The sequence below is a fragment of the Thalassobaculum fulvum genome, assembly GCF_014652915.1.
GTDB lineage: Bacteria > Pseudomonadota > Alphaproteobacteria > Thalassobaculales > Thalassobaculaceae > Thalassobaculum_A > Thalassobaculum_A fulvum.
In genome coordinates this window covers 1-55,575 of the sequence record NZ_BMZS01000005.1, presented here as the reverse complement: position 1 = coordinate 55,575, position 55,575 = coordinate 1, and the positions used below count along the sequence as shown (strand labels likewise).

Here is a 55,575-nt window from a genome sequence, read left to right as displayed (position 1 = left end):
CCAGTCGGCCCGGTCGTAGCCCATCTGCAGGGTGCGCGAGCGGTGGCCGAACGACCTGAGGTCGTCGGCGCCGTACCAGCGGTAGCTGCGTAGATCCTCGTACCGCTTGCGCGCCATCGATTCCTCCCGGGATGCCGATTGTCTTGGACCGCGAAGGCAGTCAGAGCGAAGTCGAGCACCCGGGCGTATCATGGTCAAGACGGCCCGCTACCCGGGGTGGCCATCGGTGCGGACCGCCATCGGGTTTTCCGCAGGAGGCAGTCATGGTTCCGATCAGAGTCGACCTCCTCAGCCAGCTCTCGCATGTTCCGGTCGAGACCGACAGGCTGCGGGCGACCATGCCGGATCCGAACCGCTGCGGGCTCGAGCACCACGAGTACCTGTCGATCCCGTCCGATCGCGTGGATCCATCGCTGTTCCGGCTGCCGCAGCATCGGTGTCTGGCGGAGTACTGGTGCCGGGAACGGGACCGGCGCGGCAGCCTGCCGCCGAGTGCCGAGTTCGACCCGGCTCAGGTCGTCCCGGCGCTGGGCTACATCATGCTGCTGGAACCGAACCGGGACGCGACGGACTTCCTCTACCGCCTGTACGGCAGCCAGGTCGCGACCCATCACGGGCGCGACATGACCGGCCGCTGGCTGAGTTCGTTCGACCCGCCCGGCCCGACCGTCTTCACCGCGCAGTACCGGCTGGTGGTGCGGGAGGGGGTCGCCGTGTACGCCGAGCACGACGCGGTCAAGGAGGTCTCGGTCATCACCCGCTGGTGCCGCCTCGCCCTGCCGATGGCCGGCAGCGACGGCGGGGTCGAGCGGCTGGTCGTCTGCAACGTGCCGATTCGGCGCGAATCGGTGGGCTGACCGGGCCCGGCACGAGCCGCCCGACGCGGCTCCGGGACCGGTCAGTCTCCGATCTCCCCGCCGAAGTCGCCGCGGCACTTTCGACCGTGGTGTCGCACACCCGAGTGCCATATATACACCGCGTCATGATCGAAGCTTCCACTCCGCCGTCGGCGCCGCACGACCGTCGGCGCGTCTTCTTTGCGCGCCTGAAGTACGTCGTCGAGGCGGCGATCGGCGTCGGCTTGCTGAGCGCGGCGATCTGGGTGCTGCACCGGAAGTTCTCCGATCTCACCCTCGCCCAGGTGATCTCCGAGTTCGAGCAGCTGTCGACCACCGGCGTGACGCTCTCGATCCTGCTGACCGTCGCCAGCTACATGGCGCTGCTGGTCTACGAGCGGCTGGGCGTCGCCTACGTGCACGCCAAGGTGTCGATCGCGCTGTCGTCGATGACCGGCTTCATCGCCTTCGTGTTCAGCCACAACCTGGGCTTCGCGCTGATCACCGGCGGCTCGGCGCGGCTTAAGCTGTACGGGCCGGTCGGCCTGTCGGTCGGCCAGATCGTGCTGCTCAGCACCTTCACGGCCTGGACATTCTGCCTCGGCGCCGCCCTGGTCGCCGGCGTGACCATGTTCGGCGAGGCCGACCGCATCGCCAAGCTGGTGGCCGGCCCGCCGATCGTGACCCACGCGGCGGGCGCGGCCCTGCTGGCCACCCTGCTCGCCTACCTGCTGCTGGGCATCCGGCGGCGCCACATCGAGTGGCGCGGGCACCGGGTGGAAACGCCGGGGCCGATCCTGACCCCGCTGCAGATCGTAGTGCCGGCAATCGACATCGCGCTCGCCGGCCTCGCCCTCTACGTCCTGCTGCCGAGCCTGCCGATCGGCCCGGCCGGCTTCGTCGGGCTGTACGTGGTCGCGACCTCGATCGGGCTGGCCAGCCACGTGCCGGGCGGGCTCGGCGTGTTCGAGGGCGCGATGGTGCTGATGCTGCCGGAACTGCCGACGGAGTCGCTGCTGGCGGCCATGCTGGCCTACCGGCTGATCTACTACCTGGGCCCGCTCGGGCTCGCGACCACCATGTTCGCCGTCGCCACGATCAGCCTCGGCCGGCCGAAGCGCTGAGCGGGTCGTCTACTCCTTCACCGCGCCGGTCATCGACGAGACGTAGTGCTCGACGAAGAACGAGTACACGATGCACACCGGTACCGAACCGAGCAGAGCGCCGGCCATCAGCGGCCCCCAGTGGTAGATGTCGCCCTCGACCAACTCGCTCAGCACCGCCACCGGCACCGTCTTGTTCTCCGACGACGAGATGAACACCAGCGCATAGATGAACTCGTTCCAGCACAGCGTGAACGCGAAGATGCCGGCCGAGATGATGCCCGGCACCGACAGCGGCAGGACGATCCGGGTCAGGATCTGCCAGCGGCTGGCGCCGTCGATCAGCGCACACTCTTCGAGCTCGTAGGGGATCGACTTGAAGTACCCCATCAGCAGCCAGGTGCTGAACGGGATCAGGATCGTCGGGTAGGTCAGGATCAGTGCCATCGGGCTGTCGAACAGCCCGTACTGGAACACCACCAGCGCCAGCGGGATGAACAGGATGCTCGGCGGGACCAGGTAGGCGAGGAAGATCATCCCGCCCACCCAGCGCGAGCCCGCATACCGGATGCGGACGATCGCGTAGGCCGCCATCACGCTGGCGGCGATCGACAGCAGGGTCGCGGTCACCGCCACCAGCATGGTGTTCCACATCCACACCGGATAATCGGTGTTCACGATCAGGTGGTAGTAGTGCGCGATCGTCGGATCGACGACCCACCAGGGGTTCAGGCTACGGTCGATCAACTCGTCGTTCGGTTTGATCGACGTCAGCCCCATCCAATAGAACGGGAACAGCAGCACGATCAGGAAGCACAGGATCGGCAGATAGACCGTGACCATCCGGCGCGGCAGCGAGACCAGGTAGTCCATGCCCTCGCTGTCGTCGCGTGCCACCTCGGCGGCAGGGTTGGTGTTCATCGCTTTCGTCCCCCGCCGTCAGTCGTCGCTCTCGCCCTGCTGCCACTTGCGGCGCTGCAGGCCGAACCATGAAAACAGGATGGCGGCGAGCAGGAACGGGATCATCGCCGTCGAGATCGCCGCACCCTCGCCGAGGTTGCCGCCCATGATCGCGCGCTGGTAGCTGAGAGTCGCCATCAGGTGGGTGGCGTTCGCCGGGCCGCCCCGGGTCATGGCGTAGATCAGCTGGAAATCCGTGAAGGTGAACAGCACCGAGAACGTCATCACCACCGCGATGATCGGCGTCAGCATCGGGTAGGTGACGTGGCGGAACATCTGCCAGCGCGACGCCCCGTCGATCGTCGCCGCTTCGTACAGCGACTGCGGGATGGTCTGCAGGCCGGCCAGCAGGGTGATCGCCACGAACGGAATGCCACGCCAGATGTTGGCGGCGATGACGCTGGCCCGGGCGTTGTTCGGCTCGCCCAGGAAGTTGATGTTCTCGCTGATCAGGCCCAGCTCGGTGAGCGTCCAGGAGATGATCGAGAACTGCGTGTCGTAGATCCACCAGAACGCGATCGCCGACAGCACCGTCGGGACGATGAACGGCAGCAGCACGATCGCCCTGATGATCGCCTTCCACGGCATGTGGTTGTTCAGCAGCACCGCGAGATACAGGCCGAGCGCGAACTTCAGGATGCTGGCGACGATGGTGTAGAGGAAGGTGTTGAAGACGCTCAGCCAGAACACCGGGTCCTGATTCAGCCACTCGAAGTTCTCGAGGCCGATGAACACCCCGTCCCGCCCGATCCGGGTGTCGGTGACGCTGAGCCAGATTCCCAGGCCCAGGGGATAGGTCAGGAACAGCAGCAGGAACGCCGCCGCCGGCAGCATGAACCACAGGCCGAGCCAGTTGCGGTCGTACTTCAGGCGGGTCCAGAGATCGATGGGAGCCGCCGTCTCCTGCGCTCTCACTCGTTCGGCATCCGTCGCCACGCCGCGTCTCCCTCTTCGGTGCCGGGCGGCAACCGGGAGCGGCCGCAGCCGACCGCTCCCGGTCCCCCCCGCAGACAGCGCCTAGACGCGGTAGTACCGCTCGGCGCGCTTCTGAGCCGTCTCCATCGCCTCCTTGACCGTCGTCTGGCCGGTCGCGGCCTGGCTGACCATGTCGACGATCACGAAGTCGGCGAGCGCCCCGGCCGCCGCATAGCCGAGCGGGCCGGCGTAGCCCATGTCGAGGGTGCGGGTGCAGGCCTCCTTGAAGACCGCCCGCTTCGGATCCTCCGACCAGACCTTGTTGCTCTCGTAGGACTTCAGGGTCTGGGTGAAGTAGCCGACCGACTGCTCCAGCCATGCGTCGTACTGCGGTGCCTCCATCAGGAAGGCCAGCAGCGTCTTGCAGGCGTTCGGGTACTTCGAGTACTTGAACGCCTCGATCATGAAGGGAAGCTGCAGCTCGGTCGGCCTGCCGACCGGGCCGATCGGGTAGAAGGCGTGGTCGATGTCGGCCGCCATCTCCATCTTCTGACGGACCGCCGCCGCGTAGATCGAGATGCCGTTGTTGGTGTAGCTGACGTCGCCCGACAGGAACGCCTTGTTGTTGTTGGAGTCGTTCCAGGACGCCGTGCCGGGGATCCAGTTCTCGTACAGCTCCTTGACGTATTCGAGCGCCGCCGCGGTCTCCGGGCTGTTGATGACCACGTTGCCGTCCTTGTCGACCAGTTTGCCGCCGTGCGCCCAGACGACCCAGTGGCACCAAGCGTTGCCGTCGCCGGTGGCGCGGCCGAGCGCCATACCGGCGGGCGTGCCGTTGGCCTTCAGGGCCTTGGTCAGCTTCATGAGATCGCCGGTGGTGGTCGGGAACGTCTCGAACCCGGCCTTCTGCACCTGCGATACCCGGTAGTTGATGTAGTTGCCCGAGACGCACAGCGGAATCGCCATCCAGCGGCCGTCGCGGATGCCGTAGGCCGCCGGCGACTCGTACCAGCCGCCGTACTTGCCGCCGAGGTAGTCGGCGACGTCGGTGACGTCCAGCAGCTTGTCGGGGATCAGGTGCGGGATTGCCATCGGCCCCCAGATGATGTCCGGGCCGGCGCCGACATTGGCCGCCACCGCCGCCTTCGGCTGGATGTCGTCGAGGAACTCCTTGTCGAGGCGGACCTTGACGCCGGTCGCCTCGGTAAACGCCGCGATGTTCTTGTCGAACTGAATGTCCTCGGTCTCGACGAACCGGTTCCAGCGAAGCATACGGATGCTGGCGCCCTTCTCGGGCTGGAACGGCGACTCGGCCGCCCAGGCCCTGGCCCAGTCGACCAGGCTGCCGGCTCCGCCGAACGCCGCGCCGGCGGCGAGAGCAGTGGAGCCTTTCAGCATGGCGCGGCGGGAGACGCTCCTGGTGATGTCGTCCGTCATCGTGCTTCCTCCCTTCGTGCGGCCTTTGCCGGCCGTCCTTTGGATCGGATGACTGTCTTTGCCGTCCGGCCGATCCGCCCGGTCCGGCGGTGGGCGCGGCTACAGGTGCTGGCCCGTCTCCGCGTCGAACAGATGGACCTTGTCGAGCAGCGGCGCGAGCGCCACCCGCTCGCCCGGCCGGAACGCATGGCGCTCCCGGAACACCGCCTGGAACTCCGCCCCGGCGATGCGCGAAACCAGCAGGGTTTCGGCCCCGGTCGGCTCGACCACCGCGATCTCGCCGTCCACGGCGGGCTGTCCGGGCTCGGCCATCACCAGATGCTCGGGGCGGATGCCGTACACCACCGGCCGCCCATCGTGCGCCGACCAGCCGTCGCCCAGCGGGAACGACACGCCCTCGCCGGCCTCCAGCCGGCCCGGCCCGCCGTTCGCCCGGACGGTGCCGCGCACGAAGTTCATCGCCGGCGACCCGATGAAGCCGGCCACGAAGGTGTTGCGGGGGTTGTCGTAGAGCTCGAGCGGCTCGCCGATCTGTTCGACGATGCCGTCGTGCATGACCACGATCCGGTCGGCCATGGTCATGGCCTCTATCTGGTCGTGGGTGACGTACACGCTGGTCGTGGTCAGGCGCTGGTGCAGTTCCTTGATCTCGGTTCGCATCTGCACCCGCAGCTTGGCGTCGAGGTTGGACAGCGGCTCGTCGAACAGGAACACCTGCGGGTCCCGTACGATCGCACGGCCCATCGCAACGCGCTGGCGCTGGCCGCCCGAGAGCTGCCGGGGGAACCGGTCGAGAAGTGCCGTCAGTCCCAGAATGTCGGCGGCCCGCCGGACCCGGGCGTCGAGGTCGCCCACGTCGGCCCCCCGCAGCTTCAGGCTGAAGGCCATGTTGTCGTAGACCTTCATGTGCGGGTACAGCGCGTAGTTCTGGAACACCATCGCCACGTCGCGTTCCTTCGGCGGCACCTGGTTGACCACCCGGTCGCCGATCAGGATCTGGCCGTCGGATATCCGCTCCAGCCCGGCAATCATGCGCAGCAGCGTCGACTTCCCGCAGCCCGACGGCCCGACCAGCACGACGAACTCGCCATCGGCGATATCAACGCTGACGCCGTGGATCACCTCCACGTGCCCGAACGACTTTCGGACATCCCGTATCCGGACCTCGGCCATCCGGCGGCCCTCCCAGCACGCACCGACGTTCGTGCGCCGGCGCAATTATCGTTCGTTGCCGGGAAGCGTAATGGAAGATGTCATCATACGAAAGGGCCGAGCTTGCGGACGCCCGTCAGCGCCCGCCGGTCCCCTGGTGCCGCCTCAGGCCGCCGGGGCGGACAGCACCCGGCAGTCGTCGGCCAGCGTCAGCTTCGGCTCGGTCAGCGCCTGCAGGGCCGGCAGGGTCAGCCCCTCGACCATCGCCCGCACCACCAGCCCGGACGGCGTCACGTCGATCTCCGCCAGGTCGGTGAAGATCTTGCGCACCACCTTCGGGGCGGTCAGCGGGTACTTGCAGGTGTCGACGATCTTCGGCTCGCCCTTCTTGGTGGTGTGCTCGGTCAGCACCCACACCGCCTTGGCGCCGACCGCCAGGTCCATGGCGCCGCCGACCCCCGGCGGGAACCGCCGGTCGCCGGTGGTCCAGTTGGCGAGGTCACCCTGGCCCGACACCTCGAACGCCCCGAGCAGGGCGAGGTCCAGGTGGCCGCCGCGGATCATCACGAAAGCGTCGGTATGCACGAAGTACGCGCCGCCCGGCTTCATGGTGATGAATTCCTTGGAGGCGTTGATCAGGTCGCGGTCCTCCTCGCCGGCCGCCGGCGCCGGGCCGAAGCCGAGCACGCCGTTCTCGCTGTGCAGCACGATCTCGCGGTCGGCCGGCATCACGTTGGCGCACAAGGTCGGCACGCCGATCCCGAGGTTGACGTAAGAGCCGTCGGGGATCGCCTGGGCGGCGCACCAGGCGAGCTGGCGGCGGCTGAGACGGGTGAAGGCGTCGGCGGTCATGGTCGCGCTCATATGTCCCACTCCCGGTCGTTGTCGATGTGCACGACCCGGTCGACGAACACCGACGGGGTCACGATCGCTTCGGGGTCGAGCCCCCCGAGCGGCACGATCTCCTTGGCCTGCACGATGGTCAGGTCGGCGGCCATCGCCATCACCGGGCCGAAGTTCCGGGCCGCCTTCGAATAGACCAGGTTGCCCCAGCGGTCGGCCTTCTGGGCCTGCACCAGCGCCACGTCGGCGCGCAGCGGCAGTTCCAGCACGTAGTCGCGGCCGTCGATCGTGCGCACCTCCTTGCCGGCGGCCAGGTCGGTGCCGACGCTGGTCGGGCTGTAGAACCCGCCGACTCCGGCGGCCGCGGCCCGCATGCGCTCCGACAGGGTGCCCTGGGGCACCAGCTCGAGCTCGATCTCGCCGGCGGCGTAACGCGCGTCGAAGTTGTCGGAGCCCTTGGAGCGCGGGTAGCTGCAGATGATCCGCCGCACCCGGCCGCTGCCCATCAGGGCGGCGAGGCCCTCGGTGCCGGTCCCGGCGTTGTTGGAGATCACCGTCAGGTCGGTCACGCCGAGGTCCAGCACGCCGTGGATCAGGTCGTTCGGCACCCCGGCGAAGCCGAAGCCCGAGATCATGATCGTCATGCCGCTCTCGATGCCGGCGACCGCCTCCGCGACCCCGGGAACGATCTTGTCGATGGCCATGCGCAGCTCCGCTCCAAATCGGAGCGACACCATAGCGCCGCCGGCCGCCGCGTCCAGCCCGTCGGATCAGCGAAAGCTGCCGTCGGCCTGGCGCTCGAGCACCGCCTTGACCGGCGCCGCCTCGCCGGTCTCGCCCGGCAGCAGGAACTCCGGCAGATCGTAGGATCGCAGCGCGTCCCAGTGGCTCGCCAGGTCCTCGCGGAACAGGTCGCCGACGATGCCGGACACCAGTTTCGGCACCGCGAACTTCATAGCGTTGATCGACGCCCCCGACGGCCCGAAGCTGACCGTCGTCGCGTAGGTGAACAGCCGGATGTGCCGCAGCCACGGCGCACTCCCGGGCACCTTCTCCAGCAGCTCGAAGCCCGGCCCGAGATAGGGGTAGCGGGCCAACCGCGGGTTCGACTCACCTTCCGGCGGGGTGTAGCGGTCGGCCCACAGCGCCGCCCGCTCGGCGATCCCGGCCATCTCGGGGCGCACCGACAGGTCGACGTCGAAGCCGGTGCCGGCGATCAGGAAGTCGGCCTCGAACACGCCCCGCGGCGTGTGCAGCCGGACCGTGTCGCCCAGCGGCTCGCAGCGCTGCCACTCGGCCGCGGTCTCCAGCCGGAAGGCCGGATGCCGGGCCGCCCGCTCCCAGGTCTCGCGCGGGAACGCCTCGCGCATGGTCAGCAGGTGGTTCATGAACCGCCAGCGCCAGGAATCGTCCAGCTCGGCGAAATGGTCGAGAAAGCCCGGGAACGACAGCCACTTGAACGGCTGCACCCGTTGCAGCTCGGGCCGGCGGCAGTAGACCGCGACCTCGGCGGCGCCGGCCTCGAGCGCGGTTGCGGCATTGTCGAACGCCGAGGCCCCGGCCCCCAGCACCGCGACCCGCCGGCCGGCCAGCGCCCCGAAGTCGATGTCGTCGCCGGTATGGGCCCAGAACCGGCGGTCCAGCGCCTCGACCTGCGGCGGCGCCCACCAGCGCCCGGACGCCTCGATGCCGGTCGCCAGCACCAGCTTGCGGGCCGTCACCGTCTCGCGCCGGCCGTCCACGAGGTGGCGCAGGGTCGCCCGCAGGTGCTCGCCGTCCGGCGCGATGCCCGTCAGCTCGACGCCGTTCTCGATGTCGATGCCGAGCACCCGGCGCAGCCACAGCAGGTAGGCCGCCCAGTCCTGCTTGGCGATCTTGTTCAGGGCGACCCAGGCCGCGGCACCGTGCTGCGCCTCGAACCAGGCCTGGAAGGTCAGCGACGGGACGTCGAGATCCGGGCCGTTGACCTCCTTCGGCGAGCGCAGGGTCGCCATCCGGGCATAGGTCAGCCACGGCCCCTCGCGGCCGGGCTCGGACCGGTCGACGACGCGGAAGTTGGTCACCCGTGCGCGCAGCAGGCCGTGCGCCACCGCCAGGCCGCCCTGCCCGCCACCGACCACCAGCACGTCGAGCACGCGCCGGCCGGCCGCGTCCTGCCGGGAAGGAACCCAGGCACCACGCGGATAGGCGATGCGTTCGAGGTCGACGGCCGCCTGCCGCTCGAGTTGTTCCAGACCGTTCACGGGGACCGCATCCTTTCGTGTTCTCTCCAGGCGTCAGGGTAGCCCGGAACCCGGGCGTGTCACCCGTCAGGCGCCCTCGGCCGGCAGCTCGATCGCCGCCCGCAGGCGGGCGGCCCGCACGGCGACCAGCAGCACCATCGCCAGCCCGACGACGGCCCCGGCAGCGAGCGGCCAGCGCAGGCCGACGAAGTCGCCGGCCGTCCCCATCATCAGCGCGCCGATCGCCGGACCGCCCCGGAAGATCAGCCCGTGCAGGCTGAGCACCCGTCCCCGCATGGCCGGCGACACCGCGAGCTGGACGACGGTCTGCAGGCCGACGCCGGACGCCACCATGACGCCGCCGAGGAAGCCGGCGGCGGCGATGCCGACCCACAGGACATCCGTCGCCACGAAGCACAGCACGCCGAGCGACACCCCGGCGGTACTGGCCAGCACCAGGGTGACCAGCCCCTCGGTCCCGCTGCGCCGTGCCAGCAGCCAACCGCCGATCACCGCCCCGACACCGACCGTCGAGGTCAGGGTCGCCAACGTGTCGGCACCGCCCTGGAACACGTGGTCGGCGAACCCGGGCAGCAGCTCCAGGACCGGACGTACCATGATCGAGGTGACCAGGTGCAGGGCCAGCAGCGGGCCGATTCCCGGGTGCCGCGCGGCATAAGCCAAGCCAGCCCCGATGTCGGCCGCCAGCCCGGACCGGGCCGGCCGCACCGCGCTGAGGTCGCGGCCGGCGCCGGGATTGCGGTGCCGGATGGCGATCAGGGCCGCCAGCATCGCCAGGTAGCTGACGGCGTTGGCGACGAACGACCAGCCGACGTCGGCGGTCACGATCACCAGCCCGGCCAGCGCCGGGCCGACGAACCGCGCGATGTTGAACACGATCGAGTTGATCGCGACCGCGGTGGTCAGGTTCTCGCGCGGGACCAGGCTGGAGACCAGGGCCAGGCGCGACGGCTGGTTGAAGCCCAGGACGAGGCCGCCGAGCAGCACCAGGACGATCAGCGACCCGACGGTGACGTGGCCGGTCAGGGTCAGCACGCCCATGGCCGCGGCCAGCACCATCGCCGTCGCCTGGCACGCCATGATGATCCGCACGCGGTCGAGCCGGTCAGCCGCGACCCCGCCGATCAGCCCGATGAACACCGTCGGAAACAGGTCGGCGAACGCCACCGCGCCGAGCCAGGTGCCGGAATGGGTGAGGTCCCAGGTCAGCCACCCCACCGAGACCCGCTGCATCCACATGCCGATCAGCGACACGCTGTTGCCGAGCGTGTACAGGCCGTAGTCGGGATGACCAAGGGTGCGCAGGATGGCGCGGGTGCCGGTGGCGGCGGGCATGGAAGGTCTCGATCGGTCGGTGACCCGACGGTAGCGCCGTCGTGGCACCTTGTCAGCCGGCGGCGTCGACCTTCAGGAGCGAAACGAACATAAAGTTCATTTCGATCTCTTGCTTCCGATTGAAAACCAATTACGGTGAATCTATATTCTTATGGAAGGCATGAACGCCTTTCCTGGGTAATCTCAGGAGGTGGAGGCAAGGATGGCCAGCAAGCAGGACAAAGCGGCGAAGCGGGCACCGATGGCCGAGCAGGTGATCGACGTTCCGTACTCGCTTTGGCTCGCGACCCTGGCGTGCGCCCTGATGGCGACGATCGCGCTGGCCGTGGTCGTGGGGATCTACCTGCTCGATGCCGCGCTGGTCCTGACCGAGCAGGTTCCGGTGTTCGGGCCGACGACCTATTTCCGCGTTTTCGAGCTGGGCGCCCTGTTCGCGGTCGGGGCGATCGTGGCCCACCTGCTCCGGCTGCGGCTGGAGGCGCTCCGTCGGGCCTCGATCCTGGTGCCACTGCCGTATTCGATCGTCACCACCCCGCCCGGCGGCGACACGTTCTCGACCTTCGAGTGCTCCTGCAAGGTGACGCTGGCGCTCGACCACGAGCGGCCCCTGGTCCACTTGAAGGAACGGCCGGAAGCGCTCCGGAGCTTCCTGGAAAACGCCTTCGCGGTAGCGGTCACCGATCCGGTCATCCGCTACTCGAAAGCGAAAATGGAGCAGACCCTGAAGATCGCCGCCCACCACGTGCTCGGCGAAGGGGTTTCAGGCGTGATCCTCTCGGAAGTCCGCCAACGTCGGGTGCCGGCCCGGCGCGCGGCCCCGTCGGCGAACACCGACCTGGCACCCGAACCGTCCGCCGCCGTCGGCTGAGCCGGCTCAACGCCGGAGGTTGCGGTCGAGTGCCGCGAACAGCGCCGTCACATCCTCGATCGAATTGAACAGGTACGGGCTCACCCGGACGCGCCCGTCGCGCAGGCTGACATGCACGTTCCCGGACGCCAGGCGGTCGGCCAGGTCGGGTGCCGGCGGCTCCGGCAGCGTGATGCCGATGAAGTGCGGAGCGCGATGCGCCTTCGGCGGCACCCGCCAGCCCCGCGACTCGGCCTCGTCGGCGATCCGGTCGACCAGCGGAGCCAGCGTGGCGGCGATCTCGTCCACCCCCCATTCGGCGATCTGCCGCATGGCGGCCTCGGCCATCGGCACGTGGATCATCGCGTCGGCCGCCCCCTGGTCGAAGCGCGCGGCACCATGCCGGAACCGCTCGCCGTAGCCGGGCGACAGGGTCATCGGCCCGTCGCCGATCCGGGTTGCGTGATTGTGCTCGATCGGCTCGCCGTGCTGATGCCTTGGTGCCACGTACAGGTAGCCGGACTGATCGGGCGACAGCAGCCACTTGTAGGCCGAGCAGGCGACGAAGTCCGGATCGATGCGGCGCACGTCGAACGGCTGGGCGCCGATCGACTGGGTGGCGTCGACCGCCAGCACCGCCCCGTCGGCATGCACCGCCGTCGCGATCGGCAGCAGATCGATCAGCCCGCCGTCGACCCAGTGGACGTTCGGCAGCGCCACCAGCCCGGTCTCCGGACCGAGATGCTCCAGGACCGCGCTGGTCCAGTCGCCGTCGTCCGGGCGCGGCACGACCACCACCTCGCCGCCGTCGCGCGCCGCGACCCGCCGCCAGACGTAGTAGTTCGACGGGAACTGCGCCTCCAGCATCACGACGGTCTGCCCGGGTTCGATCCGGACGTTGGCCGCGGCCACCGCCATGGCGTAGCTGGTGGCGCCGGTCAGCGCGATGTCGCCGGCCTCCGCCCCCACGAAGCCGGCGAACAGCGCGCGGCAGCTCGCCATCTCGTCGGCAAGCCGCAGGCGCTCCGGATCCCAGGGCCGCGCCTTGCGGTCGACGGCCCGGCGGCCGGCGTCGCGCGCCGCGATCGGCGCCGGCCCCTGGGCCGCGCAGTTCAGGTACACGATGTCGTCCGGGAGATCGAACAGGTGTCGTTGATTGGCCAGCGGCATGGGCGGCTCCGATCGGTCGTCAGCGCTCGACTGTAGAACCGCGCCGCCGGGGCGTTAACCCCGAAGCCGTCGGCTCGGCGTCACGGATCGGTCCCGGTCGCCCGGGCGTGCGGTTCCCCGAGACTGGTGTCGTCGAGATTGACCCCGTCCAGGACCGCGCCGCTCAGGTCGGCGCCCCCGAGGCGGGTCTGCTGGCGACGGCCGGTGTCGGCGCCGCTCTGGCTGAGAATCGGGGCCGCGGTCATGACCGCATCGGTCAGGTCGGCCCGCGACAGGTTGGCGCCCGCCAAGTTGGCGCCCGAAAGGTTGCAGCGGGCCAGCGAGGCGAGCGTAAGATCGGCCCCCGCCAGGTCGGCCAGCACGAGCAGGGCATCGGTCAGCACCGCTCGCTGAAGCTGGGCCCCGCGCAGGTCGGCACCGGACAGGTTCAGGCCCCGCAGGTCGGCGTCCGTCAGGTCGACCCCGTCGAGCGAGGCCCGCGCCCCGCGCCGCCCCTCGCTGCGCACCCAGCGGTCGTGGTCGACCAGGGTGCGCTGGATCTCGGTGGTCACAGCATCGGTGGGCGGCGTCAGCCGCGCCCGCGAAGTGTCCACCTTGGACAGATCGACGTCGCGCAGCCGGGCACCGACGAAGTTGGTTCGCTCGACCGTCGCGCCGTCGAGCTGCGCACCCGACAGGTCGGCGCCGGTGACCAGGGAATCCGTCAGGTCGGCGTGGCTGAGGTCGGCGCCGGCCAGGATCGCGTTGCGCAGCACCGCGCCGGACATCGACGCACGGCGGAGCGACGCCCGTTCGAGATTGGCGCCGGTCAGGTCGGTCTGCGCCATCACCGCCTGCTCGAGCTTGGCGCCGGTCAGGTTGGCCCGGTGCATGCGGGCGCCGGCGAAGGTCACCGGGTCGGTCGGCCCCTGGGAATCCGACGACGTCTCGACCGGCAGGCCGGTGGCCGCCCGCAACGAGACTCCCCGCAGGTCCGCCCCCTCGAAGACGGCGCCGACCAGCCGGGCGCCGCTCAAGTCGGCCTCGAACAGCGTGGCGTTCACGAAGCTGACGCCGGAGAGATCGGCACCGGCCAGGACCGCACGGCTCATGTCCGCGCCGACGAACCGCGCGCCCTGCAGCGACGCGCCGGCGAAGTCGACCTCGCGCAGGTCGGCCCCGGTGAAGTCGAACCCGAACAGGTTGGCATGGGCGAACGACGCCGGCTCGCCGTCCGGCGCGCCGTCGAGCCAGCGCCGGTGGGACGCAAGCTTGCGCTGCACGACATCGCGCGGTGTATACGGTCCTCCGCTCATCAGAGCAGACTACCCCAGGCCCGCTTAACGACCGGTTAACCCGAGCGCCGCGCCGGTCATGCGGCACCGAGGCGCCGCGCGGTCTCGGCGACCGCCGAGGCGATGCCGTCGGCGATCATGTCGATCTCGCCGGCCGTGGCGATCAGCGGCGGCGCGACCATCACCCAGTCGCCGTCGCGGCCGGCGTTGGTGCGCCGCTGGTAGAGGATCAGCCCCTGTTCCATCGCCACCCGGGCGAGGGTGGCGCCGGCCACGGCGGACGGCGGGAACGGCGTCTTGGTCGCCTTGTCCGCCACCAGCTCGACCGCCAACAGCAGCCCCTTGCCGCGGACGTCGCCGACGATCGGCGAGCGTGCCATCAGGTCGTCGAGCCTAGCCCGCAGCCGCCCGCCCTGCTCGGCCGCATTGCCGACCAACCCGTTGTCCAGGGTCTCGTCCAGCACCGCCAGCCCGACGGCGCAGGCCAGCGGGTTCCCGAACGCCGTATGCCCGTGCATGAAACCGCCGCCGCTCGCCACCTCGGCGACCCGGTCGCGCGGCGCCAGCACCACCCCGAGCGGGAAGTACCCGGCCCCGGCCCCCTTGGCGAGCACCACCAGGTCCGGCCGGCAGTCCGGCCAGTGCTCGTGCGACAGGAACGCCCCGGTCCGGCCGCCGCCGCTCATCACCTCGTCGTGGATCAGCATGACCCCGTGCCGGGTGCAGATCTCGCGGACCCGCCGCATGTAGGCGGCGTGCGGCACCAGGGCGCCGGTTGCGAGCCCGCCGACCGGCTCCTGGATGAACGCCAGGACGGTCTCCGGCCCCTCGTCCAGGATCGTCCGCTCCAGCACCTCGGCGCAGTGCTCGGCCCAGCTCTCCTGGTCGAAGCCAGGCGGGATCCGGTAGGTGACCGGCGCCGGCACCTTGGGCATCGGCTTCATCAGCGGGCCGAACAGCTCGTGCGCGGTCGGGTCGCCGGTCACCGACAGGGCGCCGAGCGTGCCGCCATGGTACGACGGCTGCCGCGACACCACCTTCCAGCGCGCGGCCTCGCCGCGGGCGACCGCCATCTGGCGCGCCAGCTTGATCGCGGCCTCGTTCGCCTCGGACCCTCCGGACACCACGAACACCCGCTCGTAGCCGGGGCCGGCCGCGACCGCCAGCCGCTCGGCGAACAGCCGGTTGGCGGCGCTCTCGAAGCTCGCCGGGTTGGCGAAGGCGGCGGCCGCCGCCTGGGTCTGCAGGGCGGCCAGGACCCGCCGGTTGCCGTAGCCGATGTTGCAGGCGACCGGCCCGGAGCCGGCATCGACGTAACGGCGCCCGTCGGTATCCCACATGTAGATGCCTTCGGCCCTGGCGATCCGCGGCTTGGCCGGCGTTCCCGGCGGCGCCGCGAACACCTGGATCGGCTCGCCCCGCTCGAGGGTTCCGAGCGCCGGCGTCGGCTCCGCGATCCGGTCGTCCAGGGAATTGCGCAACAGCTCGGTCATGATCGGGTCCCCGTTCGAGAAGCTCCCGAGTGTGGCGAGCGCCGCAGCCTGCGCCAAGGCAATTCATGGACGGAGCGCGGCGAGGGAACCGCGCGGCGCTCCGGTGCCGGCAGGACGTCGAAATCGCGTCGAACGGCAGAATCGCCCATTGGATGTCGGGACATCTACGATAATAAGGACGCCACCCCTGCGACCACCGCGAGAAGGCCTCCGAAATGAAACGGCTCCTGATTACGATCGATGGAAGCGCCAACGACGCCACCTCCCTGAGGTCGGCCATGGCGCTGGCTCGCCGTCTGTCGGCCCAGCTCAGCGTCGTCTACACGGCCCTGCCGGCGGAGGCCTTCTACGGCTACGCCGAGACCACCGCCCCGGTGGTGTTCGACAACACCGAGGAGGCGGCGGCCGCCGCCCAGCGGGCGCGCGCGGCCTATGACGAGGTCTGCGCCGACTGGCCGGGCGCCGGCTGGTCGACCACCGACGAGCTGAGCGCCGACGCGATCGCCCGGCTGGGTCCGCTCGCCGACCTGGTGATCATGGAGCGGCTGTCCCAGGAAGAGGGACCGTCGGCCGCCGGCTTCAACGCCGCCCTGTTCGACGGCGCCGGGCCGGTCTACATCACGCCGCCGCAGCCGCTGCCGACGGTCGCCACCAACCCGGTGATCGCCTGGAACGGCAGCCGCGAGGCCTCGCTCGCGGTCAAGTCGGCGATGCCGCTGCTGCAGCTGGCGGGCCGCGCGACCGTGCTGACCGGCGAGGACGAATCGTCGGGCAGCGTCCGGGCCCTGAAGCAGTACCTCGACGCCTACGAGGTGCCGATGACCGTCCAGGGCTTCTCGTCCGGCCAGCTGACCGCCCGCGGCCGCGCCCGCGCGCTGCTCAAGGCGGCCGAGGGCCTGTCGGCCGACCTGCTGGTGATGGGCGGCTACGGCGAGAACGCCATGAGCGCCCTGTTCGGCCTGGGCCGGGCGACCCGCAAGATCGTCACCGCCGCGCGGATGCCGGTCCTGCTGCACCACTGAGCGAGCCCGGGCCGCGGTCCTGCGGTCCGAGGCAATCCGCGCCTCCTCGGCTATGATCGCGACGGTCACGGCCGGGGAGGAAGGGCTGCCATGCGCGACAAGATCGTATCCGCCGACGAAGCCGTCGCGGTGATCCGGGACGGCGACACGCTGGCCAACAGCGGGTTCGTCGGGATCGGCACGCCGGACGGCCTGCTGGCGGCGCTCGAGCGCCGGTTCCTGGAGACCGGCGGGCCGCGCGACCTGACCCTGGTGTTTGCGGCGGGCCAGGGCGACGGCAAGGACCGCGGCCTCAACCGCCTCGGCCACCCCGGGCTGGTGCGGCGCGCGATCGGCGGGCATTGGGGGCTGATCCCGAAGCTCGGCCGGCTGGCGCTCGACGACAGCATCGAGGCCTACAACCTGCCGCAGGGCTGCATCAGCCATCTGTATCGGGCGATCGCCGGCGGCAAGCCCGGCATCCTGACCCGCGTCGGCCTCGGCACCTTCGTCGACCCCCGGCTGGACGGCGGCCGGATCAACGCCCGCACCACCGAGCCGCTGGTCGAGGTTATCGAGACCGGCGGCGAGGAGTGGCTGTTCTACCGGGCGTTCCCGATCAACATCGCGTTCCTGCGCGCCACCACCGCCGACGCCGCCGGCAACCTGACCATGGAGCGCGAGGCCCTGACCCTTGACGCGCTGGCGATGGCGACCGCGGCGCGCAACTCCGGCGGCCTGGTGATCGCCCAGGTCGAGCGGGTCGCCGAGGCCGGGTCGCTGCACCCGCGCCAGGTGAAGGTACCGGGCGCGCTGGTCGACTGCGTGGTGGTGGCCGAGCCGGAGCACCACCGCCAGACCTACGCGACCGCCTACAACCCGGCGTTCTCCGGCGAGATCCGGGTGCCGATCGCCGACGGCGCGGGCATGGCGCTGACCGAGCGCAAGGTGATCGCGCGCCGCGCCGCCCTCGAACTGGCGGCCAACGCCGTGGTCAACCTCGGGATCGGCATGCCCGAGGGCGTGGCAGCGGTCGCCGCCGAGGAGAAGATCCTCAAATACCTGACGCTCACCGCCGAGCCCGGGGTGATCGGCGGGCTGCCGGCGAGCGGCCTCGACTTCGGGGCCGCCGCCAACACCGACGCGGTGATCGACCAGAACCAGCAGTTCGACTTCTACGACGGTGGCGGCCTCGACCTGGCCTGCCTGGGGATGGCCGAGACCGACCGCGAGGGCAACGTCAACGTCAGCCGGTTCGGGCCCAAGCTGGCCGGCGCCGGCGGCTTCATCAACATCTCGCAGAACGCCCGCCGCCTGGTGTTCGTCGGCACCTTCACCGCCGGCGGGCTGGAGGTCGCGATCGAGGACGGCAAGCTGCGAATCGTGACCGAGGGCCGCTCGCCGAAGTTCGTCGAGGCGGTCCAGCAGATCACCTTCGCCGGCCGGCGCGCCGCCGCCCGCGGCCAACCGGTGCTGTACGTCACCGAGCGGGCGGTGTTCCGGCTCGACCCGGACGGGCTGCGGCTGACCGAGGTCGCCCCCGGCATCGACCTGGAGCGCGACGTGCTGGCCCGCATGGGCTTCCGGCCGCTGATCGACACGGTCGCCGGGATGGACGCCCGGCTGTTCCGCGACGCACCGATGGGCCTGGAGCCGGACCTGGTCGGCGTGCCGATCGCCGACCGCCTGCAGTTCGACGCCGCCACCGGCACCCTGTTCCTGAACTTCGAGGGCATGGCGATCCGCACGCCGGGCGACGTCCGCGCGGTCGAGGAGGCGGTCGAGGCCCGCTGCCGCGCCATCGGCCGCAAGGTCCACGCCGTGGTCAACTACGACAACGTGACCGTCGCCGAACCGGTGCTCGACGCCTGGGCGGCGATGAGCGCCCGGGTCTCGGCCGCCCGCTACGAGACGGTTCGGCGCTACACCACCAGCGCCTTCATGCGGCTGAAGCTGGGCGCCGCCCTGTCGGCCCGCGGTGTCGCCCCGCATGTCTTCGAGAGCCGCGAGGAGGCCCAGGCCGCGAGCGGCGCCTGAGCCGCGGGGCGACCCCGAACGCGCCGATCCTCCGACGAAACCAGGATAGATGTTGTACAAACGGGGAATTCATCATACAATATTTTGACTGATCATCTCGTTCGCCGACCGTGTCGATTTCGAGCTTCAGACCCGGTCGACCCCGGTTCCGTCGCTGCCCCGGCGGCGGAAGTCGGGAGTGGCGGGGTCCCCTCGCCGTCACTCCGTCCACCCTGTGAAGCTCCTAGGACGACCCTCTGTCGTCCAACCTCTCGGGTGCGCCGACCATCGTGGCGCACCCGGTTTTTTGGGCACGACTGCCCGGCACCTGCGGCACGACATCCGGCCCGTTCCCCGCTGGCGTCGCCCCCCTGTTGGCGGGTAGGCTCCGGCCGAGACACCGATCCACCGAACCAGGAGTGACGCCATGGCCGGCACCGTCGACGGACGCCTGAAGGAACTGGGCATCGAGATCCCGACCCCCGCCGCCCCCGCCGCCAACTACATCCCGTTCGTGAAGTCCGGCAACCTGGTCTTCGTGTCAGGCCAGATCCCGCTGGTCGCCGGCAAGATCGAGGGCATCGGCAAGGTCGGCAAGGACCTGACCACCGAGCAGGCCAAGGGCATCGCCCGGATCTGCGCCATCAACCTGATCGCCCAGGCCAAGGCGGCTTGCGACGGCGACCTCGACCGGGTCGTGCGGGTGGTCAAGGTCGGTGGGTTCGTGAACTGCGTCGACGGCTACACCGAGCAGCCCGAGGTGGTGAACGGCGCGTCCGACCTGATGGTCGACGTGTTCGGCGACAAGGGCCGGCACTCGCGCTTCGCGGTCGGCACCAACGCCCTGCCGCGCGGCGTCGCGGTCGAGGTCGAGGCGGTGTTCGAGATCGCCTGAGCGGCACCGGCCCTGAACAGTACCGGGGAGACACATGCCGGACGGTGACGACACCGGCGGCGGGATCGAGGCGGCGGTCAAGGTGCTGCCCGGCATCGGCGACGTCGATGCCGCGGACTGGGATGCCTGCGCCGGCACCGCCAACCCGTTCCTGAGCCACGCCTTCCTGTCGGCGCTGGAGGACAGCGGGGCGGTCACCGCGGAGACCGGCTGGCTGCCCCGGCATCTGGTGGTCGAGGACGCCGGCGGCCGCGTCGTCGGCGCCATGCCGCTGTACCTCAAGGGCCACTCCTACGGCGAGTACGTGTTCGACTGGGGCTGGGCCGACGCCTACGAGCGGGCCGGCGGGCAGTACTTCCCGAAGCTGCTGTCGGCGGTGCCGTTCACCCCGGTGCCCGGGCCGCGGATGCTGGTCAGGCCCGGGGTCGACCGCGGTCGGGTCGAGGAGGTGCTGGCCGGCGGCGTGGTCGGGCTGGTCGACCGGCTCGGGATCTCGTCGGCACATGTGAACTTCCTGCCGCGCGCGCAGTGGGAGCGGTTCGGCGAGTTCGGCTTCCTGCAGCGCACCGGGCTGCAGTACCACTGGTCGAACGCCGGCTATGCCGACTTCGACGCCTTCCTGGCCGCCCTGTCCTCGCGCAAGCGCAAGGCGATCCGCAAGGAACGCCGCGAGGTCGCCGAGAGCGGCCTGACCATCCGCCGGCTGATCGGGCGCGACATCGAGGACCGGCACTGGGACGCGTTCTTCCGGTTCTACATCGACACCTCCGACCGCAAGTGGGGGTCGCCCTACCTGAACCGCCGGTTCTTCGCCCTGCTGGGCGAGCGGCTGTCGGAGCGGGTCCTGCTGGTGGTCGTCGAGCGCGACGGCGAGCCGGTCGCCGGCGCCCTCAACCTGATCGGCGACGACACCCTGTACGGCCGCAACTGGGGCTGTACCGAGGACTACCGCTTCCTGCATTTCGAGGCCTGCTACTATCAGGCCATCGACTTCGCCATCGAGCGCGGACTGGCCAAGGTCGAGGCCGGCGCCCAGGGCCCGCACAAGCTGCAGCGCGGCTATCTGCCGGTCGAGACCTACAGCGCCCACCTGATCGCCGATCCGCGCCTGCGCGAGGCGGTCGCCGACTTCCTGGTCCGCGAGCGCCGCCAGGTCACCCGCGAGCGGCAGATGCTGGAGGCCGAGTCGCCGTTTCGGAAGGACGCCTGACCCCCCTGTTGCTGCAGTGCAACACGTAATCGAAACCTGCCATGAAACGGTCACACCCGCCTTGCACCCGGCGGCGCGATTCCCAATATGCATGGTGTCGACTGGTCACCGCGCGTGACCGGCGAGTGATATTTCGGCAATGACGAACGTGAAGGGAGGTCGCATCATGCGCGACACTCATGTGCTGACGCCGCGCGAGGCGGCGGAGCAGACGGGCCTCGGGCTCGAGACGGTTCTGCAGCTGGCCGCCAACCACGCCGGCGTTTCGACGGTGGTTGCCGAGGCCGTTCGTATCGACCCGTGGGCCCTTGAGTCCGCGCTGTCGACCGAAGGCTTCAAGAAGGCCGCCTGATCGCGGCTGATGCTGCCGGCCGCCCACGCGGCCGGAAAATGCCTTTGCACGAGCCCCGCCCCGGCGGGGCTTTTGTGTTTCCGGCCCCATCGCGGACCGGCCGGAAGCGGGGGCCGGCACGATTCGGGCTTTGTCGGCCCGGCAAGCAGGGGCACTCTCTCCCGGTCGCCAGCGGGAGGACGATCATGAGCGCGAACCAGAACACCGTCCCTGAGCACCTGAAGTCGATCCATGTCCGGCCGCAGCACATGGAATGGCGCAAGACGGCCTTCGAGGGCTGCGAGATGAAGCCGCTCTACGTCGATCGCGAGACCGGCGTGCTGACGGTGCTGCTGCGGATGGCGCCCGGCGCCACCCTGCCCGACCACGAGCACGTCTTCACCGAGCAGACCTACATGCTGGAGGGTCGTCTCGAGGACAAGGAAGGCCCCGAGAAGGGCCTGTCGGTCGGCCCCGGCGAGTACGTCGCCCGCCCCGCCGGCAGCCGGCACGCCGCCTGGTGCCCGGAAGGCGGGCTGATGGTCGCGTTCTTCCAGATGCCGAACAAGTTCTTCAGCGAGGGCGGCGACGTCGTCGACTTCCTGGGCAAGGACTGGGAGGCCGAGTGGGGCACGGCCTACGCGCGCTCCCAGAAGCGCTGACGACTGCACCCGAACGACAACGGGCGGCCCCGAGGGCCGCCCGCCATGCTTTTCGGTCCCGGCGGTTACAGGTTACTCGACCAGTTCCGGAACCTTGGTCGAGCCACCGCCGTCCGGACCGCCGTCCGAGCCGTCGCCGCCCGAGGACGGGCGCTTGCGGGGCTTCGGCTCCTCGCCGATGTCGAACACCAGCCCGTCGTCGACCATGTCGACCCGCACCAAGCCGCCCTTGACCAGCTTGCCGAACAGCAATTCCTCGGCCAGCGGCTTCTTGACGTGCTCCTGGATGATCCGGGCCAGCGGTCGGGCGCCGTAGAGACGGTCGTAGCCCTTCTCGCCGAGCCAGTTGCGGGCCGCCGGGGTCAGCTCGATCGACACGCCGCGGTCGGCCAGCTGGGCCTCCAGCTGCATGACGAACTTGTCGACCACGCGGCCGATGGTCTCCGGCGCCAGCGGCTTGAAGCCGACGATGGCGTCCAGCCGGTTGCGGAACTCCGGCGTGAACATCCGGTTGATCGCCTCGGTGTCGTCGCCCTCGCGCACCGTCCGCCCGAAGCCGATCGCCTCCTTGGCGAGGTCGGCGGCACCGGCGTTGGTGGTCATGATCAGGATGACGTTGCGGAAGTCGACCGTCTTGCCGTTGTGGTCGGTCAGCTTGCCGTGGTCCATGACCTGCAGCAGCACGTTGAACAGGTCCGGATGCGCCTTCTCGATCTCGTCGAGCAGCAGCACGCAGTGCGGGTGCTGGTCGATCTGGTCGGTCAGCAGGCCGCCCTGGTCGAACCCGACATAGCCCGGCGGGGCGCCGATCAGCCGGCTGACGCTGTGCCGCTCCATGTACTCCGACATGTCGAAGCGGATCAGCTCGACCCCCATGATGTGCGCGAGCTGGCGCGCCACCTCGGTCTTGCCGACGCCGGTCGGGCCGGAGAACAGGTAGCTGCCGATCGGCTTCTCCGGCTCGCGCAGGCCGGCCCGGGCCAGCTTGATCGCGGTCGCCAGCGAGGCGATCGCCGCGTCCTGGCCGAACACCACGGTCTTCAGGTCGCGCTCAAGGTTGGCGAGCACAGTCTTGTCGTCGGTCGAGACGCTCTTCGGCGGGATCCGGGCGATCTTCGCCACCACCTCCTCGACCTCCTTGACGCCGATGGTCTTGCGGCGCTTGGAGACCGGCAGCAGCATCTGCGCAGCCCCGACCTCGTCGATCACGTCGATCGCCTTGTCCGGGAGCTTGCGGTCGCCGATGTACTTGGCCGACAGCTCGACCGCGGTCTTCAGGGCGTCGGTCGTGTAGCGGACGTTGTGGTGCTTCTCGTAGTACGGCTTCAGGCCCTTGAGGATCTTGATCGAGTCGTCGATCGACGGCTCGTTCACGTCGATCTTCTGGAACCGCCGCACCAGCGCCCGGTCCTTCTCGAAATAGCCGCGGTATTCCTTGTAGGTGGTCGAGCCGATGCAGCGCAGCCCGCCCGACTGCAGCGCCGGCTTCAGCAGGTTGGAGGCGTCCATGGCGCCGCCGGAGGTCGCGCCGGCGCCGATCACGGTGTGGATCTCGTCGATGAACAGAACCGCGTGCGGGTTCTGCTCGAGCTCGTTGACCACCGCCTTCAGACGCTCCTCGAAGTCGCCGCGGTAGCGGGTACCGGCCAGCAGCGCCCCCATGTCGAGGGCGTAGATCACGGCGTCGATCAGCACGTCCGGCACGTCGCCGTCGACGATCCGCTTGGCCAGGCCCTCGGCGATCGCGGTCTTGCCGACCCCGGGGTCGCCGACGAACAGCGGGTTGTTCTTGGTGCGCCGGCACAGGATCTGGATGGTCCGCTCGACCTCGGCCTCGCGGCCGATCAGCGGGTCGATCTTGCCGGACGCCGCCTTCTTGTTCAGGTCCACGCAGTAGGCGTCGAGCGCCTCGTGGCCCTGCTTGTTGACCTGGTCGGCCTTGGCGTTCTCGTCGGCGCCGTCGACCGGCTTGCGCTGCTCGGCGCCGGCCTGGCCGTGCACCTTGGCGATGCCGTGGCTGATGTAGCTGACCGCGTCGAACCGGGTCATCTCCTGCTCCTGCAGGAAGTAGACCGCGTGGCTCTCGCGCTCGGACAGCAGCGCCACCATGACGTTGGCGCCGGTCACCTCCTCGCGGCCGGACGACTGGACGTGGATGACCGCGCGCTGGACCACGCGCTGGAAGCCGGCGGTCGGCTTGGCGTCCTCCATCGAGGCGCCGACCAGCCCGTTCAACTCGGTGTCGATGTAGGTCATCAGGTCGTGCCGCAGCTTGTCGACGTCGACACCGCAGGCCTTGAGCACGGCAAGCGCGTCCTGGTCCTCGGTCAACGCGTACAGCAGGTGCTCGAGCGTCGCGTACTCGTGGTGTTTCTCGTTCGCGATGCCGAGGGCGCGGTGCAGGCTCTGTTCCAGGTTCTTGGAGAGCATGATGTCAATCTTTCTCCAGGGTGCACTGAAGCGGGTGCTGATGCTGGCGTGCGAAATCCATCACCTGGGTCACCTTGGTTTCGGCTACCTCGTACGTATAGACCCCGCAGATGCCGACGCCCCGCTGGTGCACGTGCAGCATGATCCGGGTCGCCTCCTCCCGACTCTTTCCGAAAAACCTTTCGATGACGTGAACGACGAACTCCATCGGCGTGTAGTCGTCGTTCAGCATGATGACCTTGTACATCGACGGCTTCTTGGTCTTCGGGCGCGTCTTGACCACCACGCCCGTGGTGGGACGGCCGCCGGTACCGCGATCGTCGTCGCTCATCGCAACAATCCGCAAAGGGTTGGTTCGTGTGGGAATCACTGTCCTCCACCTCGACTGGCGATCAGCATAGGAGATTTGCCAGGGCTCGCGAAAGGGGGGGACCCAAGGCGCTCCGCCGCAGGTCCGGCCGCGGCGTCCGGGGACCCGCGACGCTGGCTGGTATATGGCGTGTGCAGGCGCAACAAAAAAGGCCCGGCCGAAATCGGCCGGGCCTTTTCGCGCCGCCGCGCGGGCGGCGGAGTCGTCGGAGCGTGCGGTGCCGCTCAGGCAGCGAGCGGACGGCTCAGGGTCTCGACGGTCTCGTCGACCCGGGCCTTCAGCGGCTCGATCGCCTCGCTGGCGGTCTTCACCGACATCTCGGAGAGCTTGGTGCTCTCGGCCACGAACGAGTCGAAGGCCGACTTGGTGAAGGTGTTCTGCAGGTCGACGACCTCGTTCAGCGACTTGGCGCCGAGCACCTGCTTGCCGAACGCCATCGAGGAGTCGACGGTGCCCTGGGTGTAGGTCATCCAGGCCTTGGACAGGTCCTCGAAGCCCTTCGACAGGATCCCGAACGACTTCGAGACCGCCTCGTAGTTGCCCTGGGCCAGAGTGTTGACCTGCTCGTAGCCCTTGAACAGGGTCTGCGAGGCCTTCTCGACGTTGTCCTTCGCCATCGACATCGCCTGCTCCATGTTCTTCTGGGCGGCGTCCTGGCCGATCTTGGTCATCTGCTCGAAGGTCTCCTTGCCCGCGGTGACCGCGGCGTCGACGGGCGTGGCCGTCGCAGTGCTCTTCTTGGTGCTCATGTCTCGCTCCATCGTCCTGGGGAATTCGTCGGTTGCGGCTTGTGCAGCGCAACATGACGGGGAAGATAGTTAATCCGCCGCCAGGGTCAAGGGTAAATTTGTGCAGCGCACAAAAATCTCGAAAGCGAGGGAAATCCTTGTGGTACGAGCCAACGGAGCGGTTCCGGCTTTCGCATCTGCGTCACCCCGGGAACACCACCTTGCCCAACGGGGCCCGACCGACAGTATAACCTTCAAATCAATTGCTTATGGACAAATGCTGAGACGGCGTCTAGGATTCGACAGTTCGTCGGGGTGCGGGGCGGGGTCCCGGTGCCGGCGGATCAGGTTCGACGACGGCATCCGGGGGACATTGTCATGACGCGGCGCAGCGTCCGGATACTGGCTACTATTGCGCTCGGGCTGATCTGGCTGGCGACGGCGGTGCCGGCCCATGCCGCGAACAAGTACGCCGCGCTCATCCTCGACGCCGATACCGGAACGGTGCTGTTCGAGCGTCATGCCAAGGCCCAGCGGCACCCGGCGTCGCTCACCAAGATCATGACCCTGTATATGCTGTTCGACGCGCTGAAGGACGGCCGCGTCGGCCTCGAAGACCGCTTGAAGGTCTCCACGCACGCCGCCGCCCAGCCGCCCTCCAACCTGCACCTGCGGGCCGGCGACACCATCCGCGTCGAGGACGCCATCCTGGCCCTGGTGACTAAGTCCGCCAACGACGTGGCGGTGGTGGTCGCCGAGGCGCTGGGCGGCACCGAGTACAAGTTCGCCCGCCAGATGACCCAGCGGGCGCGGCAACTCGGCATGCGGAGCACCACCTTCCGCAACGCCTCCGGCCTGCACGACGGACGCCAGGTGACCACCGCCTACGACATGGCCATGCTGGCGCTGGCGGTCCGTCGGGATTTCCCGCAGGAGTACGGCTACTTCGCGACCCGCCGCTTCGACTGGAAGGGGCGGGCGTACAACAACCACAACAAGCTGCTCGGCCACTACCGCGGCACCGACGGCATCAAGACCGGCTACATCGGCGCCTCCGGGTTCAACCTGGTCGCCTCGGTCGAGCGCAACGGCCGGCGGCTGATCGGCGTGGTGTTCGGCGGCAAGACCGGCTCGCGGCGCGACCGCCACATGAAGCGGCTCCTGGACTCCGGTTTCAAGAAGGCCGCCGACATCCGGGTCGCCGAGATCGTCGTTCCGCCGCTGCCGTCGCCCCGGCCCGACCGCGAGGTGCGGGTCGCGGACGCCGACACCAGTGCCCGGGTGAGCGCCGAGGCCGCTTCCCTGCTGCCGCCGCTGCCGGTTCCGGCCCCCGAGTTCGAATCCGGCTCACGCGACGAGGGCGTCGAATGGGGCATCCAGGTCGGGGCCTACGCCACCGAGCTGCGCGCCCAGCGCTCGATCGCCCTGGCCCGCGGCCATCTCGTGGAGCTGCTGACCGGCGCCGACGCCCTGGTCGAGCCCCTCGACCGCCGCACCGGCACCATCTACCGCGCCCGGTTGCTCGGCCTCAGCGAGCAGGAGGCCCGCTCCGCCTGCCTCAGCCTGAAGCGCCGCCAGCTGCCCTGCGTCCCGGTTCCCGCGCGCGCCGACATCGAGCTGGCGGCCGGCCCCAAGGGCTGATCCGCCGGCACGCGGGGACCCTGGCCGGCCCCCGCGCACCCGCAGGTCAGGCCGCCCGGACCTCGGGCTCCGCCAGGACCTCGAGACAGGCCCTGGCGGCCTCAGCCCCCTTCACCGCCATGTGCTCCGCGAAGAACCCGCGGTGCTCGGCATGCTCATGGAAGTGATGCGGCGTCAGCACGACCGACAGCACCGGAACCCGGGTCTCCAGCTGCACGGTCATCAGCCCGTTCAGCACGGCGTTGGCCACGAACTCGTGGCGGTAGATTCCGCCGTCGACCACCAGGGCATTGGCCACCACCGCCCGGTAGCGGCCGCTGTCGGCGAGCAGCCGGGCGCGCAGCGGGATCTCGAAGGCGCCCGGCACCCGGACCAGGTCGATGGACCCCGACGGCCACCCGCCATCGGCCATGGTGGCGGCGAACGCCCGCCAGGCATGCTCGAGCAGGTCGGCGTGCCAGCCCGCCCGCACGAAGGCGATGCGGCCGCCGGGCTGGGTGTTTTCGGTTAGGCTCTGATTCATGGTTCGCTCCATGCTTGGATCCAGAATCAGGGCGCACGGGAGCATGCGGCGAGCGCACGGACGGCCTCGCCGAAAGACCCGTTCTCTTCCATCCGGACTGTGACCGTCGGCTTCGGAATCGCACCGAATCTGCTGACCCCGCCGCCGGTCGGCGCCGGGCGCTCGCGGGCTGCGGCCCCGCTCGTCGAGCGGGGCCATCACCGCCGGTGGGGACTTCCACCCCGCCCCGAGAACGCTGCCGTCCCGACACCGGGACGGCCGGTCCATGCTAGCATGGAACCGGCGGCCGGGAAGCCGGCCGGTGTGCTCAGAAGCTGGCCGGAGCGGCGATCCCGATGGCGTCGAGGGCCGCGCGAAGCTGGGCTTTCAGGCGCTCCAGCCCCGCCTCGGTCTTGGACTCGCAGCGCGCCACCAGCACGTCCTGGGTGTTCGACGCCCGCAGCAGCCACCAGCCATCGGCCGACGACACCCGCACGCCGTCGACGGCGTTGACCTGCACGCCCTCGCGGCCGGCAAGCGCCGCCTTGACCTCGTCGACCGCCGCGAACTTGCGCTCCTCCGGGCACGGGAACCGGACCTCCGGGGTGTTCAGCACGTCCGGCAGCTCGTCGCGCATCGCCGACACCGGCCGGTCGGCCCGGGCCAGCAGCGACAGCAGGCGGATCGCCGCGTACAGCGCGTCATCGAACCCGTAGTAGCGGTCCTTGAAGAACAGGTGGCCGCTCATCTCGCCGGCCAGCGGCGCCCCGGTCTCGGCCATCTTGGTCTTGATCAGCGAATGGCCGGTCCGCCACATCAGCGGCTTGCCGCCGAGCTCGGCGATCCGGTCGAACAGCACCTGGCTGGCCTTGACGTCGGCGATGATCGTCGAGCCCGGCCTCTCGGCCAGGATCTCGGTGGCGTAGATCGCGACCAGCTGATCGCCCCACAGCACCCGGCCCTTCTCGTCGATGACGCCGAGGCGGTCGCCGTCGCCGTCGAAGGCGATGCCCAGGTCGGCCTTCGCCCCGGCCACCGCCTCGCGCAGGATCTCGAGGGTCTCCGGCACCGTCGGGTCGGGGTGGTGGTTCGGGAAGGTCCCGTCGACCTCGGGGAACAGCACCTTGTGGGTGCCCGGCAGGCGTGCGGCGAGTGCTTCGACCACCGGACCGGTGGCGCCGTTGCCGCAGTCCCAGACCACGGTCAGCGGCCGGCCGGGACGGTAGTCCTGCAGCAGCCGGTCGGTGTAGGCGCCCAGCAGGTCGACGTCCTCGACCCCGCCCTCGCCCTCGGCATAGGCGCCTTCGGCGGCGATCGGGCCGAGCCGCTGGATGTCGGCGCCGAAGAACGGCCGGGTGCCGATCATCATCTTGAAGCCGTTGTAGTCCGGCGGGTTGTGCGACCCGGTGATCATGATCCCGCCGTCGGCCTTGAGCTGGTAGACCGCGAAATACAGCGCCGGGGTCGGGCAGCCGCCGACCCGCAGCACGTCGATCCCGGCAGCCCTGAGGCCGCGCACCACCGCCGCCTCCATGTCCGGCGACGACAGCCGGCCGTCGCGGCCGACCGCCACCCGCCGGCCGCCCTCGGCTGCGACGCAGGTGCCGAACGCCCGGCCGAGCGCCTCGGCATCGGTCGGCGACAGGGTCTTGCCGACGACTCCGCGGACGTCGTACTCGCGCAGGATGGTCGGGTCGAAACGATGCGCGCCGATCATTGGGCGGCCTCCGAGGCGGCGCGGGCCGGCCGGTCGGTGCCGCGGCCGACGCAGGTGTATTCGAACCCGGCCGCCCGCATGTCCTTCGGGTCGTAGACGTTGCGCAGGTCGACGACGACCGGCGCCTTCAGCAGCTTCTTCATGCGGGCCAGGTCGAGGGCGCGGAACTCGTTCCACTCGGTCACGATCGCCACCGCGTCGGCCCCGTCCATCGCCTCGTAGGCGCTCTGTCCGTACTCGATGCCGTCCATCAGCTTGGCCGCCTCGTCCATGCCCTCGGGATCGTAGGCCCGCACCGTGGCACCGGCCGCCAGCAGCGCCGGCACGATGTCGAGCGCGGGGCTGTCGCGCATGTCGTCGGTGTTCGGCTTGAAGGTCAGGCCGAGCACCGCGACGGTCTTGCCGGCGACCGAGCCGCCGCAGGCCGCGACGATCCGGTCGGCCATGGCCTGCTTGCGGCGGTCGTTGACGTCCACCACGGTCTCGATGATGCGCAGCGGCGCGCCGTAGTCCTGGGCGGTCTTGACCAGGGCCAGGGTGTCCTTCGGGAAGCAGGAGCCGCCGTAGCCGGGGCCCGGGTGCAGGAACTTGCGCCCGATGCGGCCGTCCAGCCCGATCCCGCGGGCGACGTCGTGCACGTCGGCCCCGACCTTCTCGCACAGGTCGGCGATCTCGTTGATGAAGGTGATCTTGGTCGCCAGGAAGGTGTTGGCGGCGTACTTGATCATCTCGCTGGTCTCCAGCGACGTGAAGACGATCGGCGTCTCGATCAGGTACAGCGGCCGGTACAACCCCCGCATCACCTCCTGCGCCCGCTCCGACTCGCAGCCGATCACCACCCGGTCCGGCCGCATGAAGTCGTTGATCGCCGCCCCCTCGCGCAGGAACTCCGGGTTCGAGCAGACGTCGAACCGGGCGTCGGGCCGGCGCTCGCGGATGATCGCCTCGACCTCGCGGCCGGTGCCGACCGGCACGGTCGACTTGGTGACCACGACCGTGTAGCCGTCCATGGTGTCGGCGATCTCGCGGGCGGCGGCATAGACGTAGGACAGGTCGGCATGGCCGTCGCCGCGGCGGCTCGGCGTGCCGACCGCGATGAACACCGCATCGGCCCCGGCCATCCCCTCGCGAAGGTCGGTGGTGAACGACAGGCGCCCGGCCTTCACGTTGCCCTCGACCAGCTGATCGAGCCCGGGCTCGAAGATCGGGATCTCGCCGGCCTTCAGACGCTGGATCTTGCCGGCGTCCTTGTCGACGCAGCACACGTCGACCCCGAACTCCGAGAAGCACGCGCCGGTGACGAGGCCGACATAGCCGGTGCCGATCATCGCGATGCGCATGGATGGTCTCCCTGGTACCGTCCGGTGGCCCGGACGGGTCGGTCAGATGTAGTTTTTCAGGAACGTTGCGATGTCGTCGCGCATGTCGGACCGGTTGAGCGCGAACGCCAGGTTGGCCTCCAGGAAGCCGACCTTGTTGCCGCAGTCGAACCGTCGGCCCTCGAACAGGTAGCCGTTGAACGGCTGCAGCCCGAGCTGACGGGCCAGCGCGTCGGTGAGCTGGATCTCGCCGCCGGCGCCCTTCTCCATGCGTCCGAGATCCTCGAACACCTTCGGCTGCAGGATGTAGCGACCGATCACTGCCAGGTTGGACGGGGCGTCCTCGGGCTTCGGCTTCTCGACCAGCCCGCGCACCTCGACCAGCCGGTCGGTGATGTCGCCCGGCTTCACCACGCCGTAGGCGGCGGTCTGCTCGCGCGGCACTTCCATCAGCGCCACCATGTTGCCGCCGACCTTGTTGTAGGCCTCGACCATCTGCTTGAGGCAGCCCTTCGGCGACAGGATCAGGTCGTCGGCCAGCAGCACCGCCACCGGCTCGGAGCCGACGAAGTTGCGGCCGCACCACACCGCGTGCCCGAGGCCGAGCGGCTCCTGCTGGCGGGTGAAGGCGAGCATGCCCGGCGCCGGGATCGTCTCCTTGACCAGCCGCAGCGCCTCGTCCTTGCCGCGCGCCGCCAGCATGTCCTGCAGCTCGTAGGCGTGGTCGAAGTGGTCCTCGATGGCGGTCTTGCCGCGACCGGTGATGAAGATCAGCTCCTCGATCCCGGCCTCGCGGGCCTCGTCGACCGCATACTGGATCAGCGGCTTGTCGACGACCGTGAGCATCTCCTTCGGCATCGACTTGGTCGCCGGCAGGAAGCGAGTGCCGAGACCGCCGACCGGAAAGATCGCCTTACGCACGGGTACGGGCATGATGTCCTCTCGAGACAGCCGCCGCATCGGCGGAACCGGGCGGGTTATCGCCCGAACACCCCGAACCGCGCAACTGCGCTGAGGTCACGGGCGGCCGAGCAGCGTGTCCTTGGCCCGGTTGATCTGGGCGGCGACCCAGGACGATCCGCCGCGGTCGGGGTGGTTGGCCATCATCAGGCGACGATGGGCCTCGCGGATCTCGTCCTCGGTGGCGCCTTCGGACAGCCCCAGAATCTCCAGCGCCCGGGCCCTGGTCATGGTCCCGTCGCCGGCCGACGACGACGCGCCGCCGGGGCGGTCCTGTTCCTCGCCACCGCCCGCCTCAGCGCCGGTGCGCTCGATCCACGCGTCGAGCACCTGGGCCGACGCCGGATCCTCGGCGACCTCGCGGCGCAGCGACTCGAGCTCGCCCGGGGTCAGCGTCGAGAGCCGGCGTCCCGCCAGCCTTCCCTCGAGGACCTCGCCGTCCAGTTGCCCGGTGTCGTGATCCAGGCTCATGGCCAGGAACCGGGTCCGCACGCCGGTGCTCTGGCCCGGGGTCGGGCCGCGCGCCGCCTTGGCGGCGTTGCGGATCGCCCGCACCACCCCGCCCCAGCGGATCACGAACGGCAGCAGGACGGTCGCCGCGTACAGCACCCAGTCCAGGCGCCCGCGCAGCATGATGAACAGGCCGAGCGCCGCCAGCAGGCCCAACCCGACCCACTTCGCGATCCTGAGAATGACCTTGGGCTCGGTATCGAGCAGCCACCGGCCCATGAGGGCGAGCCCGACCACCAGCGACAGGCCCAGTAGGACATAGGCCATGAGTCAGCGTCCCAACTGGTTGGTCAGCAGCTTCACCGCCTCGCCGCGCTTCGCGCCGAAGTCGGCCAGGGCCTTGCGTCCGCCGGTGGCGTAGACCGCGACCGCGGCCAGCAGATCCTTCAGCCGGTCGGCGCTGGACAGGTCGAACGGGCAGTACGCGCCCCGGGTCAGCCGGGCGATCTGCCGGAACGCATCGCCGGCGATCGGGTCGCCGCCCTCGTGGAACACGAAGACCGGCACCCCGAGAACGCCGAGCTCGCCGGCGGCGTGGCAGACCGCGTCGATGTCCTCCTCGAAGGCGTCACCGACGAAGATCAGCGCATCGACCTTCCGGCGCCCGGTCTCGGCCTTGGCGTGGTTCAGCACCTTGGCGATCTGGGTCTGGCCGCCGAGGCAGTCGACGCGGGTCATCACCCGGCCGAGCGCGTCCGGGTCGGAGTACCACTTCGAGCTCTTGCACTCGCGGAAGCCCCGGTAGAACACCAGCTGGACGTCCAGCCCGCCGAGCGCCGCGGTCTCGTGGAACATCGCCGCCTGGATGTGACAGGCCCGGTCCCAGGTCGGACGACGGCTCGCGGTCGCGTCCAGGGCGAATACCAGCCGGCCGCGCCGGGATCCGCCGGGCCGGGCCGGCATCGCCCGCACCGCATCCAGGAAGGCGTCCACCTCGGAGCGGGTGGAGACATCCTGCACCGGGCGTTCGGTAGGCATCCGATCTCGTCGTGTCGTCATGGCGATCCGTCGTGGCGACCGATGAGGTTAGAATTGGGATCATGATGCGGCGTTCCAACTGCCCCGGTCCAGTTGCATGACGGTGAGCGTGCGGCCGATGACCCCCGACGACGCGCCGGCGGTCGCCCGGATGGCCGGCGAGCTGTCCGCCCACGAAGGGGTGGCGGCGCCGCCGTTCGACGCCGACTCGGTGCGGCGCTGGGGATTCGGCCCCGACCGCCGGTTCGACGGGGTCGTGGCCGAGTTCGGCGAGCGGGTGGTCGGCTACGCGCTCTACCACGACGGCTTTCACGTCGGGCGCGGCACGCCGGGACTGATGCTGATGGACCTGTACGCCGACCCGACGGTGCGGCGGCGCGGCGTCGGCCGGGCCCTGATGGCGGCGGTCGCCGAGGCCGCCCGCCGGCGCGGCGGGACCTGGGTGGTCTGGCAGGTCCACCCCGAAAACGTCGAAGGCCTGGCGTTCTACCGGGCCCTCGGCGCCCGGCGCTACCGCGCGGCGGATTTCGAGCTGGAGGTCGGAGACTGAACGGACGTCGGGTCAGGACCGGCGCGGCGCCCGTTCCGGCAGCTGCAGCGAATTGATCAGGGCGCGCACCTCCTGACGGGCGGCGACGTGCGACATCCGCGGCTTGGCGCCGCCGTCGCGGTGCGACTGGTCGAACACGTCGAGCATGGTCAGGCCCTGCAGGAACAGCTCCCGGAAGATCACCCGCTCGCTGAAGCCGGGCGCCAGCCGGAACCCGATCCGCCTGGCCAGCTTCTCCAGCACCTCGCCCATCTCGCGCTTGTTGTTGGCGTCGAGGTTGGACAGCCGGTTGCGCATCACGATCCAGTCGATCGAGCCGCCGTCGCGCTTGGCCCGCGCCTTGCGCTGCTCCCAGACCATCTCGGCGTAGACGCTCGGCCGCTGCACCTCGCCGGTCCGGCCGTCGACATGGGCGACCACGTCCAGGTCGACGAAGCTGTCGTTGACCGGGGTCACCAGGGTATCGGCGTAGGAATGGGCGACCCGGGCCAGGAAGCTGTCGGTGCCGGCGCAGTCGATCACCACGTAGTCGACCTCGGCGGTCAGCCGCCCAAGGATCGCCTCGAACCGCGCCCGGTCCTCCTCCTGCGCCTCGTTCCGGTTGACCTTGTCCGACGGCGCCAGGAAGAAGTGCCGCGGCATCGGCAGCGGCATGCGATCGCGCTGCATGGTGGCGGCCCGGTTCGACAGGTACCGGGTCAGGGTCCACTGCCGGGCGTCCAGGTCGATGGTCCCGACCTTGTAGCCGAGGCGCAGCAGCGCGACGGTCAGGTGCATCGACGTCGTCGATTTGCCGGAGCCGCCCTTCTCGCAGCCGACCACGATCACGTGCGCCGGCGCGGGCGCCGCGGCGGGCGCTCCCGTCTTCGCCGCCTGGGTGTTCACGTCCTGGGCTAGGTCCGCCACCGGCATCGTTCCCGAAAATCCATCCCGGCCCCTCGATACCCGGAGCCCCGGGGCGGTTCAAGGGCCGGTCGTGCCGGCCGTCACCCGCCAGCGATCCCGCGCCGGCCGGCCAGAGCCCGGTCCTCGATCCGGATCCGCCATGCCAGGACCGCCGCGTTGGCGGCCCCGAATCCGAGCGCCATCCACGGCAATCCGAGCGCCAGGGCCAGCACCGGGATCTCCAGGGCGACCACCAAGTAGTTCGGATGCCGGATCCAGCGGTACGGTCCGCGCCGCACCAGCGGCGCCGTCGGCACCGTGACGATCCGGGTGGTCCAGTGCCGTCCCAGGCTGGCCAGAACCCAGACGCGGCCGGCCTGCAGCATCAGGAACAGCGCCAGCCACCAGGCGCCGACCGGCCCGGGGGCCTGGAGCGCCAGGGCGGTCAGCCAGGCGGCATGCAGCGCGACGATCACCGGGTAGTGCTCGCGGCCGTGCTCGACCGCGCCCTCGGCCATCAGACGGGCGGTGTTGCGGCGGGCGACCGCCAGTTCGGCCAGCCGCTGGGCGGCGACCAGCAGGATCACGATGCGGGCCGGGTCCGGAAGGTCCATGGCTCAGAGCTCCAGCAGGTCCAGGGCGGCGGTGAAACCGGGGCCGAGCGCCAGCAGCAGGTGGCAGCCGCGGGCGCCGCGGTCGAGGGCGCGCCGCAGCACCATCAGCACCCCGGCGGCCGAGGCGTTGCCGAACCGGCTCAGCACCGCCCGGCTGTCGTCGAGCGCGCTGTCGGCAAGGCCCAGCGACTCGCCGACCGCGTCCAGCACCTTGGGGCCGCCCGGATGGCCGACCACGCCGTCGAGATCCTCGATCGACCGGCCGTGCCGCGCCAGGAACCGCTCGACCACCGGCCGCAGCCGGGCCGCCAGGAACACCGGCAGGTCGCGCCGCAGTTCCAGGCCGAAACCGGCGTCGTCGATCCGCCAGCCCATGACGTCGAGCGAGTCCGGCCAGGTGTGCTCGGCCGTGGCCCCGATGCGCGGCGCATCCGGGCCGGCCTGCAGCACGACGGCGGCGGCGGCGTCGCCGAACAGCGCGCTGCCCACCACATTGACCGGATCCGGGTCGAGCCGGAACGCCAGGCTGCACAGCTCGACCACCAGGCACAGCACCACGCGACCCGGCGCGGCCCGGGCCAGTTCGGCCCCCCGCGCCAGCCCGATCGCTCCACCGGCGCAGCCCCAGCCGAACACCGGGGTGCGCCGGACATCGGGCCGCAGGCCGAGCGGCGCGATCAGGCGGGCGTCCAGGCTGGGCGCCGCGAACCCGGTGGTGGAGACGCACAGGACGTGGTCCACGTCGCCCGCCGACAGGCCGGCGGCGGCCAGGGCACGTCCGGCAGCCTGTTCCAGCAGCGCCGGTGCCGCCTGCTCGAAGGCGCCGGCCCGGTCGGCCCAGCCGTGCGGCCGCCGGTACCAGTCGACCGGCCTGGCCAGCCAGCGCTGGTCGACGGTGCTGGTGTCGAAGATCCGGTCGAGCGCGCGGTTGCCGGCGAGGCTGTCGGCGAACACCTCGCGGGCCAATGCCCGCACCTCGTCACGCGACGCGCGGTGCGGCGGGACCGCCGTCTCCAGGGCCAGAATCCGTACGGGTTGCATGCCGCAAGGATGGGCCGACGTCCCCGGTATTCAACTCGCGTTCGCGTGACGACGGCTGGCGACGCCCGTCGCCCCGTGGGTTCCGGCTCTGCGCGACGGGGTCGCTTCGGCCGGAATGACGACTTTGAGAGGAGCCCCATTCTTGTCGTCATTCCGGACGAGGCGGACCGCATGTGCGGGCCGCATCGAGCCGGAACCCACGGAGCGATAGCAGGTCCCGAACGGTCAGAACGACCGCGGCAGACCCAGCACGTGCTCGGCGACGTAGGACAGCACCAGGTTCGTCGAGATCGGCGCGATCTGGTACAGCCGGGCCTCGCGGAACTTGCGCTCGACGTCGTACTCCTCGGCGAACGCGAAGCCGCCATGCGCCTGCATGCAGATCTCGGCGGCGTGCCAGGCCGCCTCGGACGCCAGCATCTTGGCCATGTTGGCCTCCGGCCCGCAGGGCTGGCCGGCCTCGAACAGCCGAACGCCCTTCTCGGCCATCAGCGCCGCCGCCTCGGTCTCGGCATAGGCCCGGGCGATCGGGAACTGGATCGCCTGGTTCTGGCCGATCGGCCGGCCGAACACCTCGCGGCTCTTGGCGTACTCGGTCGCGGTCCGGATGAACCAGCGGGCGTCGCCCAGGCTCTCGTGCGAGATCAGCAGGCGCTCGGCGTTCATGCCGTCGATGATGTAGCGGAAGCCCTTGCCCTCCTCGCCGATCAGGTTCTCGGCCGGCACCACCATGTCGTCGAAGAACACCTCGGTGGTGCAGTGGTTCACCATGGTGCGGATCGGCCGGATGGTCAGGCCGTTGCCGACCGCCTCGCGCATGTCGACCACGAACACCGACAGCCCGTCGGTGCGCTTCGCCACCTGGTCCTTCGGGGTGGTGCGGGCCAGCAGCAGCATCAGGTCGGAATGCTCGGCGCGCGAGGTCCAGATCTTCTGGCCGTTGACCACGTAACGGTCGTTGCCGTCCTTGCGGGCCGTGGTGCGCAGCGACAGGGTGTCGGTGCCGCTGGTCGGTTCGGTCACGCCGAACGCCTGCAGGCGCAGCTCGCCCGAGGCGATGCCGGGCAGCCACTTGCGCTTCTGCTCCTCGGAGCCGTGCCGCAGCAGGGTGCCCATGATGTACATCTGGGCGTGGCAGGCGGCGCCGTTGCAGCCGCTCTTGTGGATCTCCTCGAGGATCGCCGCGGCGGCCCGGATGCCGAGCCCGCTGCCGCCGTACTCCTCGGGAATCAGCACGGCGAGATAGCCGGCCTCGGTCAGCGCCTTCACGAACTCCGTCGGATAGGCCCGCTCGCGGTCCTTCTCGCGCCAGTAGGCGCCGGGAAAGCGGGCGCACAGGTCGCGGACCGCGGCGCGGATGTCCTCGATCACGTCGTCGGGGGTGGTCATGGCCGGCACCTCGGTCGGCTGCGCCATGGGAACGCTCTCCTCGCAATCCGGGATCGGGCAGTGGCGGTCGGAGTCACATAGACCCGGCCGGCGGGCAGGTCGAGCGCTGAAAAGGAATTTCGCACGAAGACACTTTTTGCGTGCATCATAATTGGTAAATTATTATCTTCCGTTAATCCGTGGCGTGCCCCCACACGCCCGACATCCTCCGTCCCATCGTGGACCAGACTCGGAGCCGAGGATTGCCCCCCTCGGCTCCGTTTTTCTTTCGGGACGAAAGCCCCGGGACGCCCCTTACCGGCGCGGCTTCTCGAACACCGCCATGGCGATCCCGACTCGACCTTCCTTCACGGCCCGCCGCAGATTGCGGTGCTTGTCGGCCGCCGCCGGCCCCATGATGATGTCGCCGGCCTGCAGCGGCGGCCGCTCGCCGGCCGCCTTGCGGGCGGCCGTCGCCTCCTGCTGGCGAAGCATGTGGGCCCGCGAGTCGTTGGTCAGGTCGCGGAACGTCCGGGTGCGCAGCCCGACCTCCTCGGCGGTCGTCACCATCACCGACGGCGACATCAGGAAGCTGACCAGGCGGTCGCCGGCCCACGGCAACGGATAGTCCGGCTCGCCGGCCACTCCGGCGACGACGTCGTAGAACCCGAACCGGCCGCCGGGCTTCAGGACCCGGTGGATCTCGCGATACATCGACCGCTTGCGCTCGATGTTCATCGAGGCGTGGATCGAGACCACGCGGTCGAAGGTCGCGTCCTCGAACGGCAGCGCCAGCGCGTCGCCCTCGACCACCGTGATGCGCCGCGACAGGCCGACCAGCTTGTTCAGCTCGCGGTTGGCCTCGCACAGCGCCGGCGTCAGGTCGAGCGCGGTCACCCGGGCGTCGTAGCGCGAAGCCAGCACCCGCGACGGGCCGCCGATGCCGGCACCGAGGTCCAGCACCTTCATGCGCTTGCGGATCTCCAGCGCGTCGAGCAGTTCGATCGTGGCTTCGTGGCCGCGCACGTGCATCTGGTCGAGGGCCGCCAGGTGGTCCAGCGTGACGCCGCCGCGATCGATGCCGTGCTCGGCGAGACGCGCGATCAGCGCATCGGCCAGCGAGCCGCGCGCGTAGTGCTCGGCGACGAGGTCGTTGATCTCGATAACCATGGTCAGCCCCAGAGTGCGGTGTCGGCCGGGTACACGATGCTGCCGTCATAGCGCATGCCGGGCTCGCGGTCCTTCGCCAGCAGCAGCGGCGCGTCGAGGTCGACCAGGTCGACGCCCTGCGCCACCAGCATGCCCGGCGCCATGCCGAGCGAGGTGCCGATCATGCAGCCGACCATGATGCCGAATCCGCGACGCTCGGCTTCGGCGCGCAGGCGCAGCGCCTCGGTCAGGCCGCCGGTCTTGTCGAGCTTGATGTTGATCTTGTCGTACTTGCCGGCGAGCGCGTCGAGGGTCGCGGTGTCGTGGCAGCTCTCGTCGGCGCACACCGGCACCGGGCGCTCCAGCCCGAGCAGCCCGGAATCGTCCTTGGCCGGCAGCGGCTGCTCGATCATCTCGACCGCCAGCTCGCGCAGCCTCGGCGCCAGGTCCCGGTAGGTCGCGACGTCCCAGGCCTCGTTGGCATCGACCACCAGGCGGGCCCCCGGAGCGTTGGCGTGGATCCGCGCGACCCGGTCGAGATCCAGGCCGTCGCCGGTCATCTTCAGCTTCAGCAGCGGCCGGTCGGCGTTGCGGGCGGCGGCCTCGCCCATCGCCTCCGGCGTGTCGACCGACAGGGTGAACACCGTCGTCACCGTGCCCGGTGCCGACGCCAGTCCGGCGGCCCGCCACACCGGGATGCCCGACCGCTTGGCCTCCAGGTCCCAGAGCGCGCAGTCGACGGCGTTGCGGGCAGCGCCCGCCGGCAGCGCCGACAGCAGGCCCTCGCGGTCGAGGCCGCCGGCGATCGCGTCGGCCACGCCGCGGATCTCCCCGATCACGCTCTCGACGCTCTCGCCGTAGCGCGGGTAAGGCACGCATTCGCCACGCCCGACGGCATCGCCGTCGCGGATCGTGGCGACCACGACCTGCGCCTCGGTTCGCGCTCCTCGGGAGATCCGGAACACGCCGCGGATCGGCCAACTCTCCATGGCGACGGACAGGGTTCGGGGCATCGGGGTCCTCATCGGTGGGGCATTGCGGCGGTCAGGCGTTGCGGCTCGGGCGGTTCCCGGCCGTCACTTCACGGTCAGCTTGGCGATCTGCACGTTGATCACCTCGTCGGCCGGCACGAACTTGTGCAGGATCTTCCAGGCGTTGTCGCGGACCCGCTGGATGCCGTCATAGCCGTTCAGGTCGCTCGGCGTCAGGCTGCTCAGGTAGATGATCATGGCGTCGCGGATCCGCGGCTCCTGTGCCGCCATCGTCGGGCGCACGCCCTCGTCGCGCATCTCGACCGCCAGGCTCAACAGCAGGAACACCGGATAGCTCCGGTTGGTCTGCAGGTTCACCACGAACTCCGGCAGCACGTAGATGCTCGATCCGGGCGGGCTCGGCTTGCTGGTCGGCGGTGCGCCGGGGTCCTGCTGCTTCTCCTCCTCGTGCGCGGCCTGCTGGCCGCCGCCGAAGCCGGGGATCGCGACCCCCGGCACCAGGCCCGCCACCAGCGCACCCAGACCGGCGCCGATCAACAGCAGCAGCGGCAGCAGCACGAACAGGATGAGCTTCTTCATGACGGGCGGGTCCGCACAACTCGGCCGATCGATTGAGATCGCGCACAACTGGCCCTAGGTTTAGCCGACCGAACCCCGTGCGACCACGCCCTGCGGATGAAAGCGGACTTGTCGATGGCAGAGCCGGCCGACGACAGCTGGAAGGAAATGGTCAAGGCCCAGCCGGCCGTGACCGACGCCGACCGCCAGCCGGCGGCGGCGCCGAAGGCTGCCTCGTTCGCGCTCGAGCTGACCGAGGACGGGCTGCTGCTCAAGATCCGCCGGGAGGACGGCCGCATCGCGCTGGTGGAGCTGTCGCCGGACATGGCGCTGTACCTCCGCGAGTACCTGAGCAACGGCCTGGCCACCATCGGATACTTTCCGCCGAAATCTTGAATCGCCGCGTTCAGTCCGGTTCCCGCGATACCGCATCCGGATCCGTCGCGTCGATGTCGCCGGCCATGTGCTGGGCGACCAGGTCCTGCACCAGTTCCGAGATGCGCCGGCGGGCCTCCGGCTTCAGCGAATCGAACGACGACTGCGCCAGCAGCAGGTCCACCACCTGCCCGCTCTGCACCGCCCTCAGCATGTCGCGGTACGCCTCGGTGCGCTCGCCGACGACCTCGGCAACGCAGCGCGCGAACAGCTCGAGCGCCTCCTGTTCCGAGAGACCTGGCATCCCATCCGCGCCGCCCGGCGGTCGGCCCCGGCGACGCCCCCTCGGTTGCTCCGATCACCGCCCGACAGCGTATCCCTGCATGCCTCGCGGATTGGCGGCCGCCTTCAGCATGTCGCCGTCCTTCGCCGCCGCGGTCAGACGACCCTCCGACCAGTCCTCGCCGACCTGGACGTCGTGCCCGCGCGCGGTCAGCCCGTCGACCGTCGCCTGCGGGAACCGTCCCTCGACGACCACCCGGCCCGGCTTGCGGCCGCGCGGCCAGAACGAGCTCGGGAAGTGCTCGCTGTGGAACGCCGGGCAGTCGATCGCCTCCTGCAGGTTCATGCCGTGGTCGGCATGGTGCAGGAACAGCAGCAGCGACCACTGATCCTGCTGGTCGCCGCCCGGCGTGCCGAACGCCAGGTACGGCTCACCGTCGCGCAGCGCGAAGCCCGGCGACAGCGTGGTGCGCGGCCGCTTCTTCGGGGCCAGGGCCGACGGCGACCGCTCGTCCAGCCAGAACATCTGGGCCCGGTTGCCGAGGCAGAACCCGAGTTCCGGGATGATCGGCGACGACTGCAGCCAGCCGCCGCTCGGCGTGGCGCTGAACATGTTCCCCTGGTTGTCGATGATGTCCATGTGCACGGTGTCGCCGGAGGATACTCCGCTCTTCGACACCGTCGGCTCGCCGACTCCCATGCTCTCCAGTGCCCGCGGGTCGACCGAGGCGTCGACCCCGAGCGCGGCGTCCAGCGAGCGCTCGTAGCCCGGCACCGTTCCCGGCCGCAGATCGAGCGAGGCGCGGTCGCCGATCAGCGCGCGCCGCCCGTCGTTGTACGGCTTCGACAGCAGGACCTGCATCGGCACGTCGACGAAGTCCGGATCGCCGTAGAACGCCTCGCGGTCGGCGAACGCCAGCTTCATCGCCTCGACGACCGCGTGGACGAAGTCGGGGCCGGTCGGATCCATGTCGCCGACCCCCATGCCGTCGAGGATCGCCAGCGATTGCAGCAGGGTCGGCCCCTGGCTCCACGGCCCGGCCTTGCAGACCCGGTAGCGGCCGTAGTCGTAGGTCGCCGGATCCTCGTAGCCGGCCTGCCACCCGGCCATGTCGTCGGCGGTCAGCAGGCCGCGGTGCCGGCGGCCCGAGACGTCCATCAGCGGCTCGGCGTGCACGAAGCTGTGGACCGCCTGGGCCACCCAGCCCGTCGCCCAGATCGCCCGGGCCCGATCGATCACCGCCTCGCGCGAGCCGCCGCCGGCCTCGGCCTCGGCCAGGATGCGCGCATAGGTCTCGGCCATCGCCGGGTTGGCGAACAAGGAGCCCGGCTGCGGCGGCTTGCCGCCCTTGAGGTAGACCGCCGCCGAGGTCGGCCACTCGGTCTCGAACAGCTCGCGCACGGTCTCCACGGTCGCGGTGATGCGATCGACCACCGGGTAGCCGTTGCGGGCGTAGCCGATCGCCGGTTCGAGAACCTCGCGCAGCGACCGGGTGCCGTAGTCGCGCAGCAGGGTCAGCCAGCCGTCGAACGCGCCCGGCACGACCGCCGCCAGGAACCCGCTGCCGGGAACCAGGTCCAGGCCGAGGCCGCGGTAGGCGTCGATGGTCGCCGCGGCCGGCGACGGCCCCTGGGCGCACAGCACCCGGACCCGGTCCTCGCGCTTGCTGTAGAACACCGCCGGCAGGTCGCCGCCGGGACCGTTCAGGTGCGGCTCGACGACCTGCAGGGTGAAGCCGCAGGCGACCGCCGCGTCGAAGGCGTTGCCGCCGCGCTCGAGCACGGCCATGCCGACGGCCGACGCCACCCAGTGCGTTGACGTGACGACGCCGAAGGTTCCGCGGATCTCGGGGCGGGTGGTGAACATCGGTGCTCTCGCTGGCGCGGTTCTCGCATGGAGGAAGGCGGCCACTATAGGTGCGGGCCGGATCGCTGGGCAAGGTTTGCCGGGACGGGACGCCGCCGCCCGGGCGGGGCCGCCGCCCCCCCCGGAATCGTTTGCCGGGATCGGCCGGATCGCGTATGGTGTCAGGTGGCCGAGAAACGGCTGGTTCCGGCGTGCGCGTGCACCACGGGGCCTGCGGCAGAAACAGGAGTCTTTGCCGTGTCGAACGCAGAGCTGGCGCTGGGCATTCTGGGAGGCGGGTCGAGTCTCCTGTCGGGTTCGACAGGTGCGCCCACGGTCTCCGCGCTGGTCGGATTCAAGAACTATCAGAGAGACCAGGTCGCCGCGCGGCAGGCGTTCGCCAACCGCGAGGACATCAAGCGCGACCTCAACGAGTTCAAGAAGGCGGTCGGCAAGCTCGACACGGTCGACGACCTGCTGAAGGACCGCAAGACCCTGACCTTCCTGCTCTCCGCCTTCGGCCTGGAGAGCGAGCTCAACAACCCGGGCAAGCTGAAGGCGGTCTTCAACAGCGACCCGAACGAGATCAACTCGTTCGCCAACCGCCTGGCCGACAGCCGGTTCGGCGAGATCGCCAAGTTCCTCGACACCCCCCAGTTCGGGCTCAAGAACCTGCGGATCTCGGACAAGCAGTCCCAGATCATCGACAAGTACCTGACCAACGCGTTCGAAAAGTCGCTGGGTGCCCAGAACCCCGCGCTGCGGGACGCTCTGTTCTTCCTGCGCCGGATCGGCACGGTCGACAGCACCTACGAGATCCTCGGCGACCTGCCGCTGCGGACGATCGTCACCGATGCCCTGAAGCTGCCGGCGCAGATCGCCAACCAGTCGGTTCAGAAGCAGGCGGCGCTGATCGACGCCAAGCTGAAGCTCGACGCCTTCAAGACGTCGAGTTCGACGGCGAGCACCCGCAACCGCCTGGACATCCTCAACGGCGACCTGACCAGCATCAGCACCGCGAACGCTGCGATCCAGAAGAGCCAGACCGTCGTCGACACCCTGGTCAGCCAGCTCGAGGGCCTGCGGGTCAAGTATGCCGACTACGATTCGTTCACCGATCCGGCCGGCGTCAACGCTGCCGAGATCACGGTCCAGCAGGCGGCGATCCCCGACCTCCTGAAGCAGCGCGGCCTGGTGGCGGCGGCCAACGGCGCCGTGCTCGATACGCGCGCGGCCCTGACCGAGCTGGAGGCGCTGTACAACAAGGCCCGCAACGCCGGGTCCGCGGACGAGCTGACCGGCATCCAGGACGACTTCATCGCGATCGCCGACAAGATCCTGGGCGACAGCGGATACATCAGCGGGGCGACCTACTACGACCCGAACGGCGGCACGACCCAGAACCTGCTACGCAACGGCACCGGCGGCGCGCTGCCGGCCGGCACCGACACCACCGCCGACGAGCTGTCGGCCACGATCGACACCGACGGGACCCGTGTGGTCACAAAGTCGACCGACCTGGCCGGCTTCCTGGGCGACCTGCAGACCTTCCGGGACGGGGTCGCCAACGCCAGCTTCGCCTCGCTCGCGACCGACCTGGACGCCGTCGACGCCAACTTCGACGCCGCCAAGAGCTCGTTCAAGGCGGCCGAGTTCCAGACCCAGATCAACGTCGCCAGCATCAACAACGCCCTCGCCGCGGTCGACTTCGCGGCCGAGCTCAACACAGACCAGCTGGCCCTCGGCTTCGAGTCGACGGTCGACGCCCTGGATCGGGCGGCGACCATCGAGAGCGTGCTCGACGACATCCGGGCGCTGGCGGTCGACGCCACCGATCCGGGCGCCGATCTGACGGCGATCAACACCGAATACGCCGACCGGGTCGCCCAGCTGACCGACCTGATCCAGAACGCCGGGTCGATCACCGACGGCACCACGACGGTGAACCTGGACAATCTGCTGACCGCCGGTCCCACGACCTACACCGTGCAGACCGGCACGGACGTCCGGGCCGAGGGCGGCGACCTCGCCAACGACATCCTGGCGGCGCTGCCCGGTACCATCACCGCCGGCAACGCGGCCCAGCTCAAGACCGACATCGACGACGTCTACAAGGTCGCGCTGCAGGACACGGTCGACAACCTGACCCGCGACCAGAAGGTCCTCGACTTCGCGTTCAGCACGCTCGACCCGCGCGGTGCGCTGGACGCCCAGATCCGCAAGATCCAGTCCGACCTCGATACGACGCTCGAAGGTGCGCAGTCCGACAAGGTCAACCTGCTGTCGCCGACCGCCAACGACCTGCGCGTCAACCTCGATTCCCTCGGTTCGACGATCTTCGTGGACTCGCAGGACGGCTTCAAGGGCGACTTCCTGGCCAACCTCGAGGCGTTCTCGACCACGGTGCTGACCGGCGGCACCATCGCTCAGCGCACCTCAGCATTGAACGACCTGCTGTTCACCGCCGGGCGGGCCCAGGCCAACCTGAAGGCCGAGACCTATGCTCTGAAGGTGCAGCAGTCGGTCATCACCGAGGAGCGGACCCTGCTGGAGGGCGACGGCGGCGGGGCGAGCGAGTTCCTCAAGCCGATCGAGTACACCGATGAGGCCCTCAGGTTCATCGAGCGCTACCTCGTCCAGAAGGACCTGGAGGCCCAGGGCGTCTCGGTACAGGGCGGCGCCTACAACGCCCAGGCGGCGATCGCCAGCCAGATCGGCTCGATCCTCCCGCAGGGCAGCGGGCTCGGGCTGAACCTGCTGGCGTGAGTCGGCCTCCCGGCGGTCGGCGGGGCCGCGGCCTCGGTTCGCGTCGTATCAGGTGCCGGCGACCAGCGGGGCGGTCAGCCGCCGAAGTGCCGCGATCACGCTGAGCGCGGTGATCTTCCCGGTCTTCGGATTCTCCTCGCTCGGCACGTTCTCGATGGTCATCGTGAAGCGCGCGCTGTCGGCGTCGACGGTGATGGTGTGCATGTTCCGGGTCACCGCCGGGTCCGCCCAGATCTCCAGGCGGGTGGCGTCCGGTCCGATGCCGGCCAGCGACAGCGCCGCCGCGACGTTCACGTTCGCCGGGAAGCCGGCCGCGCCCTCGCGCGCCGTCCCCTCGAACACCCGCTTGGCCTCGGTCAGCCCCTCGACCGCGATGCCGTTCTCGACCAGATAGGGTGCTCCGGCGAGGCCGAGCGGCGGCTTGCGGGTGACCAGCCGGACCTCGCGGATGGTGCCCTCGGCAGCCGCCCGAACCGCGTCCAGGCCGATCAGCGCCCCGGTCGGCACGATGATCCGTGCCCCGGTCCGGCGCGCCCGGTCGACCAGGTCCATGTGCCGCAGCATCGCCCCGACGCTGATCGGCATGAAGATCCGGCCGCGCTCGACCGCCGGACCGGCGACGTCGGCGAAGGCAGCGGCCGGCACGCACTCCACCACCACGTCGGCGTGCTCCGCCAGCTCGCCGAGCGGCACCACCGGCACCGGTGAGGCGAAGCCGCTCATCACCCGCTGTGCCTTGGCGACGTCCCGGGCCGACACGGCCGTCAGGCGAAGCCCTTCGAGACGCCCCTCGTCCAGCGCCTTCGCGACCGCCAGGCCGATCGCCCCCAGCCCACCGACCGCGACCGTCAACGCTCCTGCCGCTGGTTGTGCCGACACTTTGCCCTCGCCGTTAACACGTTGATGATCCACGATGCGTTCCTAGCCCCAGCCCGCGGGTGAGTCCAGGCGTGCAGGAGGATACCCGCCGACGATGCGATCCGCGACGACACTGCTGGCGGCGTCCCTGCTGGCCTTCTGCGCGACCGCAGCCGGGCCGGCCGCCGGCGCCGAGCCGCCGTGCCTGGCCGCCCGCCTGATCGTGCCGTGGGGCGCGGGCAGCGGCACCGACCTGATCTTCCGCGCCCTCGCCGACGCCGCCAACCGGGCCGGCGCGAAGCCCCGTCTGGAGGTCGTCAACATCAGCGGCGAGGAGGGCGTGCGGGGAACCGAGATCGCGGCCAGGGCACGCCCGGACGGCTGCACCCTGCTGGCGGTCCACCAGAGCCTGATGACCAGCTACATGGCCGGGATGTCCTCGGTGAACTGGGACGACCTGACCCCGGTCGCCCGCCTGACCCGGACGCCGATGGTGGTCGGCGCCCGCACCGGGGCGCCGTTCTCGACCCTGCCCGAGATGCTGGGGGCGGCCGGCAGCGCCGACGGCGTCTCGGCCGCCAGCACCGAGGGCCTCGCCAGCCACTTCCTGTTCCTGCTGATCGAGGACCGGACGAAGGTCGCGTTCCGGCACGTGTTCATGGAGGGCACCCGGCAACGCCTGTCGGCGCTGCTGAACGGCACGGTGGACGTCGGCGAGATCAACCTGGCGCTGGCCCGCCGCCTGGTGCCGGAGGGCCTGCTGAAGGCCGTCGCGATCACCGCCCCGGCCCGCGCCAACGAGCTTCCCGAGGTGCCGACGCTGCGCGAGCAGGGCGTCGACCTGGCCTTCGCGATCGACCGCGGAGCGATGCTGCCGAAGGGCGCCAAGCCCGAACTGGCCCAGCACTACGCCAAGCTCTTCGAGGCCGCGCTCGATGCGCCGGACGTCCAGGCACTGCTGAAGCAGCACGGCACAAGCGACGGCTTCCTCGCCCTCAAGGCCTATGCCGGCTACTGGCAGGACAGCTTCGCGGAATGGCGGCGGGTCGCCAAGGCGGCCGGCCTGTACAAGGCGGCCGACTGAGCGGCGAGGCCATGGTGCCGGAGTGCTACGTCCCGATCATCCGGGGCGACCGGCTGGCCGCAGAGGTGCCGCAGATCGACCGGAAGCTCGTCCAGGACCGACCGCTGCCGGCCGGATCCGGCCCCCGCCTGCCATCCCCTCGGCGCGCGGGTGCCTGCCATGCTTCCGGGACCAGCGTTCGCGGTGGTGCTCGGCCGCGGTCCGTTCTATTTTCTCGCCGAAACGCGGCCGCCACCGGGGTCCCCCGGCGCCGGGCCGCCGTCCCAGTCAGCCGGCCGCCCTGCGACCGGCGTCTTTCCGTTGCGAGGGGGTATCCGTGGCGACGATCCAGCATCCGTATCTTCTGTTCCTGGGCGACGCACCCGATCAGCTGGCGGCGAAGACCGCCAACGGGGTGAAGGTCTGGCGCCCGGAGTGGTGCATCGGCCAGTTCCGGCTGCCGGGCTGCAAGGCGGATCTCGGCCTGCCCGACGTGAGCATCGAGGAGGCGGCCGCCCAGGGGGCGAAGACCGTCATCCTGGGCGTCGCCAACCGCGGCGGCTTCATTCCCGAGTCCTGGATCGTCGAGCTGGTGAAGGCGCTGGGCCTCGGCATGGACATCGCGTCCGGGCTGCACACCAAGATCACCGCCATTCCGTCCCTGAAGGACGCGGCGGAGCGCAACGGCCGCAAGCTGTTCGACGTCCGGCACCCGAGCCGCGACTACCCGGTCGCCAGCGGCAAGCCGCGCCCGGGCAAGCGGCTGCTGACCGTCGGCACCGACGTGTCGGTCGGCAAGATGTTCACCACGCTGGCCATCGAGAAAGAGATGCGGGCGCGCGGCCTGAACGCCGACTTCCGCGCGACCGGCCAGACCGGCATCTTCATCGCCGGCGAAGGCGCCTCGATCGACGCGGTGATCGCCGACTTCATCTCCGGCTGCGTCGAGACCCTGGCGCCGGCCAACAGCGAGGACCACTGGGACCTGATCGAGGGCCAGGGCTCGCTGTACAACGTTTCCTACTCCGGCGTGACCCTCGGCCTGATCCACGGCGCCCAGGCCGACGCCCTGGTGATGTGCCACGAGATCGGCCGCCCGCACATGCGCGGCCTGCCGGACTATCCGGTGCCGGAGATCCCGACCGCCATGGACACAATCCTGCACATGGCCAAGATGGTGAACGAGGACGTGAAGTTCGTCGGCGTCAGCCTGAACACCTCGAACGTCTCGGCCGACGAGGCGGCGGCGTTCAAGGCGAAGACCGCCGAGCAGACCGGCCTGCCGGTGGTCGACCCGCTGAAGGACGGCGTGGCGCCGATCGTCGACCGGTTGCTGGCGGGGTAACACCGGCCGCGACAACCCTACAGGGAGGGACCGGGATGATTGCGTCAGCGAGACTTGCCACGATCGTCCCGGCCCTCGCCCTGCTGTCCATGGCCGTACCGGCCCTGGCCGACGGCCCGCGCTTCGCGGTGTACGGCGACATGCCCTACACCGACGCCGACCAGGCGTTCCTGGACGGCCCGGCGTCCGCGCGGCTCGCCGGCGACGCCGGCGTCGACTTCGTGATCAGCGTCGGCGACCTCGGCCGGCCGGAAACCGCCTGCGCCGACGACTGGCAGGTCCGCCAGCGCAGGATGTGGCGCGAGGGCTTCCGCAGGCCGGTGATCCCGACCCCCGGCGACAACGACTGGACCGACTGCGACCGCAAGCAGCTGTCGCACCCGGTGTCGGAGCTCGGCCGGCTCGACGCCTTGCGCCGCATCCACTTCGAGACACCGCCGCCGGGGATCGACCGGCAATGGCGCTGGCGCGCCCAGCACGGCCAGCCGGAGAACGCCATGTGGGCGACCGGCGGCGTGCAGTTCGCCACGCTCCACGTGGTCGGCACCGCCAACGGCCGCGCCCAGATCGAGCTGGACGACAAGCAACTGGCCTGGGCGCTCGCCGACGCCCGCGACCAGGCCAACCGGGTGTGGCTGGCCGAGACCTTCCGGGCCGCCCGGCAATCCGGTGCGAAGGCGGTCGTGATCGCCATGCAGGTCGACCCGTTCAACCCGAAATATGTCGATCCCGGCAAGCCGGCCCCGGCGGACCCGCTGGCCCGCTGCCTGGCGAGCTCGCCGTTCGCGCCGACCTGCCGGGCGCTGGTCGGCGAGGCCCTGGGTTTCGCCGGGCCGGTGCTGCTGGTGCACGGCGACACCAACCCGGCCTGCCTGGAGCCGATCGACTCCGCCGACGGCCGCCGGCTGTTCTGGCGGCTGAACGCCTGGGGCGATTTCAGCTCGCCGCCGGCCATCGCCGTCGTCGACATCGAGCCCGGCGATGCGGCCAGGCCGTTCCGGGTGAGCAGCCTGCTGGACGACGGCCCGACGCTGCCGGCCGCCTGCCGCTACTGACCGCTTCCGCACCCACTGGAGACCGAGATGACCATCCGCCGTACCCTTGCCGCTCCCGTGCTCGCGGCCGCGCTGCTGGCGACCGCACCCGCCCCGGTCGCGGCCCAGAGCCTCAACGACCTGTCGAAGATCGGCGGCGGGATGCTCTCGGGGCAGTCATCGTCCTCGTCGTCCTCCGGCGGCTCGCTGCTGAGCGGCCTGTCCTCGGGCTCGACCTCGCTGGCCAGCCCGCAGAACACCGCCGGGGCGCTGGCCTACTGCCAGCAGCAGGGCTATGCCCCGGACACCGCCACCACGGTGAAGGACCGGCTGCTCAGCAAGATCGGCGGTCAGCCGGCGGCGTCCCAGGACAGCGGGTATCTCAGCGGCCTGTCCGGCATCCTGCAGGCCGGCGACGGCGGCTCGTTCGACCTCAGCAAGCTCAAGGGCGTGATCGGCCGCAAGGTCTGCGGCGCCATCGCCGACCGGGCAGTCTCCAGCTTCCTCGGCGGCTGAGCGCTACTCGCCGCGGGCCTCGGCCTCGAGCCGGTCGGTCGCGGTCTCCAGGGTCTCCTCGAGCCGGGCCATGAACGCCTTGCGGTCGAGGCCGGGCGGGATCGGCGGCAGGAACTCCACCACGATCCGGCCGGGCCGCTTCCAGAACGCGTTGCGCGACCAGTACATCCCGGAGTTCAGCGCGACCGGGACCACCGGCAGGCCGAGCCCGACATAGAGCGCCGCGGTCCCCGGGTGGTAAGGCGCCTTCGTCCCCGGGGCCACCCGGGTGCCCTGCGGGAAGATCAGGATCGCCCGGCCGGTCGCCGCCGCCGCGCGGGCGTCCTCGACCATCTGCCGCAGCGCCTTGGCGCCGGCCTTGCGGTCGACCGGGATCATCTCCATCGCCCGCATGTACGGGCCGACGATCGGCACCCTGACCAGCTCCTGCTTCATGACCGCCGCCGGCCGGTCGAGCAGCTCGGTGAAGTACAGGGTCTCCCAGGCCGACTGGTGCTTGGCCGCGACGATCGCCGCGCCCTTCGGCAGGTACTCGGTGCCGCGCAGCTCGACGTCGATGCCGGCGACGACGCGGGCCATCGCCACCAGCGTGCCCGACCAAAACCGCGAGACCTTCTGCACCGCCCTGCGGCCGAACAGGAACGACGGCAGGCCGAACACCCCCACCAGCAGCGTGAAGGCGTAGAACAGGATGTTGAACAGGAGACTTCTGACGAGGATCATCCCTCGGCTATAGCGAGCCGCCGCCCAAAGCGCCAGATGCCGTGACCGACTCCGCCGCCCTCGCCGACCGCCTGCGCCCGATCCTGGAGGATGCAGCGCGCCGTGGCGTCACCCTGACCTATCTGGAGCTGGCGAGCGCCGCCGGGCTCGGGCCGCCGCGGGCGATCCACCGGATCACCGACGCACTCGAGGACCTGATGCGCGCCGATCACGCCGCCGGCCGGCCGCTGCTCGCCGCCGTGGCGGTGTCGGCCAAGCGTGGTGGCCTGCCGGCCCCCGGGTTCTTCCGCCTGGCCGCCGAGCTCGGCCTGTACTTCGGCCCGGAGCACGGCGACCAGGCGGCGCTGTTCCATGCCATGGAACTGCAACGGCTGCACCCGCCCCGCGAACCTTCGGCATAGGCCGGCCCCCTTTCCCGTTCCGGAACCGCGGCAGGTCCTCCGCGTTGCCGGAACGGGAGATGAGAAACCGATGAACGAGATCAGGACGTTCCTGGACCAATGGTGGCTGGTCGGCCTGTGGCTGGCCGTCACGGCGACCTGCGTGCTGTGGTTGCTGCGCGACCTGCGGACCCGCAACCCCGAAATCGCGGGCCTGATGCAGTTCGTGTGGATTTTCACGGTCGCCTATTCCGGTCCGCTGGGCCTGTGGATCTACTGGACCGCCGGCCGCAAGCAGATCGCCCGCGACAGCATGTGGCGGCGCGGCGCCCGGTCGGTCGCACACTGCTACTCGGGCTGCGGCCTCGGCGAGATCGCCGGCGTGCTGGTCACCGTCGGCCTGCTGTCGCTCGGCACCTGGTGGGCCGCCGGGACCACCTTCGTGCTGGCCTACGTCGCCGGCTTCGCGCTGACCGCCGGCCCGCTGATGCAGGAGGGCGTCACGCCGGCGGTTGCCGTGCGCGACGCCTTCTACTCGGAGACCGCCTCGATCACGGTGATGGAGGTCGTGGCGATCGGGGTCGACCTGCTGCTCGCTCGCTCCGCGACCATGGCCGACCCGCTGTTCTGGTCCGCCCTGATCGTCTCGCTGACCGCCGGTCTGGTGGCCGCCTATCCGGTCAACGTCCTGCTGATCCGCTGGGGCGTGAAGGAAGGCATGCACGACCCGCGCGAGCTGGCCGCCTGACCGATCGCGTCCCGGCTCAGGCGGTCTTGCGCGGCTGCACGCCGCGGCGCAGGTTCACCAGCCGGTTCAACAGGTCGAACCAGAACGGCGCGCCCAGGGACACCGCCAGGGCCGTGATCAGCCAGCCCAGCCAGTTCAGCAGCCAGCCCGTGCCTCCTCCGGTGGACGGAAAGATCTGCTTCCTGGCCGAGTCCCAGTCCATCCAGAAGATCGGCAGCTTCCCGAAGGTCTCGTTGCCGCCCTCGACGGCGGTGACCAGCCCGAGAATCGGCTTGCAGGTCTTGTCGGCGGCCCGGTCCGCGGCACCGAGCCCCAGGCACTTGTCGAAGGTCTCCTTCGAGGTCTGGTCGGTGAACTGCTCCGCGACCGCCACGATCGCCTCGCGGGCCTCCTTGTTCCTGTACAGGAAGCTGGCGACGTCGAGCGTCTGGATGTTGAACGCCACGGCGGCGAACAGCCCGATCCCGAAGCTGATCAGCTTGATCCGCTGCTTGTAGACCTCGCCCATCATGGTGAGCGACTGGTCGACCCAGTGGCCGACCGCGCCGATGAACTTCTCCACATCGTTCGATGCGCTCTGCGCGATCGCCTGCAGCTGCTTCTTCAGGCTCGTGTCGCCTTCGAGTCCGTTGATGGCCTTGACCAGGTCGTCCATCGTCGCGGCCGTCGCCTCGGCACCGCGCGCCGCCCCGATCAGCACCCGGGCGACGATGTCGGGATCGACGTAGGAACCGGGCTTGCCGTTCGGGGTGAGAAACGGTGCCAGGGCCGGGTTCGCCTGCAGGGCCGCCCTGAGCTTCTCGTCGTCGATCAGCTTGGTCAGGTCCTCGGCGAGCTGCTTGCCGCGCAACTGCAGCTTCTGCGCGATGAACTCGTTCATGATCGTGACGTACAGGCTCACGCCGAGATAGATCAGGCTCATGCCGATCGCGACATCCACGATCGCCGTGAAGTTGGTCATGTGTCCCTCCGCTTCACCCGCCGGCGACGTTCGCCGGGCCTCCAGGCGGCCACTTGGCGCAACCATCGCGATTATACACGAGGCCGCATCCAGCCATCGATTTTAGGCGGCGGGCGCGGCGCGGCCTCCCCCGTTCGGGCGATGCGCCGAATCACGATTGATATGACGACCCGGCACCAATGACCCGGCATCCGGGCTTCCCCCGGCGCCCCGCGTCCGCCTAGGATCGCGGCCAGGAGGAACGCTCATGACCGACGACAACGCACCGCTCGGCCTCGGCCGCGGGCTCACCAACTACGGCGACAACGAATTCAGCCTGTACCTGCGCCGCTCGATGGCGTCGTCCATGGGCTACAGCCGCGAGATGCTGTCGAAGCCCGTCGTCGGCATCTGCAGCTCGGGCAGCGGCTACAACAACTGCCACCGGCTGATGCCGGAGCTGGTCGAGGCCACCAAGCGCGGCGTGCTGGCGGCCGGCGGCCTGCCGATCGAGTTCCCGACGATCTCGCTCGGCGAGACCTTCCTGAACCCGACCTCGCTGATGTACCGCAACCTGATGAGCATGGACGTGGAGGAGATGATCCGCGCCCAGCCGATGGACGCGGTCGTGGTGATCGGCGGCTGCGACAAGACCCTGCCGGCCCAGCTGATGGGCGCGGCCAACGCCGAGGTGCCGGTGGTGTACGTCGCGGTCGGCCCGATGCTCACCTCGCCCTACGACGGCGAGCGGCTGGGTGCCTGCACCGACTGCCGGCGGTTCTGGGCGAAGTTCCGGGCCGGCGAGGTCGACGAGCCCGGCATCCGCCGGATCGAGGGCAGCCTGGCCACCACGGCCGGCACCTGCGCGGTGATGGGCACCGCCAGCACCATGGCCTGCATCGGCGAGGCGCTCGGCATCATGCTGCCGGGCACCGCGGCGATCCCGGCGGTCCACGCCGACCGGCTGCGCGCCGCCGAGGCCTCCGGTGCCCGGGCGATGCAGCTAGCCGTCGCCAAGGGCAAGGGCCGGCTGCTGCCGCGCGACATCATCACGCCGAAGTCCGTCGAGAACGCACTGCGGGTGCTGCTCGCCATCGGCGGCTCGACCAACGCCATCGTGCACCTGACGGCGATCGCCGGCCGGCTCGGCATCCCGGTGCCGCTGGACCGGCTGAACGTCATGTCCGACGAGACCCCGGTGCTGGTCGACCTCAAGCCGACCGGCGCCCACTACATGGAGGACCTGTTCGCCGCCGGCGGGCTGGTCGGGGTGCTGAAGGAGCTGAAGCACCTGCTGCACCTGGACGCCATGACCATTACCGGCGAGACCCTGGGCGAGCGGCTGGAGGCCCATACCGGCTGGGTCGACCACGAGATCGTGCGGCCGTTCGACAAGCCGTTCCAGGAGATGGGCGGGCTGGTCGCGCTTTTCGGCAGCCTGGCCCCGCGCGGCGCCATCCTGAAGCGCTCGGCCGCCGACCCGACCCTGTTCGAGAAGGAGGGCCGGGCGGTGGTGTTCTCGTCGCTCGAGGACATGGCGGCGCGGGTCGACGACCCCGACCTCGACATCATGCCCGACGACATCATGGTGCTGCAGAACGCCGGCCCGAAGAGCCCGGCCGCCATGCCCGAGGCCGGCTACCTGCCGATCCCGAAGAAGCTGGCGCGCCAGGGCCTGAAGGACATGGTGCGGATCTCCGACGCCCGGATGAGCGGGACGGCGTTCGGCACCATCGTGCTGCACGTCACACCGGAGGCTGCCGACGGCGGCCCGCTCGGCCTGGTCCGTACCGGCGACCGCATCCGGCTGTCGGTCAAGGACCGCAGGCTCGACCTGCTGGTCGACGAGGCGGAGCTCGAGGAGCGCCGGGCCGCCGCCACCCCGCAGGCCGTGCAGCCGACCTTCAAGCGCGGCTACCGCAAGATCTACATGGACCACGTGCTGCAGGCCGACGGCGGCGTCGACTTCGACTTCCTGCGGTCGGTGGAATAACGAGGGGAGCGATACCGATGTCCGAGATCCAGACCGAGTTCGTGATGGAGATGCGCCTCAGCGTCGCCATGCCGCTGACCGCCCTCGGCAACACCCAGTACGGCGACCGGCGGATCGCCCGGGTCACCGACGGCACCTTCGAGGGGCCGAAGCTGAGGGGCACGGTGCACGACGGTGGCGGCGACTGGATCCTGAACCGGACCGACGGGGTCACCCAGCTCGACGTCCGGCTTACCATGCAGACCGACGACGGGGCGCTGATCTACATGACCTACAAGGGCCTGCGACACGGCCCGGCCGACGTCATGGCCAAGCTGGCGGCCGGCGAGCCGGTCGATCCGAGCCTGCTGTATTTCCGCACCGCCCCGTTCTTCGAGACCGCCGCCGACGGCAAGTACGCCTGGATGAACAAGGCGGTCTTCGTCGCCACCGGGCGGCGCGAGCCGAGCGGCCCGATCTACCGGGTGTTCCAGGTCCTTTAGGGTCTGGCGCGCTCGTCGCCTTGTGGGTTCCGGCTCGGCTGCGCCAATAGGGGCGCATCCGTCCGGAATGACGAAAAAGAGGGATTGCCCGAAAGCGAGCGCGGTCCTCCCCTGTCGTCATTCCTGTATGCGCGGGCCACCGTTTCGAGATGGCGAGGAGTTGTTCGCGATCTGGATTTGGAGGCAGAG

Annotated in this window: 54 protein-coding genes and 1 riboswitch (1 of these 55 only partly in view); of the genes, 21 read left to right on the top strand and 33 right to left on the bottom strand. The window is 70.1% G+C overall.

Annotated elements, in window-relative coordinates; genetic code table 11:
* Positions 1-117, bottom strand: partial view of an L-arabinonate dehydratase gene (gene araD, locus IE246_RS11970; RefSeq protein ID WP_189989777.1) — the start only. It extends 1,608 nt beyond the left edge of the window; the window shows 117 of its 1,725 coding nt (coding positions 1-117); it begins with the start codon at positions 115-117; its stop codon lies beyond the left edge, outside the window.
* A 146-nt stretch (positions 118-263) separates the two neighbouring features.
* On the opposite strand from araD, the gene IE246_RS11965 reads away from it, so the two are divergent.
* Positions 264-857, top strand: a complete 594-nt coding sequence (locus IE246_RS11965) for a PAS domain-containing protein (RefSeq protein ID WP_189989775.1) — start codon at positions 264-266, stop codon at positions 855-857.
* A gap of 125 nt (positions 858-982) precedes the next feature.
* Positions 983-1,960, top strand: coding sequence for a putative bifunctional lysylphosphatidylglycerol flippase/synthetase (locus IE246_RS11960; protein WP_189989773.1), 978 nt, complete (start codon positions 983-985; stop codon positions 1,958-1,960).
* Between the two features lie 9 nt (positions 1,961-1,969).
* Here the strand turns inward: IE246_RS11960 and IE246_RS11955 are convergent, their stop codons facing one another.
* The 8 genes from IE246_RS11955 to IE246_RS11920 all read right to left on the bottom strand — a co-directional run bounded on the left by IE246_RS11955 (position 1,970) and on the right by IE246_RS11920 (position 10,824).
* Positions 1,970-2,860, bottom strand: coding sequence for a carbohydrate ABC transporter permease (locus IE246_RS11955; protein WP_189989770.1), 891 nt, complete (start codon positions 2,858-2,860; stop codon positions 1,970-1,972).
* Positions 2,861-2,878: 18 nt separating this feature from the next.
* Positions 2,879-3,814 (bottom strand): carbohydrate ABC transporter permease, encoded by a 936-nt coding sequence (locus tag IE246_RS11950; protein WP_229836988.1) that lies wholly within the window; start codon positions 3,812-3,814, stop codon positions 2,879-2,881.
* Between the two features lie 102 nt (positions 3,815-3,916).
* On the bottom strand, positions 3,917-5,251 hold the full coding sequence (locus IE246_RS11945) for an ABC transporter substrate-binding protein (protein ID WP_189989766.1): 1,335 nt from the start codon (positions 5,249-5,251) through the stop codon (positions 3,917-3,919).
* Between the two features lie 99 nt (positions 5,252-5,350).
* Positions 5,351-6,424: an ABC transporter ATP-binding protein gene (locus IE246_RS11940; RefSeq protein WP_189989764.1), complete on the bottom strand. Its 1,074-nt coding sequence runs from the start codon at positions 6,422-6,424 to the stop codon at positions 5,351-5,353.
* A 144-nt stretch (positions 6,425-6,568) separates the two neighbouring features.
* Positions 6,569-7,267, bottom strand: a complete 699-nt coding sequence (locus tag IE246_RS11935) for a 3-oxoacid CoA-transferase subunit B (RefSeq protein ID WP_189989762.1) — start codon at positions 7,265-7,267, stop codon at positions 6,569-6,571.
* Positions 7,264-7,950: a 3-oxoacid CoA-transferase subunit A gene (locus tag IE246_RS11930; RefSeq protein WP_189989760.1), complete on the bottom strand. Its 687-nt coding sequence runs from the start codon at positions 7,948-7,950 to the stop codon at positions 7,264-7,266. Before IE246_RS11930 ends, IE246_RS11935 begins: the two co-directional genes overlap by 4 nt.
* Before the next feature lie 66 nt (positions 7,951-8,016).
* Complete coding sequence (locus IE246_RS11925) at positions 8,017-9,489, bottom strand: FAD-dependent oxidoreductase (protein WP_189989758.1); 1,473 nt, start codon at positions 9,487-9,489, stop codon at positions 8,017-8,019.
* Positions 9,490-9,555: 66 nt separating this feature from the next.
* Complete coding sequence (locus IE246_RS11920) at positions 9,556-10,824, bottom strand: MFS transporter (protein ID WP_189989756.1); 1,269 nt, start codon at positions 10,822-10,824, stop codon at positions 9,556-9,558.
* A gap of 202 nt (positions 10,825-11,026) precedes the next feature.
* On the opposite strand from IE246_RS11920, the gene IE246_RS11915 reads away from it, so the two are divergent.
* Complete coding sequence (locus IE246_RS11915) at positions 11,027-11,692, top strand: hypothetical protein (protein ID WP_189989754.1); 666 nt, start codon at positions 11,027-11,029, stop codon at positions 11,690-11,692.
* A gap of 6 nt (positions 11,693-11,698) precedes the next feature.
* Here the strand turns inward: IE246_RS11915 and IE246_RS11910 are convergent, their stop codons facing one another.
* The 3 genes from IE246_RS11910 to IE246_RS11900 form a co-directional block, all read right to left on the bottom strand.
* Positions 11,699-12,841 carry an aminotransferase class V-fold PLP-dependent enzyme gene (locus IE246_RS11910; RefSeq protein WP_189989752.1) on the bottom strand — a complete coding sequence of 381 codons (1,143 nt, stop codon included), beginning with the start codon at positions 12,839-12,841 and terminating at the stop codon, positions 11,699-11,701.
* 80 nt (positions 12,842-12,921) lie between these two features.
* Complete coding sequence (locus IE246_RS11905) at positions 12,922-14,136, bottom strand: pentapeptide repeat-containing protein (RefSeq protein WP_189989750.1); 1,215 nt, start codon at positions 14,134-14,136, stop codon at positions 12,922-12,924.
* A gap of 56 nt (positions 14,137-14,192) precedes the next feature.
* Complete coding sequence (locus IE246_RS11900; RefSeq protein ID WP_189989747.1) at positions 14,193-15,608, bottom strand: aminotransferase family protein; 1,416 nt, start codon at positions 15,606-15,608, stop codon at positions 14,193-14,195.
* A 215-nt stretch (positions 15,609-15,823) separates the two neighbouring features.
* Here IE246_RS11900 and IE246_RS11895 point away from each other — a divergent pair, with 215 nt between their 5' ends.
* From IE246_RS11895 to IE246_RS11870, 6 genes are all read left to right on the top strand, one after another.
* Positions 15,824-16,630 carry a universal stress protein gene (locus IE246_RS11895; RefSeq protein WP_189989746.1) on the top strand — a complete coding sequence of 269 codons (807 nt, stop codon included), beginning with the start codon at positions 15,824-15,826 and terminating at the stop codon, positions 16,628-16,630.
* A gap of 90 nt (positions 16,631-16,720) precedes the next feature.
* Positions 16,721-18,646 (top strand): acyl CoA:acetate/3-ketoacid CoA transferase, encoded by a 1,926-nt coding sequence (locus tag IE246_RS11890; RefSeq protein ID WP_189989743.1) that lies wholly within the window; start codon positions 16,721-16,723, stop codon positions 18,644-18,646.
* A gap of 406 nt (positions 18,647-19,052) precedes the next feature.
* Positions 19,053-19,520 (top strand): RidA family protein, encoded by a 468-nt coding sequence (locus tag IE246_RS11885; protein ID WP_189989741.1) that lies wholly within the window; start codon positions 19,053-19,055, stop codon positions 19,518-19,520.
* Between the two features lie 34 nt (positions 19,521-19,554).
* Entirely contained in the window at positions 19,555-20,730 is a 1,176-nt protein-coding gene (locus IE246_RS11880) for a GNAT family N-acetyltransferase (RefSeq protein ID WP_189989739.1), read from the top strand.
* 166 nt (positions 20,731-20,896) lie between these two features.
* Positions 20,897-21,082 carry a hypothetical protein gene (locus IE246_RS11875; protein ID WP_189989737.1) on the top strand — a complete coding sequence of 62 codons (186 nt, stop codon included), beginning with the start codon at positions 20,897-20,899 and terminating at the stop codon, positions 21,080-21,082.
* Between the two features lie 185 nt (positions 21,083-21,267).
* A complete protein-coding gene (locus IE246_RS11870) occupies positions 21,268-21,723 on the top strand; it encodes a cupin domain-containing protein (RefSeq protein ID WP_189989736.1) in 456 nt (151 codons plus the stop codon).
* Positions 21,724-21,795: 72 nt separating this feature from the next.
* Here IE246_RS11870 and clpA read toward each other — a convergent pair whose 3' ends face one another.
* The 3 genes from clpA to IE246_RS11855 all read right to left on the bottom strand — a co-directional run bounded on the left by clpA (position 21,796) and on the right by IE246_RS11855 (position 25,272).
* Positions 21,796-24,153, bottom strand: a complete 2,358-nt coding sequence (gene clpA, locus IE246_RS11865) for an ATP-dependent Clp protease ATP-binding subunit ClpA (protein ID WP_189989734.1) — start codon at positions 24,151-24,153, stop codon at positions 21,796-21,798.
* Between the two features lie 4 nt (positions 24,154-24,157).
* Positions 24,158-24,484 carry an ATP-dependent Clp protease adapter ClpS gene (gene clpS, locus IE246_RS11860; RefSeq protein ID WP_189989732.1) on the bottom strand — a complete coding sequence of 109 codons (327 nt, stop codon included), beginning with the start codon at positions 24,482-24,484 and terminating at the stop codon, positions 24,158-24,160.
* A gap of 263 nt (positions 24,485-24,747) precedes the next feature.
* Positions 24,748-25,272 (bottom strand): phasin family protein, encoded by a 525-nt coding sequence (locus IE246_RS11855; RefSeq protein WP_189989729.1) that lies wholly within the window; start codon positions 25,270-25,272, stop codon positions 24,748-24,750.
* A gap of 357 nt (positions 25,273-25,629) precedes the next feature.
* Between IE246_RS11855 and IE246_RS11850 the strand changes: the two genes are divergently transcribed.
* Positions 25,630-26,892 (top strand): D-alanyl-D-alanine carboxypeptidase family protein, encoded by a 1,263-nt coding sequence (locus IE246_RS11850; RefSeq protein ID WP_189989727.1) that lies wholly within the window; start codon positions 25,630-25,632, stop codon positions 26,890-26,892.
* 46 nt (positions 26,893-26,938) lie between these two features.
* Here the strand turns inward: IE246_RS11850 and IE246_RS11845 are convergent, their stop codons facing one another.
* From IE246_RS11845 to IE246_RS11820, 6 genes are all read right to left on the bottom strand, one after another.
* Positions 26,939-27,415, bottom strand: a complete 477-nt coding sequence (locus IE246_RS11845; protein WP_189989725.1) for a 6,7-dimethyl-8-ribityllumazine synthase — start codon at positions 27,413-27,415, stop codon at positions 26,939-26,941.
* 76 nt (positions 27,416-27,491) lie between these two features.
* A riboswitch (FMN riboswitch) is annotated at positions 27,492-27,653 on the bottom strand.
* A 69-nt stretch (positions 27,654-27,722) separates the two neighbouring features.
* The gene (gene pgmG / locus IE246_RS11840; RefSeq protein WP_189989723.1) at positions 27,723-29,111 is read right to left on the bottom strand and encodes a phosphoglucomutase/phosphomannomutase PgmG; all 1,389 of its coding nucleotides are present in this window, start codon (positions 29,109-29,111) and stop codon (positions 27,723-27,725) included.
* Positions 29,108-30,451 (bottom strand): UDP-glucose dehydrogenase family protein, encoded by a 1,344-nt coding sequence (locus IE246_RS11835; protein ID WP_189989722.1) that lies wholly within the window; start codon positions 30,449-30,451, stop codon positions 29,108-29,110. Before IE246_RS11835 ends, pgmG begins: the two co-directional genes overlap by 4 nt.
* Positions 30,452-30,493: 42 nt before the next feature.
* Positions 30,494-31,363: a UTP--glucose-1-phosphate uridylyltransferase GalU gene (galU, locus tag IE246_RS11830; protein WP_189989720.1), complete on the bottom strand. Its 870-nt coding sequence runs from the start codon at positions 31,361-31,363 to the stop codon at positions 30,494-30,496.
* Between the two features lie 84 nt (positions 31,364-31,447).
* Entirely contained in the window at positions 31,448-32,167 is a 720-nt protein-coding gene (locus IE246_RS11825) for a DnaJ domain-containing protein (RefSeq protein ID WP_189989718.1), read from the bottom strand.
* Positions 32,168-32,170: 3 nt separating this feature from the next.
* Positions 32,171-32,878, bottom strand: a complete 708-nt coding sequence (locus IE246_RS11820; protein WP_189989717.1) for a vWA domain-containing protein — start codon at positions 32,876-32,878, stop codon at positions 32,171-32,173.
* A gap of 118 nt (positions 32,879-32,996) precedes the next feature.
* Here IE246_RS11820 and IE246_RS11815 point away from each other — a divergent pair, with 118 nt between their 5' ends.
* Positions 32,997-33,428: a GNAT family N-acetyltransferase gene (locus tag IE246_RS11815; RefSeq protein WP_189989715.1), complete on the top strand. Its 432-nt coding sequence runs from the start codon at positions 32,997-32,999 to the stop codon at positions 33,426-33,428.
* Positions 33,429-33,440: 12 nt separating this feature from the next.
* On the opposite strand, the gene IE246_RS11810 is transcribed toward IE246_RS11815, so the two are convergent.
* The 7 genes from IE246_RS11810 to IE246_RS11780 all read right to left on the bottom strand — a co-directional run bounded on the left by IE246_RS11810 (position 33,441) and on the right by IE246_RS11780 (position 40,056).
* Positions 33,441-34,340 carry a division plane positioning ATPase MipZ gene (locus IE246_RS11810; protein ID WP_189989713.1) on the bottom strand — a complete coding sequence of 300 codons (900 nt, stop codon included), beginning with the start codon at positions 34,338-34,340 and terminating at the stop codon, positions 33,441-33,443.
* A gap of 74 nt (positions 34,341-34,414) precedes the next feature.
* Positions 34,415-34,927: an isoprenylcysteine carboxyl methyltransferase family protein gene (locus IE246_RS11805; RefSeq protein WP_189989711.1), complete on the bottom strand. Its 513-nt coding sequence runs from the start codon at positions 34,925-34,927 to the stop codon at positions 34,415-34,417.
* A gap of 3 nt (positions 34,928-34,930) precedes the next feature.
* Complete coding sequence (locus tag IE246_RS11800) at positions 34,931-35,968, bottom strand: type III polyketide synthase (protein WP_189989709.1); 1,038 nt, start codon at positions 35,966-35,968, stop codon at positions 34,931-34,933.
* Positions 35,969-36,193: 225 nt separating this feature from the next.
* Positions 36,194-37,384 carry an acyl-CoA dehydrogenase family protein gene (locus tag IE246_RS11795; RefSeq protein WP_229836986.1) on the bottom strand — a complete coding sequence of 397 codons (1,191 nt, stop codon included), beginning with the start codon at positions 37,382-37,384 and terminating at the stop codon, positions 36,194-36,196.
* A 267-nt stretch (positions 37,385-37,651) separates the two neighbouring features.
* The gene (locus tag IE246_RS11790; RefSeq protein ID WP_189989707.1) at positions 37,652-38,506 is read right to left on the bottom strand and encodes a class I SAM-dependent methyltransferase; all 855 of its coding nucleotides are present in this window, start codon (positions 38,504-38,506) and stop codon (positions 37,652-37,654) included.
* A 2-nt stretch (positions 38,507-38,508) separates the two neighbouring features.
* The gene (dgcA, locus tag IE246_RS11785) at positions 38,509-39,498 is read right to left on the bottom strand and encodes an N-acetyl-D-Glu racemase DgcA (protein WP_189989705.1); all 990 of its coding nucleotides are present in this window, start codon (positions 39,496-39,498) and stop codon (positions 38,509-38,511) included.
* 63 nt (positions 39,499-39,561) lie between these two features.
* Positions 39,562-40,056: a flagellar basal body-associated FliL family protein gene (locus tag IE246_RS11780; RefSeq protein WP_189989703.1), complete on the bottom strand. Its 495-nt coding sequence runs from the start codon at positions 40,054-40,056 to the stop codon at positions 39,562-39,564.
* Between the two features lie 114 nt (positions 40,057-40,170).
* On the opposite strand from IE246_RS11780, the gene IE246_RS11775 reads away from it, so the two are divergent.
* On the top strand, positions 40,171-40,431 hold the full coding sequence (locus IE246_RS11775; RefSeq protein ID WP_189989701.1) for a hypothetical protein: 261 nt from the start codon (positions 40,171-40,173) through the stop codon (positions 40,429-40,431).
* A 10-nt stretch (positions 40,432-40,441) separates the two neighbouring features.
* On the opposite strand, the gene IE246_RS11770 is transcribed toward IE246_RS11775, so the two are convergent.
* Both IE246_RS11770 and IE246_RS11765 read right to left on the bottom strand, forming a co-directional pair.
* Positions 40,442-40,714, bottom strand: a complete 273-nt coding sequence (locus tag IE246_RS11770) for a hypothetical protein (protein ID WP_189989699.1) — start codon at positions 40,712-40,714, stop codon at positions 40,442-40,444.
* A gap of 54 nt (positions 40,715-40,768) precedes the next feature.
* Positions 40,769-42,559 carry a gamma-glutamyltransferase family protein gene (locus IE246_RS11765; protein ID WP_189989697.1) on the bottom strand — a complete coding sequence of 597 codons (1,791 nt, stop codon included), beginning with the start codon at positions 42,557-42,559 and terminating at the stop codon, positions 40,769-40,771.
* 237 nt (positions 42,560-42,796) lie between these two features.
* On the opposite strand from IE246_RS11765, the gene IE246_RS11760 reads away from it, so the two are divergent.
* Positions 42,797-45,304 (top strand): DUF1217 domain-containing protein, encoded by a 2,508-nt coding sequence (locus IE246_RS11760; RefSeq protein ID WP_189989695.1) that lies wholly within the window; start codon positions 42,797-42,799, stop codon positions 45,302-45,304.
* 48 nt (positions 45,305-45,352) lie between these two features.
* On the opposite strand, the gene IE246_RS11755 is transcribed toward IE246_RS11760, so the two are convergent.
* Positions 45,353-46,183 carry an aspartate dehydrogenase gene (locus tag IE246_RS11755; RefSeq protein WP_189989693.1) on the bottom strand — a complete coding sequence of 277 codons (831 nt, stop codon included), beginning with the start codon at positions 46,181-46,183 and terminating at the stop codon, positions 45,353-45,355.
* Between the two features lie 94 nt (positions 46,184-46,277).
* Here IE246_RS11755 and IE246_RS11750 point away from each other — a divergent pair, with 94 nt between their 5' ends.
* The 4 genes from IE246_RS11750 (at position 46,278) to IE246_RS11735 (ending at position 50,120) form a co-directional block, all read left to right on the top strand.
* Complete coding sequence (locus IE246_RS11750) at positions 46,278-47,246, top strand: tripartite tricarboxylate transporter substrate binding protein (protein ID WP_189989691.1); 969 nt, start codon at positions 46,278-46,280, stop codon at positions 47,244-47,246.
* Positions 47,247-47,562: 316 nt separating this feature from the next.
* Positions 47,563-48,570 (top strand): N-acetyltransferase DgcN, encoded by a 1,008-nt coding sequence (gene dgcN, locus IE246_RS11745; protein WP_189989689.1) that lies wholly within the window; start codon positions 47,563-47,565, stop codon positions 48,568-48,570.
* Between the two features lie 35 nt (positions 48,571-48,605).
* On the top strand, positions 48,606-49,625 hold the full coding sequence (locus IE246_RS11740; RefSeq protein WP_189989687.1) for a hypothetical protein: 1,020 nt from the start codon (positions 48,606-48,608) through the stop codon (positions 49,623-49,625).
* A gap of 27 nt (positions 49,626-49,652) precedes the next feature.
* Positions 49,653-50,120, top strand: coding sequence for a DUF2501 domain-containing protein (locus IE246_RS11735; RefSeq protein WP_189989685.1), 468 nt, complete (start codon positions 49,653-49,655; stop codon positions 50,118-50,120).
* Positions 50,121-50,123: 3 nt separating this feature from the next.
* On the opposite strand, the gene IE246_RS11730 is transcribed toward IE246_RS11735, so the two are convergent.
* Positions 50,124-50,843 (bottom strand): lysophospholipid acyltransferase family protein, encoded by a 720-nt coding sequence (locus IE246_RS11730; RefSeq protein ID WP_189989683.1) that lies wholly within the window; start codon positions 50,841-50,843, stop codon positions 50,124-50,126.
* Between the two features lie 41 nt (positions 50,844-50,884).
* On the opposite strand from IE246_RS11730, the gene IE246_RS11725 reads away from it, so the two are divergent.
* Positions 50,885-51,244 (top strand): hypothetical protein, encoded by a 360-nt coding sequence (locus IE246_RS11725; RefSeq protein ID WP_189989681.1) that lies wholly within the window; start codon positions 50,885-50,887, stop codon positions 51,242-51,244.
* A gap of 70 nt (positions 51,245-51,314) precedes the next feature.
* Positions 51,315-51,971 (top strand): DUF4396 domain-containing protein, encoded by a 657-nt coding sequence (locus IE246_RS11720; RefSeq protein ID WP_189989679.1) that lies wholly within the window; start codon positions 51,315-51,317, stop codon positions 51,969-51,971.
* A gap of 16 nt (positions 51,972-51,987) precedes the next feature.
* Here IE246_RS11720 and IE246_RS11715 read toward each other — a convergent pair whose 3' ends face one another.
* Positions 51,988-52,932: a hypothetical protein gene (locus IE246_RS11715; RefSeq protein WP_189989677.1), complete on the bottom strand. Its 945-nt coding sequence runs from the start codon at positions 52,930-52,932 to the stop codon at positions 51,988-51,990.
* 247 nt (positions 52,933-53,179) lie between these two features.
* On the opposite strand from IE246_RS11715, the gene IE246_RS11710 reads away from it, so the two are divergent.
* Both IE246_RS11710 and IE246_RS11705 read left to right on the top strand, forming a co-directional pair.
* Positions 53,180-54,904: a dihydroxy-acid dehydratase gene (locus IE246_RS11710; protein WP_189989675.1), complete on the top strand. Its 1,725-nt coding sequence runs from the start codon at positions 53,180-53,182 to the stop codon at positions 54,902-54,904.
* 17 nt (positions 54,905-54,921) lie between these two features.
* Positions 54,922-55,386: a DUF3237 domain-containing protein gene (locus IE246_RS11705; protein ID WP_189989673.1), complete on the top strand. Its 465-nt coding sequence runs from the start codon at positions 54,922-54,924 to the stop codon at positions 55,384-55,386.
* Positions 55,387-55,575: the final 189 nt, after the last annotated feature.

Bases quoted from the DNA above. Each gene is read 5' to 3' on its own strand.
- IE246_RS11965 (WP_189989775.1), top strand. From the start codon at position 264: ATGGTTCCGATCAGAGTCGACCTCCTCAGCCAGCTCTCGCATGTTCCG.
- IE246_RS11960 (WP_189989773.1), top strand. From the start codon at position 983: ATGATCGAAGCTTCCACTCCGCCGTCGGCGCCGCACGACCGTCGGCGC.
- IE246_RS11955 (WP_189989770.1), bottom strand. From the start codon at position 2,860: ATGAACACCAACCCTGCCGCCGAGGTGGCACGCGACGACAGCGAGGGC.
- IE246_RS11945 (WP_189989766.1), bottom strand. From the start codon at position 5,251: ATGACGGACGACATCACCAGGAGCGTCTCCCGCCGCGCCATGCTGAAA.
- IE246_RS11940 (WP_189989764.1), bottom strand. From the start codon at position 6,424: ATGGCCGAGGTCCGGATACGGGATGTCCGAAAGTCGTTCGGGCACGTG.
- IE246_RS11935 (WP_189989762.1), bottom strand. From the start codon at position 7,267: ATGAGCGCGACCATGACCGCCGACGCCTTCACCCGTCTCAGCCGCCGC.
- IE246_RS11930 (WP_189989760.1), bottom strand. From the start codon at position 7,950: ATGGCCATCGACAAGATCGTTCCCGGGGTCGCGGAGGCGGTCGCCGGC.
- IE246_RS11920 (WP_189989756.1), bottom strand. From the start codon at position 10,824: ATGCCCGCCGCCACCGGCACCCGCGCCATCCTGCGCACCCTTGGTCAT.
- IE246_RS11915 (WP_189989754.1), top strand. From the start codon at position 11,027: ATGGCCAGCAAGCAGGACAAAGCGGCGAAGCGGGCACCGATGGCCGAG.
- IE246_RS11910 (WP_189989752.1), bottom strand. From the start codon at position 12,841: ATGCCGCTGGCCAATCAACGACACCTGTTCGATCTCCCGGACGACATC.
- IE246_RS11905 (WP_189989750.1), bottom strand. From the start codon at position 14,136: ATGAGCGGAGGACCGTATACACCGCGCGATGTCGTGCAGCGCAAGCTT.
- IE246_RS11900 (WP_189989747.1), bottom strand. From the start codon at position 15,608: ATGACCGAGCTGTTGCGCAATTCCCTGGACGACCGGATCGCGGAGCCG.
- IE246_RS11895 (WP_189989746.1), top strand. From the start codon at position 15,824: ATGAAACGGCTCCTGATTACGATCGATGGAAGCGCCAACGACGCCACC.
- IE246_RS11890 (WP_189989743.1), top strand. From the start codon at position 16,721: ATGCGCGACAAGATCGTATCCGCCGACGAAGCCGTCGCGGTGATCCGG.
- IE246_RS11885 (WP_189989741.1), top strand. From the start codon at position 19,053: ATGGCCGGCACCGTCGACGGACGCCTGAAGGAACTGGGCATCGAGATC.
- IE246_RS11880 (WP_189989739.1), top strand. From the start codon at position 19,555: ATGCCGGACGGTGACGACACCGGCGGCGGGATCGAGGCGGCGGTCAAG.
- IE246_RS11875 (WP_189989737.1), top strand. From the start codon at position 20,897: ATGCGCGACACTCATGTGCTGACGCCGCGCGAGGCGGCGGAGCAGACG.
- IE246_RS11870 (WP_189989736.1), top strand. From the start codon at position 21,268: ATGAGCGCGAACCAGAACACCGTCCCTGAGCACCTGAAGTCGATCCAT.
- clpA (WP_189989734.1), bottom strand. From the start codon at position 24,153: ATGCTCTCCAAGAACCTGGAACAGAGCCTGCACCGCGCCCTCGGCATC.
- clpS (WP_189989732.1), bottom strand. From the start codon at position 24,484: ATGAGCGACGACGATCGCGGTACCGGCGGCCGTCCCACCACGGGCGTG.
- IE246_RS11855 (WP_189989729.1), bottom strand. From the start codon at position 25,272: ATGAGCACCAAGAAGAGCACTGCGACGGCCACGCCCGTCGACGCCGCG.
- IE246_RS11850 (WP_189989727.1), top strand. From the start codon at position 25,630: ATGACGCGGCGCAGCGTCCGGATACTGGCTACTATTGCGCTCGGGCTG.
- IE246_RS11845 (WP_189989725.1), bottom strand. From the start codon at position 27,415: ATGAATCAGAGCCTAACCGAAAACACCCAGCCCGGCGGCCGCATCGCC.
- pgmG (WP_189989723.1), bottom strand. From the start codon at position 29,111: ATGATCGGCGCGCATCGTTTCGACCCGACCATCCTGCGCGAGTACGAC.
- IE246_RS11835 (WP_189989722.1), bottom strand. From the start codon at position 30,451: ATGCGCATCGCGATGATCGGCACCGGCTATGTCGGCCTCGTCACCGGC.
- galU (WP_189989720.1), bottom strand. From the start codon at position 31,363: ATGCCCGTACCCGTGCGTAAGGCGATCTTTCCGGTCGGCGGTCTCGGC.
- IE246_RS11825 (WP_189989718.1), bottom strand. From the start codon at position 32,167: ATGGCCTATGTCCTACTGGGCCTGTCGCTGGTGGTCGGGCTCGCCCTC.
- IE246_RS11820 (WP_189989717.1), bottom strand. From the start codon at position 32,878: ATGCCTACCGAACGCCCGGTGCAGGATGTCTCCACCCGCTCCGAGGTG.
- IE246_RS11815 (WP_189989715.1), top strand. From the start codon at position 32,997: ATGACCCCCGACGACGCGCCGGCGGTCGCCCGGATGGCCGGCGAGCTG.
- IE246_RS11810 (WP_189989713.1), bottom strand. From the start codon at position 34,340: ATGCCGGTGGCGGACCTAGCCCAGGACGTGAACACCCAGGCGGCGAAG.
- IE246_RS11805 (WP_189989711.1), bottom strand. From the start codon at position 34,927: ATGGACCTTCCGGACCCGGCCCGCATCGTGATCCTGCTGGTCGCCGCC.
- IE246_RS11800 (WP_189989709.1), bottom strand. From the start codon at position 35,968: ATGCAACCCGTACGGATTCTGGCCCTGGAGACGGCGGTCCCGCCGCAC.
- IE246_RS11795 (WP_229836986.1), bottom strand. From the start codon at position 37,384: ATGGCGCAGCCGACCGAGGTGCCGGCCATGACCACCCCCGACGACGTG.
- IE246_RS11790 (WP_189989707.1), bottom strand. From the start codon at position 38,506: ATGGTTATCGAGATCAACGACCTCGTCGCCGAGCACTACGCGCGCGGC.
- dgcA (WP_189989705.1), bottom strand. From the start codon at position 39,498: ATGCCCCGAACCCTGTCCGTCGCCATGGAGAGTTGGCCGATCCGCGGC.
- IE246_RS11780 (WP_189989703.1), bottom strand. From the start codon at position 40,056: ATGAAGAAGCTCATCCTGTTCGTGCTGCTGCCGCTGCTGCTGTTGATC.
- IE246_RS11775 (WP_189989701.1), top strand. From the start codon at position 40,171: ATGGCAGAGCCGGCCGACGACAGCTGGAAGGAAATGGTCAAGGCCCAG.
- IE246_RS11770 (WP_189989699.1), bottom strand. From the start codon at position 40,714: ATGCCAGGTCTCTCGGAACAGGAGGCGCTCGAGCTGTTCGCGCGCTGC.
- IE246_RS11765 (WP_189989697.1), bottom strand. From the start codon at position 42,559: ATGTTCACCACCCGCCCCGAGATCCGCGGAACCTTCGGCGTCGTCACG.
- IE246_RS11750 (WP_189989691.1), top strand. From the start codon at position 46,278: ATGCGATCCGCGACGACACTGCTGGCGGCGTCCCTGCTGGCCTTCTGC.
- IE246_RS11740 (WP_189989687.1), top strand. From the start codon at position 48,606: ATGATTGCGTCAGCGAGACTTGCCACGATCGTCCCGGCCCTCGCCCTG.
- IE246_RS11735 (WP_189989685.1), top strand. From the start codon at position 49,653: ATGACCATCCGCCGTACCCTTGCCGCTCCCGTGCTCGCGGCCGCGCTG.
- IE246_RS11730 (WP_189989683.1), bottom strand. From the start codon at position 50,843: ATGATCCTCGTCAGAAGTCTCCTGTTCAACATCCTGTTCTACGCCTTC.
- IE246_RS11720 (WP_189989679.1), top strand. From the start codon at position 51,315: ATGAACGAGATCAGGACGTTCCTGGACCAATGGTGGCTGGTCGGCCTG.
- IE246_RS11715 (WP_189989677.1), bottom strand. From the start codon at position 52,932: ATGACCAACTTCACGGCGATCGTGGATGTCGCGATCGGCATGAGCCTG.
- IE246_RS11710 (WP_189989675.1), top strand. From the start codon at position 53,180: ATGACCGACGACAACGCACCGCTCGGCCTCGGCCGCGGGCTCACCAAC.
- IE246_RS11705 (WP_189989673.1), top strand. From the start codon at position 54,922: ATGTCCGAGATCCAGACCGAGTTCGTGATGGAGATGCGCCTCAGCGTC.